Source organism: Cohnella sp. LGH, from assembly GCF_017671885.1.
GTDB lineage: Bacteria > Bacillota > Bacilli > Paenibacillales > Paenibacillaceae > Cohnella > Cohnella phaseoli.
On record NZ_CP072117.1, the window covers coordinates 1557133 to 1614803 of the forward strand.

53 protein-coding genes and 2 pseudogenes (2 of these 55 only partly in view) are annotated in these 57671 nt (G+C 45.7%); 8 read left to right on the forward strand and 47 right to left on the reverse strand.

What is annotated here, in order from left to right:
- Window positions 1–4, reverse strand: partial view of a degradosome RNA helicase CshA gene (locus J4772_RS06165; protein ID WP_116059065.1) — the 5' portion only. The gene continues 1643 nt to the left of window position 1, outside the view; 4 of the gene's 1647 nt are visible here — the first part of the coding sequence; it begins with the start codon at window positions 2–4; its stop codon lies beyond the left edge, outside the window.
- A gap of 205 nt (window positions 5–209) precedes the next feature.
- Here J4772_RS06165 and J4772_RS06170 point away from each other — a divergent pair, with 205 nt between their 5' ends.
- Both J4772_RS06170 and J4772_RS06175 read left to right on the forward strand, forming a co-directional pair.
- Window positions 210–1037: a YitT family protein gene (locus J4772_RS06170; RefSeq protein ID WP_116059066.1), complete on the forward strand. Its 828-nt coding sequence runs from the start codon at window positions 210–212 to the stop codon at window positions 1035–1037.
- 112 nt (window positions 1038–1149) lie between these two features.
- A complete protein-coding gene (locus tag J4772_RS06175; RefSeq protein WP_209074561.1) occupies window positions 1150–2316 on the forward strand; it encodes a putative glycoside hydrolase in 1167 nt (388 codons plus the stop codon).
- 8 nt (window positions 2317–2324) lie between these two features.
- Here J4772_RS06175 and J4772_RS06180 read toward each other — a convergent pair whose 3' ends face one another.
- The 12 genes from J4772_RS06180 to J4772_RS06235 all read right to left on the reverse strand — a co-directional run bounded on the left by J4772_RS06180 (window position 2325) and on the right by J4772_RS06235 (window position 15474).
- The gene (locus J4772_RS06180; RefSeq protein WP_209074562.1) at window positions 2325–3986 is read right to left on the reverse strand and encodes a DUF6138 family protein; all 1662 of its coding nucleotides are present in this window, start codon (window positions 3984–3986) and stop codon (window positions 2325–2327) included.
- Window positions 3987–4236: 250 nt separating this feature from the next.
- Window positions 4237–5196 carry an ABC transporter permease gene (locus tag J4772_RS06185; protein ID WP_209074563.1) on the reverse strand — a complete coding sequence of 320 codons (960 nt, stop codon included), beginning with the start codon at window positions 5194–5196 and terminating at the stop codon, window positions 4237–4239.
- Window positions 5197–6273, reverse strand: a complete 1077-nt coding sequence (locus J4772_RS06190; RefSeq protein ID WP_209074564.1) for an ABC transporter permease — start codon at window positions 6271–6273, stop codon at window positions 5197–5199.
- Window positions 6257–7813, reverse strand: coding sequence for an ABC transporter ATP-binding protein (locus J4772_RS06195; RefSeq protein WP_209074565.1), 1557 nt, complete (start codon window positions 7811–7813; stop codon window positions 6257–6259). The genes J4772_RS06190 and J4772_RS06195 overlap by 17 nt, the downstream gene beginning before the upstream one ends.
- Window positions 7814–7838: 25 nt before the next feature.
- Entirely contained in the window at window positions 7839–8957 is a 1119-nt protein-coding gene (locus tag J4772_RS06200) for a BMP family lipoprotein (RefSeq protein ID WP_209074566.1), read from the reverse strand.
- A gap of 39 nt (window positions 8958–8996) precedes the next feature.
- On the reverse strand, window positions 8997–9818 hold the full coding sequence (locus tag J4772_RS06205) for a purine-nucleoside phosphorylase (protein ID WP_209074567.1): 822 nt from the start codon (window positions 9816–9818) through the stop codon (window positions 8997–8999).
- 57 nt (window positions 9819–9875) lie between these two features.
- Entirely contained in the window at window positions 9876–11186 is a 1311-nt protein-coding gene (locus J4772_RS06210; RefSeq protein ID WP_209074568.1) for a pyrimidine-nucleoside phosphorylase, read from the reverse strand.
- A gap of 17 nt (window positions 11187–11203) precedes the next feature.
- The gene (gene deoC, locus J4772_RS06215) at window positions 11204–11875 is read right to left on the reverse strand and encodes a deoxyribose-phosphate aldolase (protein ID WP_209074569.1); all 672 of its coding nucleotides are present in this window, start codon (window positions 11873–11875) and stop codon (window positions 11204–11206) included.
- Window positions 11876–11886: 11 nt separating this feature from the next.
- Complete coding sequence (locus J4772_RS06220; protein ID WP_209074570.1) at window positions 11887–12834, reverse strand: DNA-binding transcriptional repressor DeoR; 948 nt, start codon at window positions 12832–12834, stop codon at window positions 11887–11889.
- A 194-nt stretch (window positions 12835–13028) separates the two neighbouring features.
- Window positions 13029–13997, reverse strand: a complete 969-nt coding sequence (gene pfkA, locus J4772_RS06225; protein ID WP_209074571.1) for a 6-phosphofructokinase — start codon at window positions 13995–13997, stop codon at window positions 13029–13031.
- Between the two features lie 30 nt (window positions 13998–14027).
- On the reverse strand, window positions 14028–15107 hold the full coding sequence (locus J4772_RS06230; RefSeq protein WP_116059078.1) for a tetraprenyl-beta-curcumene synthase family protein: 1080 nt from the start codon (window positions 15105–15107) through the stop codon (window positions 14028–14030).
- A 22-nt stretch (window positions 15108–15129) separates the two neighbouring features.
- Window positions 15130–15474, reverse strand: coding sequence for a hypothetical protein (locus tag J4772_RS06235; protein ID WP_209076987.1), 345 nt, complete (start codon window positions 15472–15474; stop codon window positions 15130–15132).
- Window positions 15475–15664: 190 nt separating this feature from the next.
- On the opposite strand from J4772_RS06235, the gene J4772_RS06240 reads away from it, so the two are divergent.
- Window positions 15665–16984, forward strand: a complete 1320-nt coding sequence (locus tag J4772_RS06240) for a multi antimicrobial extrusion protein MatE (RefSeq protein WP_209074572.1) — start codon at window positions 15665–15667, stop codon at window positions 16982–16984.
- Window positions 16985–16996: 12 nt separating this feature from the next.
- The gene (locus J4772_RS06245; protein WP_116059081.1) at window positions 16997–18151 is read left to right on the forward strand and encodes an MFS transporter; all 1155 of its coding nucleotides are present in this window, start codon (window positions 16997–16999) and stop codon (window positions 18149–18151) included.
- 71 nt (window positions 18152–18222) lie between these two features.
- On the opposite strand, the gene J4772_RS06250 is transcribed toward J4772_RS06245, so the two are convergent.
- The 5 genes and pseudogenes from J4772_RS06250 to J4772_RS06270 form a co-directional block, all read right to left on the reverse strand.
- Window positions 18223–19521 carry a hemolysin family protein gene (locus tag J4772_RS06250; protein WP_371822826.1) on the reverse strand — a complete coding sequence of 433 codons (1299 nt, stop codon included), beginning with the start codon at window positions 19519–19521 and terminating at the stop codon, window positions 18223–18225.
- Window positions 19522–19855: 334 nt separating this feature from the next.
- Window positions 19856–20830 (reverse strand): annotated as a pseudogene (locus J4772_RS06255) (replication-associated recombination protein A); the annotation flags it as partial.
- 122 nt (window positions 20831–20952) lie between these two features.
- Window positions 20953–22092 (reverse strand): SEC-C domain-containing protein, encoded by a 1140-nt coding sequence (locus J4772_RS06260; protein WP_209076990.1) that lies wholly within the window; start codon window positions 22090–22092, stop codon window positions 20953–20955.
- 114 nt (window positions 22093–22206) lie between these two features.
- Window positions 22207–23661 carry a hypothetical protein gene (locus tag J4772_RS06265; protein WP_209074574.1) on the reverse strand — a complete coding sequence of 485 codons (1455 nt, stop codon included), beginning with the start codon at window positions 23659–23661 and terminating at the stop codon, window positions 22207–22209.
- 274 nt (window positions 23662–23935) lie between these two features.
- The gene (locus J4772_RS06270) at window positions 23936–24277 is read right to left on the reverse strand and encodes an ArsR/SmtB family transcription factor (RefSeq protein WP_247741172.1); all 342 of its coding nucleotides are present in this window, start codon (window positions 24275–24277) and stop codon (window positions 23936–23938) included.
- A 342-nt stretch (window positions 24278–24619) separates the two neighbouring features.
- On the opposite strand from J4772_RS06270, the gene J4772_RS06275 reads away from it, so the two are divergent.
- Together J4772_RS06275 and J4772_RS06280 are read left to right on the forward strand one after the other, a co-directional pair.
- Window positions 24620–24826: a hypothetical protein gene (locus J4772_RS06275; RefSeq protein WP_209074575.1), complete on the forward strand. Its 207-nt coding sequence runs from the start codon at window positions 24620–24622 to the stop codon at window positions 24824–24826.
- A gap of 222 nt (window positions 24827–25048) precedes the next feature.
- On the forward strand, window positions 25049–25591 hold the full coding sequence (locus tag J4772_RS06280) for a hypothetical protein (protein ID WP_209074576.1): 543 nt from the start codon (window positions 25049–25051) through the stop codon (window positions 25589–25591).
- Between the two features lie 62 nt (window positions 25592–25653).
- Here the strand turns inward: J4772_RS06280 and J4772_RS06285 are convergent, their stop codons facing one another.
- From J4772_RS06285 to J4772_RS06355, 15 genes are all read right to left on the reverse strand, one after another.
- Entirely contained in the window at window positions 25654–26598 is a 945-nt protein-coding gene (locus J4772_RS06285) for a hypothetical protein (protein ID WP_247741036.1), read from the reverse strand.
- Window positions 26599–26829: 231 nt separating this feature from the next.
- Window positions 26830–27672 carry a hypothetical protein gene (locus J4772_RS06290; RefSeq protein WP_209074577.1) on the reverse strand — a complete coding sequence of 281 codons (843 nt, stop codon included), beginning with the start codon at window positions 27670–27672 and terminating at the stop codon, window positions 26830–26832.
- Window positions 27673–27732: 60 nt separating this feature from the next.
- Window positions 27733–27897: a hypothetical protein gene (locus J4772_RS06295; RefSeq protein WP_209074578.1), complete on the reverse strand. Its 165-nt coding sequence runs from the start codon at window positions 27895–27897 to the stop codon at window positions 27733–27735.
- A gap of 561 nt (window positions 27898–28458) precedes the next feature.
- Entirely contained in the window at window positions 28459–29019 is a 561-nt protein-coding gene (locus J4772_RS06300; protein ID WP_209074579.1) for a hypothetical protein, read from the reverse strand.
- Window positions 29020–29101: 82 nt separating this feature from the next.
- Window positions 29102–29977, reverse strand: coding sequence for an ATP-binding protein (locus J4772_RS06305; protein ID WP_209074580.1), 876 nt, complete (start codon window positions 29975–29977; stop codon window positions 29102–29104).
- A gap of 30 nt (window positions 29978–30007) precedes the next feature.
- Window positions 30008–31153: a hypothetical protein gene (locus tag J4772_RS06310; RefSeq protein WP_209074581.1), complete on the reverse strand. Its 1146-nt coding sequence runs from the start codon at window positions 31151–31153 to the stop codon at window positions 30008–30010.
- Window positions 31092–32387, reverse strand: coding sequence for a hypothetical protein (locus tag J4772_RS06315; RefSeq protein ID WP_209074582.1), 1296 nt, complete (start codon window positions 32385–32387; stop codon window positions 31092–31094). The genes J4772_RS06310 and J4772_RS06315 overlap by 62 nt, the downstream gene beginning before the upstream one ends.
- A 36-nt stretch (window positions 32388–32423) precedes the next feature.
- Window positions 32424–34355, reverse strand: a complete 1932-nt coding sequence (locus tag J4772_RS06320; RefSeq protein ID WP_209074583.1) for a DUF3732 domain-containing protein — start codon at window positions 34353–34355, stop codon at window positions 32424–32426.
- Window positions 34352–34861, reverse strand: coding sequence for a three component ABC system middle component (locus tag J4772_RS06325; protein WP_209074584.1), 510 nt, complete (start codon window positions 34859–34861; stop codon window positions 34352–34354). Before J4772_RS06325 ends, J4772_RS06320 begins: the two co-directional genes overlap by 4 nt.
- A complete protein-coding gene (locus tag J4772_RS06330) occupies window positions 34843–35985 on the reverse strand; it encodes a hypothetical protein (protein ID WP_209074585.1) in 1143 nt (380 codons plus the stop codon). The genes J4772_RS06325 and J4772_RS06330 overlap by 19 nt, the downstream gene beginning before the upstream one ends.
- Before the next feature lie 120 nt (window positions 35986–36105).
- Complete coding sequence (locus J4772_RS06335; protein ID WP_209074586.1) at window positions 36106–36312, reverse strand: hypothetical protein; 207 nt, start codon at window positions 36310–36312, stop codon at window positions 36106–36108.
- A 130-nt stretch (window positions 36313–36442) separates the two neighbouring features.
- A complete protein-coding gene (locus J4772_RS06340; protein ID WP_209074587.1) occupies window positions 36443–36961 on the reverse strand; it encodes an exodeoxyribonuclease X C-terminal domain-containing protein in 519 nt (172 codons plus the stop codon).
- 5 nt (window positions 36962–36966) lie between these two features.
- Window positions 36967–39381, reverse strand: a complete 2415-nt coding sequence (locus J4772_RS06345) for an ATP-dependent helicase (protein ID WP_209074588.1) — start codon at window positions 39379–39381, stop codon at window positions 36967–36969.
- Window positions 39382–39383: 2 nt separating this feature from the next.
- Window positions 39384–40352 (reverse strand): hypothetical protein, encoded by a 969-nt coding sequence (locus tag J4772_RS06350; RefSeq protein ID WP_209074589.1) that lies wholly within the window; start codon window positions 40350–40352, stop codon window positions 39384–39386.
- An 82-nt stretch (window positions 40353–40434) separates the two neighbouring features.
- Window positions 40435–40656, reverse strand: coding sequence for a helix-turn-helix domain-containing protein (locus J4772_RS06355; protein ID WP_247741037.1), 222 nt, complete (start codon window positions 40654–40656; stop codon window positions 40435–40437).
- 183 nt (window positions 40657–40839) lie between these two features.
- Here J4772_RS06355 and J4772_RS06360 point away from each other — a divergent pair, with 183 nt between their 5' ends.
- Window positions 40840–41160: a helix-turn-helix domain-containing protein gene (locus J4772_RS06360; RefSeq protein ID WP_209074591.1), complete on the forward strand. Its 321-nt coding sequence runs from the start codon at window positions 40840–40842 to the stop codon at window positions 41158–41160.
- Here the strand turns inward: J4772_RS06360 and J4772_RS06365 are convergent.
- The 11 genes and pseudogenes from J4772_RS06365 to J4772_RS06415 all read right to left on the reverse strand — a co-directional run bounded on the left by J4772_RS06365 (window position 41157) and on the right by J4772_RS06415 (window position 52805).
- Window positions 41157–41795 (reverse strand): hypothetical protein, encoded by a 639-nt coding sequence (locus tag J4772_RS06365; protein ID WP_209074592.1) that lies wholly within the window; start codon window positions 41793–41795, stop codon window positions 41157–41159. The genes J4772_RS06360 and J4772_RS06365 overlap by 4 nt on opposite strands.
- A gap of 359 nt (window positions 41796–42154) precedes the next feature.
- A complete protein-coding gene (locus J4772_RS06370; protein ID WP_209074593.1) occupies window positions 42155–42358 on the reverse strand; it encodes a hypothetical protein in 204 nt (67 codons plus the stop codon).
- Between the two features lie 313 nt (window positions 42359–42671).
- Window positions 42672–42983 (reverse strand): ArsR/SmtB family transcription factor, encoded by a 312-nt coding sequence (locus J4772_RS06375; RefSeq protein ID WP_209074594.1) that lies wholly within the window; start codon window positions 42981–42983, stop codon window positions 42672–42674.
- A gap of 85 nt (window positions 42984–43068) precedes the next feature.
- Window positions 43069–44331, reverse strand: a complete 1263-nt coding sequence (locus tag J4772_RS06380) for a replication-associated recombination protein A (protein ID WP_209074595.1) — start codon at window positions 44329–44331, stop codon at window positions 43069–43071.
- Window positions 44332–44429: 98 nt separating this feature from the next.
- Window positions 44430–44915, reverse strand: a complete 486-nt coding sequence (locus tag J4772_RS06385) for a hypothetical protein (RefSeq protein ID WP_209074596.1) — start codon at window positions 44913–44915, stop codon at window positions 44430–44432.
- Entirely contained in the window at window positions 44908–46548 is a 1641-nt protein-coding gene (locus J4772_RS06390; protein ID WP_209074597.1) for a site-specific integrase, read from the reverse strand. Before J4772_RS06390 ends, J4772_RS06385 begins: the two co-directional genes overlap by 8 nt.
- The gene (locus tag J4772_RS06395) at window positions 46517–48733 is read right to left on the reverse strand and encodes a tyrosine-type recombinase/integrase (protein WP_209074598.1); all 2217 of its coding nucleotides are present in this window, start codon (window positions 48731–48733) and stop codon (window positions 46517–46519) included. Before J4772_RS06395 ends, J4772_RS06390 begins: the two co-directional genes overlap by 32 nt.
- Window positions 48721–49878, reverse strand: coding sequence for a tyrosine-type recombinase/integrase (locus J4772_RS06400; RefSeq protein WP_209074599.1), 1158 nt, complete (start codon window positions 49876–49878; stop codon window positions 48721–48723). Before J4772_RS06400 ends, J4772_RS06395 begins: the two co-directional genes overlap by 13 nt.
- Before the next feature lie 676 nt (window positions 49879–50554).
- Window positions 50555–50914 (reverse strand): annotated as a pseudogene (locus J4772_RS06405) (AAA family ATPase); the annotation flags it as partial.
- Window positions 50915–50978: 64 nt separating this feature from the next.
- On the reverse strand, window positions 50979–52046 hold the full coding sequence (locus tag J4772_RS06410; RefSeq protein ID WP_209074600.1) for a CotH kinase family protein: 1068 nt from the start codon (window positions 52044–52046) through the stop codon (window positions 50979–50981).
- A gap of 174 nt (window positions 52047–52220) precedes the next feature.
- Window positions 52221–52805 (reverse strand): hypothetical protein, encoded by a 585-nt coding sequence (locus J4772_RS06415; protein WP_209074601.1) that lies wholly within the window; start codon window positions 52803–52805, stop codon window positions 52221–52223.
- Between the two features lie 253 nt (window positions 52806–53058).
- Between J4772_RS06415 and J4772_RS06420 the strand changes: the two genes are divergently transcribed.
- Window positions 53059–53715 (forward strand): DUF2642 domain-containing protein, encoded by a 657-nt coding sequence (locus tag J4772_RS06420; protein WP_209074602.1) that lies wholly within the window; start codon window positions 53059–53061, stop codon window positions 53713–53715.
- Window positions 53716–53916: 201 nt separating this feature from the next.
- Here J4772_RS06420 and J4772_RS06425 read toward each other — a convergent pair whose 3' ends face one another.
- The 3 genes in view from J4772_RS06425 to hisS are tightly spaced (at most 20 nt apart) and all read right to left on the reverse strand, a layout consistent with a single transcriptional unit that may run on beyond the window.
- Window positions 53917–54681 (reverse strand): tRNA threonylcarbamoyladenosine dehydratase, encoded by a 765-nt coding sequence (locus J4772_RS06425; RefSeq protein WP_209074603.1) that lies wholly within the window; start codon window positions 54679–54681, stop codon window positions 53917–53919.
- A gap of 20 nt (window positions 54682–54701) precedes the next feature.
- A complete protein-coding gene (aspS, locus tag J4772_RS06430; protein WP_209074604.1) occupies window positions 54702–56534 on the reverse strand; it encodes an aspartate--tRNA ligase in 1833 nt (610 codons plus the stop codon).
- Window positions 56535–56551: 17 nt separating this feature from the next.
- Window positions 56552–57671, reverse strand: the 3' portion of a protein-coding gene (hisS, locus tag J4772_RS06435) for a histidine--tRNA ligase (RefSeq protein ID WP_209074605.1). 140 nt of this gene lie beyond the right edge of the window; 1120 of the gene's 1260 nt are visible here — the last part of the coding sequence; its start codon lies off the right edge, out of view; its stop codon occupies window positions 56552–56554.

Below are 57671 nucleotides of genomic sequence, written 5' to 3' on the forward strand. Positions count from 1 at the left end.
TCAAACTTTTTCAATCTCCTTCTGTGTTGGGCCTTCAACTTACGGCTTCCAAAAAAATGATCAGTTCATTATAGCACACCCCTGCTCTTAACTCCAGTCATAGGAAAAGAGTGCCATTATGTTGAATGAGCGCTTTTTCCCAAGGGGAACCTAAGGCCTACGTCACCGCGACCGTTCTCGCGCGCGAGTTGTTAATGAGGAGTGCTTTCATGAGGAGACTTGCCGTAATCGGCCCCGTATTTTTAATGATTCTGAGCGCTGCCATTGTCGGCTTCGGCTTTCAAATGCTGCTTATACCGGAAAAGCTGCTCAGCAGCGGAGTGTCCGGCGTCGCGATGATCGTCGGTTACATGACCGGTTGGAACATCGGCTTGCTGTATTTTGCCCTGAATGTCCCGATTTTGTTCTGGGGCTACCGTGTCCTGGGCAAACGATTCATCGCGCTCAGCATCGTCACTGTTGCCGCCACGTCGTTTTTCCTGCAAATTATTCCCGAAATCAAATTAACGGACGACCGCCTGCTCGCCTCCGTATTCGGCGGCGTACTCGTCGGCTTGGGTACGACAGGAGCTCTTCGGTTCGGAGGCTCCTCCGGAGGGTTCGACATTGTCGCATCCATCATTTCGCGTTACCGCAATCTCCCCGTCGGCCTGCTGATCGTCGCGCTCAATACGATCGTCGTGGCTGCCCTCGGCTTTCTGAAGGACGATTGGAACGCCGCCCTTTATTCTATGCTATCGATCTACTTAACGGGAAAAGTAATTGACGCCGTACATACGCCGCATCACAAGGTGACCGCTTTTATCGTCACCAATCATACGCAAGAGCTCGCCTCCAGACTGCTCCGGATGCCCCGGGGAGTCACGATCATCAGAACGCGAGGCGCGTTCACCAGCGAGGAACGGGATATGCTAATGACGGTCGCAACCCGCTTCGAGTTGGCCGAGCTGCGCAAAATGATCAAGGAGGTCGATGCCAAAGCGTTCGTCAACGTCGTCCAAACGGTCGATGTGATCGGAGATTTCCGCAGAAGGTAACTTCGACCAGCGAAAATTCTGGGTTATTCAGCAAAATACTACAAAATACCTGTGTCTACTCCCCCCTAACTCGTTTATAATCTTGTTACAGAGCTTATGGGGAGAGAATAGTATGAGTATTTTTTTGACGTTTTTCCTGTTGTTGAACAATATGTTCGGAGGCGGAGCTTCGACCGGCCATTCGTCCGCCGGATTGTGGAGTTCGTTAGTGGGCGCCTCGCATCAGCCCGCGACGCCCGGCAGCGAAGAGGGAGAGCCTCCGTCCGGAATAAGCGGCGATCCGCAGCCCAACGCACCGGTCGTTAAGGGCATCTACGTAACGGCTTACAGCGCAGGCGGAGAGAGGATGGCAAGCTTGCTGGATCTGCTCGACCGAACCGAGCTCAATTCCATGGTCATCGACATTAAGGACGATCTCGGCAACATTACCTACAAGACGAGCAATCCGAAGCTGCAGGAGCTGGGCAATCCGCAGCCTTATATCAAGGATGTCGACAAGCTGATGACCACATTGAAGGAGCATGAGATTTATCCGATCGCGCGCGTCGTCGTCTTTAAGGACAGCGTGCTCGCCAAATCGCATCCCGAATATTCCTTCGTTCAGAAGGACGGCTCGATCTGGCAGAACGGCAACAAGGACAAATTCGTCAACCCTTACCGCGAAGAAGTATGGGAGTACAACGTCGAGGTCGCCAAGGAAGCCGCCAAGCTCGGCTTTAAGGAAATCCAGTTCGACTACGTCCGTTTCCCGGAAGGCTTCGAGAAGAGAGCAGACAGCCTGAAGTTCACGAAGAACGAACAAAGCCGAGTGGACATTGTGAGCGGGTTCGTCGAGTACGCCAAGAAGGAGCTGGAGCCGCTAGGCGTGAGAGTATCCGTCGACATCTTCGGCTATGCCGCCTCCGTCCCTGCCGCGGAAGGCATCGGACAGGACTTCGTGAAAATTTCCAGCGGCGTGCACGTCATCAGTCCGATGATCTATCCGAGCCATTACAGCACTGGCTGGTTCAAGCAGAAGGATCCCGACAAAGCGCCATACGAGACGATCAAGGGCGCGATGGACGACACGCACAAGAAGCTGGAGCCGTTAGGCGAGGATAAGCCGATTATCCGGCCGTGGATTCAGGATTTCACCGCCAAATGGCTCGGCAAAGGCCACTACACCCCCTACGGAGCGGCCGAAGTTCAAGCTCAGATCAAAGCGCTCAACGACAGCGGGGTTGAAGAATTCTTGCTCTGGAACGCCGGCAACCGCTACTCCGAAGGCGTTAAATATTAAGCTGCACTCTATTCATTCATCCATAGCAATAAGTGCTCCAGCGCCTCTTTTATTGGCGCTGGTTCTTTTTTAATGCGCTGCTTCAGCTTTTTGGCGCCTCCGAAAATCCGATACAAAACAACTTCGCGCTGATAGTCCTCTATATTTTCCAACTCCCTAATAAGCGCGGACAGTAGGTCCGGCTCGTATAACGCCAGCTCCTTCAGCGGCTTCGCCGATTCGTTGGAGGCGAGCAGAACGGCGACAAGCACGGGCATCAACTCTGGCGATAGGCCATGCGCCTCTATGAGGGCCTCGGCATAATGGTCCTGCACGGACTGATGCTCTGCATCGACAAGCGCCATATAGCTTTCAACGAGCGGAAAATAGTCGGTGCTGTAAAGCCCTAACCCGAACACCGCATAGGTTCCGGGCATAGCCGATTTTTCGCTCGGCTCTACGTCTCCGTACCACGCATATTCCTCCATGGCCGCTTGCGCATACTCCGCGATCAATGAGAACAGGGCGGGATACTCGAAACCATTCGCAAAAAACTGATGCAGCTTTGATTTCGCCAAATTTTTAACGGGCAAAAGATTTTTCGCTTTGCTTTTTAACGTCAGGTGATAGCCCTTTGGAAAGCCCTTTGTCAAAAGGTCGATCAAGTAACTCAGCGCATCGCGGTAAGCCGACTCGCTTTCCTTCACGATGCGAATTTCTATCGTCTGCAAAACATCGTTGGCCGTTCCTTGGAACGCCTCGGTTGTGCGCTTGCTTTCGTAAAGACCGCTCCCTTGGAGCAAATAATCGGCAGCCTTCTGCGAGCCAAGCAGTTTGGCAAGCTCAAGATACTGCCGACGGGTATTCGGTTCCTTTTGCCCTACTTGCAGCGCCGCATAGACAAAGAAATCCAGCTGCTCCCGGGCAGGCGGTCGATGTGCGCTCCCTTCCTTTAGCGCCCATTCCCTTGAGTACTCCCCCGTTTTTTCGAAATGCTGCGTTAAAAAAAGCTCCTCTGCCCAGTTCTTAAGCGCTCTCGTATAATCGTAGATCCACTGGTCATAACGTTTTTTGTTGGCACGATGCTTGTCCAGCAGGCGGCTAATGAGCGGATCGATTTCCTCTTCCGACTGGTTAAAGAAATGGGGATCGATCAAACGCTGGGCAAAGAAAAACTCATCCTTTTCACTTGGACGCATCGGCAGCTCCGCCATCACTTTTTTTTCAATAAATGAGGACAGCTCTTGCTTCGATTGTTCCAGCTTGCGCTCGTTCATCAGCTCCTCTTGATAGTTTATCAGGCCTCCGTCGATCTCGAATTCCATTATCACCTGAAAGTGATAATCAAAAAATCGGGGTCCATACTGCTCGGATTGAAACAGCTGATCCATTCGGATACATAAAGCCGAGAAAAGCTGCTCCACCTGGGCCGCTTCCGTAATTTCCTCTATGTAGGGCCCGGCTTCCGCTTCATAGGAGTCGTCGCTCCAGCTAAACGGCTCATAGATATCGATGTAAAGAGCTTTATGTCGGCTTTTCCCTTTTTTCCACGACACCCTTAAATAATTGAACACCCCTGCCTGCAGACGGCTCCAATCTTTGACGTCGTTTAATCTTTGGCTTTCCAGTTGATAAACCGTATCCAGCTTGCCCCATACGTCCGCGATGAAATGCTCGGCATGCTGCTCCATCGTAGCTCCTCCTTTGAGAAAACCTCCCGCCGAAACTGCCGTTTTAGCGAGAGACCCGTTCCTATATGATTGTTTTTACGACCAATTCTGCTCGATCCTCTCCGTATGTTATGTTACCAGTTTTACACCAGCTCTTTAACGGGAATAGGACTCATTTTGCTTTTTAGGCTTTTCGGCTTATAGGATCATTTTCATATATGCCAAGAGGGCCGCCGTGTCGGCGACCCTCCTGCGTTCTTGATCAATATCGCTATCGCTTGCCCTGATAATACGGTTCGCCCAAGGCTCCGGGAGCTCTCGCGCGCCCTACCGCGCCGACAAGTACCAAAATGGTCAGCACATAGGGCAGCATGTAAATAAACTCCGACGGAATGTGCGAAGTGAAGTCGAACAACTGCAGCACGTTGTTGATCGATTGCGCGAAGCCGAAGAACAACGCCGCCCCCATCGCTCCGAGCGGGTTCCATTTGCCGAAAATAACCGCGGCCAATGCGATGAACCCTTGTCCGGAAATTGTATTGTGCGAGAACGAGCCCGTTGTCGTCATCGCGATCGTAGCTCCGCCAATGCCGGCCAGCACGCCGCTCAACAACACGGCCGTGTACCGCATGCGCAGCACCTTGATCCCGACCGTATCGGCCGCGCTCGGATGCTCGCCGACGGAACGCAGCCGTAGGCCAAACGCCGTTCTGTACAGCATGTAGTATATTGCTCCGACAAGAATTATCGCCAAATACGTCGTCGGATAAGCGTTAAACAAACCGTCTCCGATAATCGGAATATCCGACAGCACCGGAATTTTCACCTTATGAAACACCTCGTTGACGAGCGTGGTTTCTCCGGCTCCTTCGAACAGCAGTTTGACAAGATACAAGGTCGAGCCGCCCGCGATAAAGTTGATGACAATTCCGCTGACGACCTGATCGGCCCTGAACGTAATCGTCGCCACTGCGTGAATGAGGGCGAACAGCACCCCGAAGATCGCACCGGCGATAACGCCGATCCACGGAGACGCACCTCCGTAGCCGGCTTCCTGCGCCTTGTAGGCCGCGACAGCCGCCGCGAACGCTCCAGCGGTCATCAACCCTTCCAGCCCGATGTTCACGACGCCCGAGCGCTCGGAGAGAATACCGCCAAGCGCAGCCAAGATCAACGCGGTCGAGAACACGAAAGCGGTATTCAGCATATGCCCAATCGTTGCCGCATCCATCTAGATCGCCTCCTCTTTGCGTTTCTTCCCGGATATCCGCTTCAGCAGCCAGCGGATAATGCCTGGAGCGGCAACGAAGAAAATGACCGAGCCGATGACGATGCGGATAATTTCCGGGGGTACGTCCGCTCCGAAGCTCATGCCGGCGGCGCCATACGACAGAACTCCGAACAAAATCGCGCCCAGCAATACGCCCAGCGGATTGTTGCCTCCGAGCAAGGCAACGGCGATGCCGTCGAAGCCGTGTCCGGTATGACCTGCGGAGATGACCTGGTTGTGGAATACGCCAAGCACCTGGAACACGCCCGCCAAACCCGCGAGCGCTCCGGAGATGAACATCGCCTTAACGACGCCCTTGTTTACGCTGATGCCCGCATAATTGGCCGCATCGGGATTCGAACCGACCACTCTAAGCTCGAAGCCTTGCTTCGTGCGCCACAGGAAATAATAGAAGAAAATGACGCCGAGCAGCGCAAAAGCCGTTCCCCAATGCATGCGCGCGTCGTCCATAAACCGGGACAGCCAGTCGATCGTCGCGGAAGCCGTATCGTCCACCATATACGATCTGCCCTTGCCCGGTTCGAGCAGGAAACGTCTCACAATATAGTTCGCCAGATGCAGCGCGATCCAGTTCAGCATGATCGTCGTAATGACCTCGTTCACACCTCGAGCCGCTTTCAGATAACCGGCGATCATGCCCCATAGTCCGCCTACCAGCGCGCCGACGATAACGGCCAGCGGCGCATGAAGGTACCAGGGGAGGTGCACGGTGACGCCGATGACGGTCGCGCCGGTCATCCCCATGATGTATTGGCCTTCGGCGCCGATATTGAACAGTCCCGTACGGAAAGCGAACGCGACCGCAAGCCCGGTGAACAGAACCGGGGTAATTGCCGTTAGCGTCTCGCCGAAGTCGTAGCGGTTGCCGAACACCGTCTCCAGCAAGGAGCGGTAAGCAAGAATCGGATCGTAGCCGCCGATCAGCATTATAATCGCTCCGACAAGCAAACCGAGCAAGATGGCGACAAAGGGGACAAGCGCAGAATCTTTCGTAACCACCTTAATCAGCTTGTTCATTGCCCGCCCCCCCTTGCTTCTGCTTGAAATCCGTCATCATCAGGCCGAGCTCCTGATCGTTCGTCTCGGAAGGCTTGACTTCCCCGACGATACGACCCTCGTAAATGACCGCGATACGATCCGATAGCTGCATAATTTCATCCAACTCATACGAGACGAGCAGCACCGCTTTGCCCATATTGCGCTGCTCCACGAGCCGCTTATGGATAAATTCGATAGCGCCTACGTCCAGTCCGCGAGTCGGCTGCGCCGCAATGAGGACCTCGGGATTCTTGTCGACTTCCCTGGCGATGATCGCCTTCTGCTGGTTGCCGCCGGACAATGCGCGCGCATCCGTCATAATAGACGGTGTCCGCACGTCAAAGTCTTTGACCAGACGTTCGGCGTGTTTGCCGATCGCTTCGTAATCGAGGAATCCCCGCTTGTTGAATTGAGGCTGGTAATACGTTTCGAGCACCATGTTGTCCCGGACGGGAAAATCGAGCACGAGCCCGTGTTTATGCCGATCCTCCGGAATCAGGGAAATGCCCGCCTCGGATATGGCCCGAGGCTTCTCGCCGACAACGTCCGCGCCTGCGACCTTGATCGATCCGCTCGAGACTGGACGGAGTCCCGTCAGCGCCTCGATCAGCTCGCTCTGGCCGTTTCCTTCGACTCCCGCGATCCCCAGAATCTCGCCGCGCCTCAGCACGAACGACGTTCCGTTCAGCGCGTTAAGGCCTTGGCGTCCTTTAACGACGAGGTTATCGACTTCCAATATCGGCTCGCCGAGCACGGCAACCTTTTTGTCGAGCTTAAGCGACACTTCCCGACCGACCATTTTCTCGGCCAACTGATTCGGATTAGTGCCTGCAACCGGCAAGCTGTCAATGACTTTGCCTCGACGCACGATCGTCACGCTGTCGGCAATCGCCATAATTTCCTTGAGTTTGTGAGTGATGAGCACGATCGACTTGCCCTGCCCGACAAGATTGCGCATAATGACGAGCAATTCGCCGATCTCCTGCGGCGTCAGCACGGCCGTCGGCTCATCGAAGATAAGAATGTCCGCTCCACGATAAAGCGTCTTCAAAATTTCGACCCGCTGTTGCATCCCAACCGATATTTCATCAATCTTCGCATAAGGATCCACATTTAAACCGTACTGTTTCGATAACTGATTTACTTTCTCGTAGGCCTGTTTCTTGTCTACCGCAAGTCCCATCCACTTCCGGGGCTCGCTTCCGAGAATGATGTTCTCAGTGACGGTAAAAGGGTGCACAAGCTTAAAATGCTGATGCACCATCCCGATGCCCAGTTTAATCGCTTTGTTGGGCCCGTCTATGACGACTTGCTGTCCATTGACGAAGATCTCCCCTTCTTCCGGCTGATACAGCCCGAACAGAACGTTCATAAGCGTCGATTTGCCCGCGCCGTTCTCGCCGAGGAGGGCGTGAATCTCGCCCTTCCTCAGCTTGAAGTTGACGCTGTCATTGGCGACGATGCCGGGGAAACGTTTCGTAATGTTACGCATTTCTACGACTGTTTTCGCCTGTTCCATAGTCGCACCCTTTATCGGTTAATAATTACTGGGCAGTCGGTACCGTAATTTCGCCGCTAACGATTTTTTGCTTATACTCTTCGACCTTGTCCAGTACGTCCTGAGGAACGTTTGTCTTGGAAGTTTCAGGCAGGCCTACCGCATCGTCTTTGAGACCGAGCGTCGTGACTTGACCGGCAGGGAATTTGCCTTCGATCATATCTCTGGACACGCTATATACCGCTTTGTCGACACGCTTCAACATAGATGTCAGCGTAACGTCGTCGCCGAATTCGAGCGATTGGTCCTTGTCTACGCCGATAACCCATACTTTCTTGTCCGCAGCCGCACTCTTGTTGCGTTCCTTCGCTTCGTTGAAGACGCCGTTGCCTGTGCCGCCTGCCGCATGGAAAATGATGTCCGCGCCGGCATTGTAGAGCGAGGCTGCTGCCGCTTTACCCAAGTCCGCTTTGTCGAATGCGCCCGTATAGTTAATCTCCACTTTCGCATCCGGATTAACCGCAGCTACGCCAGCTACGAAGCCGAGCTCGAAGCGTTTGATGACCGGAATGTCGATGCCGCCAACGAAGCCGATCTTATTCGATTTCGTCATCAAGCCCGCAACTACGCCGACCAGGAACGAGCCTTCATTTTCGGCGAATGTAATCGACGCCACGTTAGGAGCTTCGACAACGCTGTCGATGATCGCCAAGTGTGCATCCGGGTTTTTGCTTGCTGCGTCCTTTACCGCATCGCCGAGCAAAAATCCGATTCCCCACGTGAGGTTGTAGTCTTCGCGCACGAACTTGTTCAAATTCGTCAAGTAGTTTGTCGCTTCTTTGCTCTCCTGGTATTTGACCGACGCGCCTGTCTCGGTCTCCAGCGTTTTCAAGCCTTCCCATGCGCTTTGGTTAAACGATTTGTCGTTTACGCCGCCAACGTCGGTAACCATCGCGAACTTAAAGCCTTTGCCGTCTATCGTCTCGCTCGGAGACGCGCTCTCGCTTGCAGTCGGCGACGCGCTGGGAGACGCGCTTGGCGACTCGCTAGGGGAAGCGCTCGGGCTTGCCGCTCCGCCGCCGTTGTTGTTTTTTGCTCCGCATGCCGTCAAGGTCAAGGAAGCGACCAGCATAATTCCGGTCAGAAGCTTAGTCGTTTTGTTCATGTTATTGTTCTCCTTAAAGTAAGATTGTCGGATCCCGTTCTACAGCCGCTGAACAACCGCCTTCACCAGCGAGATAAACCTCGGCTTCGTTCGGTTAGCGACTTCGATCACCTGCTCGTGGCTGAGCGGCTCCAGATGTTCGCCGATTGCCATGTCCGTCACGCAGGAAATTCCGATGACCTTCATCGACATATGGCTGGCGACGATCGCTTCCGGCACGGTGGACATGCCTACCGCGTCTCCGCCCATCAAACGAAGCATCGTCAATTCGGCCGGAGTCATGTAGGACGGACCGGTAATTCCCGCGTATACGCCCTGTTTGACGTTAATTCCTAGCGATTGCGCCGTTTCGCGGACAAGCTCGAGCAAATCTGGTGTATACGCTCGGCTCATGTCCGGGAATCTCGGGCCTAACGTGGATTCATTCTCGCCGATGAGCGGGTTCGCTCCGGTCATGTTAAGATGATCCCGGATCAGCATCAGATCTCCCGGTTCGAATTCCGGGTTCATTCCCCCGCAAGCGTTGGTTACGATGAGATGATCGACTCCGAGCGCCTTCATGACGCGAACCGGAAAGGTTACCTCCTGCATCGTATAGCCTTCGTAATAGTGAAACCGCCCCTGCATAGCAATAACCGTCTGATCATGGAGTCGGCCAATTACGAGCTGCCCCGCATGACCTTCGACCGTCGATACCGGAAAATGGGGAATCGACTCGTAAGGAATCCGGACGGCGTCCTCAATGTCGTCGGCAAGCTCGCCTAATCCGGAACCGAGAATCAGTCCGATGCGCGGCTGGCTAGAGATCAAAGCTTGAATATGCATTGTCGCTTCATTCATTCTTTGCAGCAACTGGCCCATTTTTATTTCACCCCCTTTAATAAAGTATAACCCCTATCGCCAATCGCTTTAACGTCGTTACGCATTCGCGTGCACTTCACCGACGATGAGCGAGGGTGGCCTTACCGCTTCGGGTTGAATTGCGATCGACTCATAGATTCGCGCTATCGCTTCCTCCACGCCGACTTCGTTGGCATGGACGACTGCGAGAGGCTCGCCCGCCTGTACCGCATCCCCGATTTTCTTGCGCAGCACGATGCCGACCGATAGATCGATCGGCGACTCCTTCGTCGCGCGCCCGGCCCCAAGCAGCATTGCCGCCAAGCCCATTTGCTCGGCAGCGATCGAAGCCACGAAGCCGGAATCCTTGGCCGGAACCTCGATCAGACGCTTGGCGGTCGGCAGCCGTTCGGGCTCGTCCACAACCGTGGCATCGCCTCCTTGCGACGCCAGGAACGTTTTGAACTTCTCCAGCGCCTTGCCGCTTTCGATAGCCTGCTCCAATAACGCTCGTGCCTCTTCCTTGCCGGAGGCGGCGCCGGACAGGACCGCCATATGGCTGCCAAGCGTCAGGCACAGCTCCGTGAGATCGCTAGGGCCTTGTCCCCTAAGCGTGTCGATCGCCTCCTTGACTTCCAAGGCGTTGCCGATCGCGTTGCCTAGAGGCTGGCTCATGTCGGACAGCACCGCGACCGTCTTCCTTCCGACGCGGCCGCCGATATCGACCATGCAAGCAGCCAGCTCTTGGGCCTCCGACATTTCCTTCATGAACGCGCCGTCGCCCGTCTTGACGTCGAGTACGATGGCGTCCGCTCCCGAAGCGATTTTCTTGCTCATGATTGAACTGGCAATGAGCGGGATCGAATTCACCGTGCCGGTCACGTCTCTAAGTCCATACAACTTCTTGTCCGCAGGCGTCAAGTTGGCGCTTTGGCCGATAACGGCGACGCCGTTGCGATTAACCAGCTCGATAAACTCGTCGTTGCCGATTTCCACGTGAAAGCCCGGGATCGACTCCAGCTTGTCGATCGTTCCTCCCGTATGGCCGAGTCCCCGTCCCGACATCTTCGCTACAGGAACGCCAATGGAGGCGACAAGCGGCGCCAGCACCAGCGTTGTCGTATCGCCTACGCCTCCTGTGCTGTGCTTGTCCACCTTGACGCCCGAGATAGCCGACAGATCGATTGTCTCTCCCGATTCGACCATTGCCATCGTCAGATTCGCTCTTTCCTCCGGCGTCATGCCGCGAAAGAAAATCGCCATGGCCATCGCCGACATCTGATAATCGGGAATCGAACCGTCCGTATACCCTTGGATCAAGAAGCGAATTTCGGCTTCCGACAGCTCGCCGCCGTCTCTCTTTTTCGTAATTAAATCAACGGTTCTCATAGAGAGCCCCCCTCTCCTCAGTACCCTTCGTTCGTTCCGCCCGTGACGATCGCAATCGAGGAGCTCGCTCCCAGCCTCGTTGCTCCGGCCTCGATCAGTTGGAGTGCCGTCTCGAGATTCCTTACTCCTCCGGAAGCTTTAATTCCGAGCTCCGGTCCTACAACGCTGCGAATAAGCGCAATATCCTCCACGGTCGCACCGCCCGTACCGAAGCCCGTCGACGTCTTGACGAAGTCGGCTCCCGCCTCTTTGCAAAGCAGCGATGCCCTTCTCTTCTCTTCATCGGTCAAATAACAGGTTTCGATGATTACCTTCACGGCCGCTTTGCCTTTGCAAGCCTCTACGACTTGCTCGATGTCGCGCTTAACGGCAGCCTCTTGTCCGGATTTCAACGCTCCGACGTTCAATACCATATCGATCTCGGTCGCTCCGGCCCCGATCGCGTCCGCGGCTTCCGCAGCTTTAATCTCCGTTCGACTGGCGCCAAGAGGAAAACCGATGACCGTCGTCACGCCGACCTTGCTGCCGGCCAGCTCCAGCGCCGCCGCTGGAACCCAATACGGGTTGACGCACACGGTCGCAAATCCGTACCTTTTCGCCTCTGCGCAAATACGGACAATCTCCTCTTCCGTGCTTGTCGCCGACAACAGCGTATGGTCGATTGCAGCTGCAATTTGTTCAGGGGTCATATTCAACTCTCCTATAGGTCTGATTTTTTAAGCAAAGCCTTCGCCGTAATTTGATCCGTCACCAGCGTATTGCCGTATTTTCCGCGCAACGCGCCGTAAATGGCGTTCACCTTGGAGGCCCCTCCGGCCACGAGTATGGCGTGCTCCTTCGTACGAAGATCCGCCAGCTCGATGCCGACCGTCCTCTCGTTCAGACTCGGCAGGCAGATTTCTCCGTCCGCGTCGTAATAGCGCGAGCAAATATCGCCGACCGCCCTTGTCTTAATCGTCTCCAATTCTTCGCTGCGCATGTAGTTTGAATTGATCAGCACCGAATCCGGCGTTGGGGCTCCTGCCGTGAACACGGCGACATTGGCGCTTTGCCCCATGTCCATGACTCTGCGAATATGCCGATCGGTCAGCATCGCCTGCTTAACGAGAATGTGATCGACGATCGCGGGCAAATACATGAAATAAGGAGTAACGTTAAACGCCTTGCCGAACAAATGAACGATCTCCGAAGGCGAGATCAGAATGTCCGCGTCGCTGACGCCTCCGTTTAACTGAACGACAAACGAGTTGTTCAGAGACTTTGTTTTCATATGAAGCGCCACCTGGTACATGGTGGAACCCCAGGACGCCCCGATCGTATCCCCGTCTTTGACAAGTTCCATAATGTAGGCTGCGGCGGCTTGGCCGATATATCGCTTCACGACGCTGTCGTCATAAGTCGGTGTAAAGGCGACGACGACATTTTTGAGCTGAAAGCGTTCTCTCAACATACAACGCAGCACTTCGACATCTTCCGTCGGATCTTTGATCTCGATCGTAACGACGCCTTCCGCCTTCGCCTGCTGAAGAAGCCGCGACACGGTCGGGCGGGATACCCCTAGAGCGTCGGCGATTTGATTTTGGCTGTAATCCAGCTGATAGTATAGTTTAGCGGCTTCCACGACTTTCCTGATCTTGTCGTTATCCAACGCAATTCACACCATTCGCAGAGCTGATTTTGAAATTTTGTTCATTTCACCTGAAATTATGTTCTCTCATTCGATATTATAATGGATATAAGCATTCCGCGCTAGGTCAAAATACATACTAAAAAAAGCCGCTGCCCCCGTCGGCGGAGGAGCGGCTTACACCGTCTTGTCGTATTCTTTTATGAAGTCGCGCCTTATTGCGCCAGACGCAATGCCAAATTGTACAAATCCAGATTAAACGTCTTCTTCGTAGAGACGACTTTGTCGATATCCGTCGCCACGAATTCGCCCTTGATGATGCCGATCCCTTTGGCGGAATCCCCTTCGATCAGGCGCTGCACGGCATAATCGGCCAGTCGGCTCGCCAAAATGCGGTCGTTGTGCGTTGGCGTACCGCCACGCTGAATATGTCCAAGCACGGTTACGCGAGGCTCGATGCCGCTGTATTCGATAATGTTCTTGGCGACCTCTTCGCCGGTGCCGGCGCCCTCTGCGACAACAACGATGCCGTGACGCTTGCCCTTCTGGAAGTTGTCCTTCATGCGAAGCGAAATTTCCTTGAGATCGAACGGAACCTCGGGAACGAGTATCGCTTCCGCGCCGCTGGCAAGGCCGGCATACAGAGCGATGTCGCCGCAGTGGCGTCCCATTACCTCGACGACGGACGATCTCTCGTGCGAGGTCATCGTGTCGCGCAGCTTGTTGATCGCTTCCACGACGATGCTGACCGCCGTATCGAAGCCGATCGTGAAATCGGTGAACGCAATGTCGTTGTCGATCGTGCCCGGCAATCCCATCGTCTTAATGCCCAGCCTGCTCAGCTTGTTCGCTCCGTGATACGAGCCGTCGCCGCCGATGACGATCAAGCCGTCGATGCCCTGCTCGCGCAGCACTTCCGCTCCGCGCTGCTGACCCTCCGCCGTCATGAACTCCTTACAGCGAGCCGTCTGAAGAATGGTGCCGCCGCGCTGAATAATGTCGCCCACGCTGCGCAGATCCATCGGTCTCAAATCTTGATTAAGCAGCCCCTGGTAGCCGCGCTGGATGCCGTAAACTTCAATGCCGCGGTACAATGCGCTTCTCACGACAGCTCTAACCGCCGCGTTCATCCCTTGCGAATCTCCGCCGCTCGTCAATACCGCGATCTTCTTAACTGCACTCATCTGTCAAATTCCTCCTCGTCATTCTTAACCTTACATCGCCTTTCTTATCCAATGGCTGTTCAGCCAGAAAAACACCCTCGTCCATGGGCTGCCCTTCATGAGCAGTCTGGCGGTCTTCCGAACATCCTGCTGATCCCGCACTTTAGGATCGGACAAATACAGCGCGACAAGCCCTTCTACGATCATCCGGTGAAAATGCCCGAAAGGCAGCCCTTCGGCGGCCGATCTTGCGGCTTTAACCATACGCTCCATCCGTCCGTTAAGCATTGACTGGTCGGCATAATAGCTGCAGAAGTTCAAATCTCCGCCTTCCCTGTCCTCCGCCTGATCGATCAAATAATCGAGCAAAATGTGCAGACCGCAGATGGACGGGAAATACCGGATACGGATTTCCTTCGCCTGACGCTCTTCCAGCTGTGGATCGCTGGCTGCAAGAAACAGCATAAACATGCCAAGCGTCGACCCCGTCGCTGCCGCAAACTCATTCCACTGCAGCTCGGGATAGAGCGCCGCGTGCTTGTCCCACCAAGCGAGCAATTGACCCTCGCGCTTGGCCGGATCAATATGCTTGTATACTTGAAGATCTCCGTACAGCTGCACCAGCTCGGCCACGAACGGTTGTACCTTAGCGTAGGCGGGTAATTGCGCAGTCCGGCGCTGACATTCCTCAACGAGCGCCGCCAAGTATCCCCCGTCGTCCTGCTCGTCTCGCAAAGCGTAATAGTTGCGCAGGGCAGCTCCCGGGGTGACCGCGTCAAGCATGCTCTGGTGCAGCAGGCGAAAATCGTTCGGATCAAGCGAAGTGCTGCGGTCGCACAGATTGTCCAAATAGTCGCTGATTGTCTGAAGAGCGACGATCAGCGGTATGAGCACATGGCGACTTTCTAAATTGGCAGCGGCGTATACGCCCCCGCCCTCGCAGTGGAACTGCTTGCCGGCTATGCTGTCCAGAGCCTGCTTGCGCAGCTCCGGGTCGGGAATGCCGCCGGCCCTGTCTCGCCAGCGCCCGAGCTCGGCTCTGACCTCCGGCAAAATATACTTGTACACTCTTTTCATTAGAGAAAACGGTCCGCGAGGTGAACGGCCCGCCAGCAACGCTTCTTTGGTCATTTCGTAGGTCCTCCGCAACGCTTTAACCGATATGCTGCTTCGTATGCGGCTCCAGATCTTGCCGGGTGCGGAACCAGATGTTCAGGTCGTTAATCCTGCTCGCCAGATCGGCGATATCCCCGTTGATCAGGCAGGACTCGGCGAAATCGTCTTCCTCGAACAACAGCTGCTGCTTCACTCGAATGACATCCTCCAAGCTTTTGATCCGGTCGGGAATCGTCCCCCGAATCATCTCCCACTTGGACAAAATCGCGACTCGGCATGCCAACGGCAGTTCGTCCCAGTCGGTCTCCAGAGACGGAAGCGCAATGTCGTGCCGCTCGCTGTAAACAAACTGGCGTTCGAGCCAGCGCTCGTCTATCCGCATCTTAATCACCCGGTCTCCGTCTGACAAAGCCTCAAAATTTGCTTTATTCTTTAATTTATCATTTTGCAGAGTTGAAATCCAGCCTAATTCTTCGAAAATGATCCCCGAATGTTCCTCTCAATCTGCTATAATACTACCTATCTCGACAAACACACGACAAATGAAAGCGAGCTTCGCGAAGGAGCCCCCTATGCCGCCAAGTAACGAGCCCGTCTCGATGAGACGGCTTTTGCTGTTTTTTATCCCGATGGGAATTTCCGCTCTGTTGATCAACCTGTCTCACGTCATTATCAATGGAACGCTGGCCAGATCGGACAACCCCGAGATGGTGCTGGCCGGATATGCGCTGGCGATGAGTCTGCTCATTGTTACGGAGAAGCCGGCCGTGCTGTTCCGTCAGACTTGCTCGGCGCTCGTACGCGACCGCACCTCTTTCCGCGCCGTCCGACGCGTCAGCTTCTATGTGTTCGGAGCATCGCTTGCGTTCGGCGCGCTTATCGCTTATACGCCTGTCGGCCATTGGGTATTCGGGGGCGCCTTCGGGGCGCCTCCGATCGTAGAAGAAGGAGCGATCCACGCTTATTACGCCCTGATGTTCCTATCGGTATTTTCGGGTATCCGCTGCCTCTATCAAGGGGTTATCATCTATAAAATGAGAACGAGATGGCTGACGATCGCGATGGTATTCCGGCTCGGCGGCATGTTCCTGCTGTCCCAATACTTCCTGCGGGTCGGCGTCGACAGCGCGCTGCAAGGAACGATCATCTTCGTATTCGGCATGATGATCGAAGCCGGCGTCAGTTGGTGGGAAGCGAACAGGCTCGTTAAGCAGCTGCCGGAAAAAGACGAGGAATGCGAGATTACGGAACCGAAGCAGGTGGCCAAGTTTTACAACCCGCTTCTCTATTCTTCTTTTATCGTCGTTTGGGTGCTGCCGATCTTGAACGCCCTGCTCGGCACGACCGATCGCGGCACGCTCGCAGTCGCATCGTTTGCCGTAGCCGGCAGTCTGATGAATCTGATGCTCGGCTTTTTTACTTATTTTCACCAAATCGCCCTGTTGTTCGTCAAGACCAACCCGGACATTGTGCGGAAGTTCACGCTGATGCTCGGTTTTATCCCGTTCGTATTGCTGTCGATCATGGCGTTTACGCCGGTCGGCGAGTGGATGTTCTCGCATGCGCTCGGAGTAAAGGACGAATTGCTGACGGCTTGTATTCACGCCCTGCGCGGCTTCCTGCCGTTCGTGCTCGTCTTCCCTTGGCTGGACACGCTAAACGGTGTGGTCATGGCCCACGGAGAGACGAAGCTGATGTTCGGCTCGCAAACCGCGAACGCGGCGTTAACCTTGCTGACGATTGTACTGCTCGCGCTGCTGCTGCCTGCTTGGAGCGGCGTGCTGGGCTCCATGGCGCAATCCGCCGGAGTCTTCGCGGAGGTGCTGTTCCTGGCGTGGCTTTTTCGCCGCAGCCGTCGCAGCGTCAGGCTGACCGCCGAACATCAAGGATAGGAGATTTCAACCATGAACAACAGCTCAGCCATGCGCGGGCAGCTCTTCGTGCTGCGCGCTCTCCAATTCGCCAACTATGCCGGAATGGTGCTTCTGATCACCTACTTCCCGCTATATTTCGAAAGCCTGGGCTTCTCCAAGCTGCAGATCGGAGCGATCTACTCGGTCGGACCGTTCCTGTCCATCGTGTCCAATCTCGTCGTCGGCATTATCAGCGACCGCACGAAAAACCTGCCCCGCATCTTAAACGTTCTGTATCTCGTGCAAATTCTGGCGCTCGCGCTGCTGCTGCCGCAGAAGGAATTCGGCATGATGGCCGGCATTATGGCGCTGTTCTACTTGTTTCAGACGCCGAACAACTCGATGCTGGACAGCGTCTCCCTGCTCGCCGCCGAACGGATGAAGATCAGCTTTCCTTCGATCCGAATGTTCGGCTCGCTCGGCTACGCCGTCTGCGCCGTCCTATTCGGGTATGTGCTGAAGACGTTCGGTTCGGACTTGACGATAGGGCTGATTCTCGGCGTTGTCCTTGTCTCACTTGTCTTCTCCTTCTTCGTCGGAGACTACCAGGCTACGCTGCGCAAATTCGAGTTCAGCGGGCTATGGGAGCTTCTTCGGCGCAAAGAGACGCTCGTGTTCTTCGGATTGATTATGGTCATTTCGGTAGCCCATCGCACAAACGAGGGCTTCCTGTCCGTAGCGATGCGAGAGATCGGGGCCGACGACTCCGTCATCGGGTACGCCTCGCTTGCCTCGGCGGTCAGCGAAATTCCGATGTTTTTCCTGCTCGCCAAGTTCGGTCACCGGTTCCGCGAATATCCGCTGCTCGCGATCGCCAGCGCGTTCTACGTCATTCGTCTGTCTTTGCTCAGCCTGGCCGACCAGCCCTGGATGATGGTCGCCCTGCAGATGATGCACGCCATTACCTTCGCGATCTTCTACATTACCGCGCTGCGCGGTTTGCAGTCGCTTATTCCCGACGAATACCGCTCGTCAGGCCAGGCGGTATTCGCCGTCGTCTGGTCGGGTTTGGCCGGCGTCATCGCCGGAACGCTCGGGGGCTGGCTGTACGATTCGTTCGGCCTGTCGCGCGTCTTTCAGACCGGCGCCGTCTTTGCCCTGATCGGTACGATCGGCTTCCTTGTCGCTCATGTTCGCCGGCGATAACCTTCTTGCAAATCAAAGAGGCTGTCCTCAAGCAACTCTGCTTGGGGGACAGCCTCTTTCCATCGTTTATATCAGCCCGTCTCGGCTTGAGTCGCCCACTCGGTATCCGTCTCCTTGCGCACAAGAATTCGGGATATCCGCAGATGGTCGGTCTCTTCTATCGTAAACCGGAATCCTTCCTCGGCGACGACAAATTGGTTTTTCTTCGGCGGGTTCTCGATCTGAGAATAAATCCAGCCTCCGATCGTGTCGTAATCGTCGGTGGGCAGATCAAGCCCGAAGAAGCTGTTCACCTCTTCGATAAGCATCATGCCATTGATGGAGTACGTATTATCTTCACGCGGCTCCACGTCGGGGCGCTCCTCGTCGAATTCGTCCTGAATTTCGCCGACAATCTCTTCCATAATGTCTTCCAATGTAACCAGTCCCGAAGTTCCGCCGTACTCGTCGATCAGAATCGCAATCTGCGTCTTCTTCTTCTGCATCAGCTTCAGCAGCGCGCTGATCGGCATACTCTCGGGCACAGTCGTCATCGGCCGCAACAGATCGCGAATGTCCAGGATGGCGTTATCCGGCACCTTCAGCAAATCTTTAATATGCACAAAGCCGATAATGTTGTCTTTGTCTCTCTCGCACACGGGGTATCTCGTATGCATCTCGCGCAGTGCGATCGCTCGGTTCTCTTGAAAGCTCAAATTGCCGTAAAGGCAGCTCATCTCGGTTCGCGGAATCATAATCTCCCGAGCGTTCGTCTCCGAGAAATCGAAAATATTATCCATTAGCGTAAGTTCGGTATTGTCGATTAATCCGCTCTTATGGCTTTCCTGCACTAGAATCCGGATTTCTTCCTCCGTATGCGCGGTGGAAGTATCCTCCTTGACATCGATGCCGAACGGCTTCAGCAGCATGCCTGCGGTACCGTTAAGCAGCCAGATGAACGGGCTCATCACTTTGCGGAAAAAAATCATCGGACCGGCCGTCAGCAACGTAATCGTCTCTGCTTTGCGAATTGCGACCGATTTCGGCATCAATTCCCCAAGCACGATATGAAGCACCGTGATAAACGAAAAACCGATGATAAAAGACAGCGGATGAACCAGATTCTCGTTAAGATGTACGGCTTGGAACATAGGCTCAAGCATGCGGGCGATTGCGGGTTCGCCGATCCAGCCCAATCCGAGCGACGTCAGCGTAATGCCGAGCTGGCAGGCTGACAAATAAGCGTCCAGATGACCGATCAGATGAGAAGCCGCAGTTGCTCTCTTATGCCCCTCCTGCACCAACGTATCGATCTTCGAGCCGCGCGCTTTCACCATGGCGAACTCGGCAGCTACGAAGAAGCCGTTCAGAAAAACCAACACGAAGATCAAAAGCAAATTCACGCCTAACGGAAAGGGGTCAGGGTCCAAATGTTTCCTATCCTCGCCTGAAGCGGAGAGGACAGGTACACCTCCTTATCGAATAAAAAGTATAAAAGCTGAAAACTCTATTCCTTAAGCTTAGACGGTTTCTCGCCCTCCGTCAAACGACGATAGACCTCGTAAACCGCCGTAGTACCCATCTGTATTCGTCGCAGCCTGCCACCTATGCCGATTTTTCGGGCGTAAAGGCCGGATATCCCCGATTCCAACGAAAAAAGCTTGTTGCTTCAGGCAAAATCCACTTTTTCCTGAAAATCTCCAATTTGTACGCGTATCGCTCCGTCTATCCCCGTCTTCCTCTGCGCTTTAACTGATTTTGCCGGATTTTATCTTCCATCCCCTGCTCGGTCGCCTCGTAAAAAACGCTGGAAGACAGCTTGTCCGGCAAATAACTCTGTTCGACGTAGTGGCCGGGATAATCGTGCGGGTACTTGTAGCCGTCGTGGCCGAGCTTCTTGGCCCCGCTGTAGTGCGCATCCCGCAAGTGCAGCGGAACCTCCGCCGACCTGATCGTATCGAAGGCCGTCATCATCTTCCCGATCGTCACGGCGATCGCGTTCGATTTCGGACTCTCCACGGCGAACAGAATCGCCTGAGCCACAATATATTTGGACTCCGGCCAGCCGATGCGGTGATAAGCTTCCATGGCGCTGACCGCCTGTACCATCGCCTGCGGGTTGGCCAATCCGATGTCTTCGCTGCAGGCGACCGTCAGTCGCCGCAGGAACACCATCGGGTCCATGCCCAGCTTCTCCACCGCGTATAGAAACCAGAACAAGGCCGCATCGCTCGAGCCCCGCACGCTCTTGTGGAACGCGGACAGCACATCGTACTGCGTCGATTCGTCGGCTTGTACCGACGGTTGGCGAATCGATTCCACCGCGATATCCAGCGTTACGCGGACGGTTCCGTCCAGCTCCGAGGGCGTCGTCACCGCGGCCAATTCCAGGGCAGTCAGCGCTCGGCGTATGTCGCCGTTAGCCATCGATGCGATATGCTCCAGCGCCTCTTCATCCGCCTGCAGCTTCATAAAGCCAAGTCCTTTGGCCGAATCGGCCAAAGCCCTGCGCATTGCCGCAAGCGAATGCTCCTTCGTGAGCGGCTCCAGCCGGAACAGCGTCGAGCGGGAGAGCAGGGCTCCGTTCACGGAGTGGAACGGATTTTCCGTAGTGGCCCCGATGAAAACGATAATGCCCCGCTCTACGGCCGGAAGCAGCGCATCCTGCCTGGCGCTGTTGAATCTATGCACCTCGTCAATTTTTTTACGTGGCAACTGTCTACATAATTGTCTACGCTATCCTTATGTCCTTATTCAAAAAATCACCTAAAACTAACCAATGCATAAATATTCAATGCATATAATCAGCCACTTTTAACACTTTAACGACTTGAGATTGCATTAATAATCTTTGACCTAGTTTCCTTTGAACAAATGGAATCCCCAAACTTGATACCGTCATCAATTACAGCTGGGCTAATAAATCTCCCCAACGCTAATAGTTCATCGTTAACCTCCTGATTATTGTACAACAATTTCAGAAATCTGTTTAATGCACTAATGAGTACATCGGCTGACTGAATCCATGGACTATCTTGCGAATTGTGAAATTGGATTTGTTTTAAATGATTGAATCCCATCAATATATTGGTTCCATCCGTAAGCCGATATTGGAAGTCAGTAGCCTCCGAATAAAGCCTGTAAACTTCTTTGTAACCCTCTTCATAAGCCCTTGTCTTATCATGAACGATTGTCAGACGATATTTATTGAGTCTCGCGTACCCTTCAAGGTGATTTACGAATGCAATAAATGCAGGAACATTTAAACTGGCAGCTGCCTGATTCGGCAGGAAATCAACTCTTGTCCCTCGTTCTAAAGAACAAATTTCTTCGATTGCATTCGTAGCCCCTAACAATTTATTTGCTAAATCGTGTTCATGATTGGCTTTGAGTTCTTCGCACAATCCGAATAAACTTTGTTCCAACAACTCTACCTCTAATAATCGGTAAGCATGCGCGAATTGTTTAAGCGTATCAAATGACAATTTATATACTTTTTCGGCAAGTTCCTTCTTCATTATGTTGTCATATGTATAGCGATTCGTCACTTTATTGTTATATGCAGGGTCAAGAAAAGTCTCAATAACTTTAGCAGCTATGCAGTATTTCTTCTCCGCAAGAACCATCGTTGGTTTGCATCCCATTGCTACCATCGTATCAAACATTTCATTAAACTTTGTTTGATTCCGTCTGTTTCCAGTCAAATTCGTTCCCTTAAGTTCCCCGTCAACGCGCAGGTCAGTAGCAACTTCCCTAACCAAAGAAGAATCGGCTATTTTGGAATTTGGTATTATCCAGCCTCCCACTATGTAGAATGGTTGGTCTAAGTCCAGATAATTTGCCCCGCTATTCCCTGCTTCGTCCACAAATACGGTAAACTGTCCCTCATGAGCAAGGCAACACTTCTTATATTTTAGTCCGCTATTACATGGACATGGTTCATTACGACTTATTACTGTCATACATGACTCCCTTTCGCGCTACAACTACAGAAGGAGAATATTCCCCTCGTTATTTTATTATCTTAGCCAATGAAAACTAGGCTGAATTCCTTTCGGAATCCAACCTTAAACTATCTATTTGAATCGTGGAATTAAACTAATCAAGTCAGAAAACTCTTTTGTATTATGAGCTTTCTCTAGTTTCAAAGCAGGGAAGTCCTTAATTAATGTCAGGATTTTTTGAATGTGAACATTAGTTGGTTTTCCTAAAAAATGTTTGGCTAATGTTCGTATACGAGCGTCAGGTTTTGTTCTATCTAAGTCAAAGGTAAACTCAGAGTCAGCCATTAGATGAATAAACTCAATGATTTCTGCTTCACCAAAAGCCATAATATATTTCTTATAATAAGGCAACGCGCCTTCATCCACACCTTCTCGATAACCAAGTCCGTTACCAATGAAACATTTGCAAATAACTTTGACCCAGAGGGTTCTAGCCGCTCTCGGAACAGCACCCGAAGGTGGAAGAGATTCACCAAGCATCATTGCATGGGGATGCTCATTATAAAAGTTATTCATGCCACCATGCGCACTTTTTAGCATTTCAAGTTTTTCAATAAGCTCACCAGCCAAGCTGTCTTCATCTTTAAATGATACACCCTGGACAATGACTAGAAATTCATCGGTTGCATCTTTCTTTGGCACATCACCATTTTTACGGTATACGCCGAATCTCGAACCGACATCATACTTCCGATTGTCTGAACTTGCATCCCATACATGTTTTGCAAGCTTTCGAATATTATCTTTTGGAATAGCCGTTACCTTTGGGTCAGTGAACATTCCAAAAATACTCCAAAGAAAATCATCAATCCGCTCCTGGGGCAACTTAGCTACTTCCTCGCCAATATAAACAAAATCATCATCGGGAATATTAACCGTTCTAATGTTGTCAAGGAGTCGCTTAATTGTAACCGCAGATACGTCTGGAGTTGCTGTAATGGCATATCTAATTGCATTTTCAAGCCATCCCAACATCTCATATCCATTAATGTCATTGTCATTTGGATGAGCAGCACTAGCATGGTTTCGCATGTAGTTAATGAATTCAAGCTTTTTGTATACAAAATCAGTTATGATGCCGATACGCCGACACGTTTCCAATGTGTCGTGTTCACTAACTTGCTCTAAATCCTCGGGTTCAGATAAGCCTTTATATCGTGGATTAACCTTCTCCGCAACGGAATAGTAGTAAGCTAAGTCAAAATCAGTTACCAATTTCCGTAATGCATTTACTGTCTCGTTCCAAAGGTAGTTTAATGCGCTATCAAAAAGACCAATAGTAATAGCGACAGCGAATTTGGTTAGATAGGAAGCTCGCTCACGCTCTGACATTGGCAAATGGGATAATGCATTGCCTAGTGAATCTATAACTTTCCTTCGCTCCTCAATTGGATATAAGATATTATCCGTTGGTAAGCCTAAATTTTGAAGGTATCCAGAGAGTGGTGCGTTAAAACTGGAAATTGATTGTTGCAATTGTGTTGTTGTATCCTCAACAACGATGCTTTTTTCTTCTTCTGGTTGCATAAAAAACTCCTTTTGAAAGTAATCATTTCGACAAGGTCGATAAGTCAAAAGACCCAAAAGAACAGCGTCTTTAATTGTATTCTCCTTAAAGTCTTCATTTCCTTCCACACTAACAAAGTTCATATACATGTTTAATGTGTACTAGAAAACACCCCTCCCACATGGGAAGGGCTGCTGATGTAATCAGCTTTCGCTGATATAAAAAAAGCACATGGGAAACTCAATCAGCTATTCGTTTGTGATAAATGTTGCCAATTTAATAAATTCTTCGAATTTAATAAGATGCTACTTCGATTAACTTGCGAATATCCTTATCCACTAATGAGTAGAAAACCAACTTTCCTTCTTTTCGATGCTTTGCAATACCAAGCATCTTTAAACTTCTTAAATGATGTGATGTTGTCGCCATAGTAGAGCAAATAATATTAGCCACATCACATACACATAATTCATCCTCTTGGCATAATGCGTAAACAACCTTCAGTCTCGTTTCGTCACACAGAATTTTAAACATTTTGACCATATTTGATATTTCATCTTCCTGAATGGATTGCTTTACACGTCTGACCTTATGCTCATCAAAGCATGAGACATTACATATGTCATTTGATTTAATACTCACTTTATGTAACCTCGCTTTATAATATAATCAAACATTCATTTGATTATATCCTAAACCATTACAAATCATTTTGAAATATGAAATACACTAATAAGCTGCAACACATTCAACTCCAGTATCCAATAGATGAGAAACAGACATTTCACAACCCTAACGTATAAGAGCCAACCCCTGATGTTCAGTTCAATCATACTCATATCAGTACCTTACCCTTACCTTCAATAGGTGTAATACTCATTTCATGTTTCCACTTGCTACCTCATTAAAATCCAGCTACAATTAATTTAGCACTCAAACACCTTGATTGCTAACAATGAAGCAAAGGGGAATGATTAAATGTTTAAGTTCAACCTTGACTGGGAAACAAGCGAACGTGCAGGTGCTGGAGGTATGTTTCAGGTTATCTCTATTAAAGATGATGACGATAATGATGTAACTGACCAATATAATATTGACGCTGGAATGCATTATTCGTCTTTAAGAGAAGTTATTATTGAAATGGGTCTTGACCCTGATAAGGTAGACTACGAGGAAGAAGAATAGTCTTTTGGGGGTGGCGGCTGACTGTCACCCCAGTTTATATTCATTTTCTTCAGTTCATACAATGCATCTTTAATGATTCTTATTTAACATCAAGGCATGTTCATCATTTATTAATACTGTTCATTAATACAAATAAATCCCGCCTTTATGGACATTGAATCCATAGAGGCTTATATTTTAAATCTAAATCTATCCACCATCATAATTAGGGAGCCTTATAAAATGGATAAATCTCAAAGTGCAAAAGCTGGTCATTATGAAATCATTGGTGAGACTTATGCAAAAGTGGAGTTTTTCGAGCAAGGATGGAATCCTTACAGCAGATTCTTAGATATTGACAAAGTAGATTTGATTTTACGTAAACGAATAGAAAACAAAACAGTATTTAAAGAAATTCAAGTTAAATTCGGAAAATTACATATTGCAGCAACTGAATTTGAACAGAAGTTTTTTGATTTTACATCGTGGAAAATCACAAATCCAAATGAGTTCGATAACTATATTGACAACGACAACTTATTTATCGTTTATGTTTTATCAAAGCCAAACCAATACGAAGGAGATATTTTCATATTTCCTGTTAAAGAATTCTCAATTCTTTTAAAACAAGCTATACCCAGTAAGGAGAAGGTCAAGTTATATATATCCCATTCCATTAATGAAGATAAGTGGTATATTCGTAAGCTATCTAAATTCAAAGCATTGGATGATACATCAGTGGTAGATGTGACTCAATACAGGAGGAACTTCAATATTTTGACCTAGATACATTAGAATTTGATTCTATAAAAACAGACACCACTTTGAATTGTGGTATCTGCTTCTTCTTAAATCATAGATTCTGCCCCAAAAAATGGTTCAGACTCTAGATTTAACTTAGAAAGCTTCTTATGAAGCATCTTTATCAAATCCACTTGCCTAGTTAAAGCAATTCTTAAATCATACCCACTCATCAATAGGATAGACTTATCTGGGTTCTGTTTAATTAAGTCCACAACATGAGATGACCAACCGTTAACAGAAAGGAATACTCCCATCGTCTGCTTGCCTGAACGTAAGACTTTCCCGGATAACGAGTCCAAATCTCTTATGCCTGAAACTTGAGTCGTCCATTTCATCTCCACAATATAATGCCATCCATCAAGTTTAAAGGCTCCATCAATTTGTTCACCACTATCATTACGTCTAAAAGCCTGTACAACTGTAAGCTGTTCAGTTAAATCATACGTATTAAACAATCTGTTAACGATATCTTCAAGCATGACCCCTCTTAATTGCGGATTCGCACTTTTTCCTGAAATACTATCAAAGGCAAGAAGTAGCAATGGCAATTGCTTGGCTAGTTCTTGTTCTTTTTGCGAAGCTCTTTCTAACTCAGTTTTCTCCTTAGCCTGTTCCCTTTTCCTAGTTTCCTCTTTCTCCAAAATTTCTAGGACTCCAAGTACCTCTCTTGCCTTTTGAACAGTGGCACGGGCTTCATATTCATCTTTTGCTATATGGAATTGATTGAACTCAGATGCTGTCTTAATGATTGAATGCATGATTTTCTCATAGCTTGGATGAGTTTCAATTTCAGAAATAATTTTCGAAGCAATCTCTCTCTTGGTCAACCATTTTCCTGCATCATTTTTCTGTTTGGTTAGCGATTGAAAGTAGTTTTTGTTAATTCCCGCTGGTTTTAGAATCAGTTCATACATCGTGCCTTTTATATTTACAAGTGTTGCAATGATTTCAATAACCAATTTCTTTGTATCGGCTGACTGATACATCATTATCCAATCACTTCCTACAAGTATAATCAAGAATGAAATTCTATAATTATGACACAACATTAATTGTCTACTATTTCCAATAGCACGTCAACTCTAATTCCCTTATAAAGACCTTTTGTAAATATCTTTAATGAATCCCAAACACATATTGCATACATACAAATCAACTAAACCAATGATAAAATTTTTTCTTGATATAGAAAAAACGACTCCATCGAGTCGTTTTTATGCCTACTTTACTTTTAAGGTTTGTTCAAGATGATTCATTGCATTTTCCTGCTGACCTTGAATGAGGTCATACACATAACCTGTTGAGTAGAATAATGAGAAGCCACACAACAACACCAATGCCACCAACACATGATATGGTTTCGTTGTAATTTTTACGGTGTGGCGTATGAAAAATGCTGTCACTCTGTCATTGTACGCACGATTCAAGTTAACAGATAGCATGTGTATTAATAACACGAAAAGAAGGACATTGGGCAGTAGGCTTAAAATATAACCCATTCCAACAATACCAAACCTAGCTACTCCTTCAATACCCGCTGTACTGAAAAATTCAGATAAGCTAAGTGTAGATATTAACGAGGTATCCTGTTTAGACATGACAACCAGTTGAATACAGTCGAACGCCAAAATGCCAATCAGTTGCAATGTCCATAAGCGATTTAAGTTATCATAACTGTTGTTTCTATACAATTTAACAGCAACGGTCAAAGTGCCTACAACGCCAATGATAATTAAACTCGTCATAAAGCTCATCAGTTCTGAATGATACTTAACGTATAAATAGGATAATACGATTGTAACAACAGCCATAACACCAATAATAGAGTTATCATCTTCTTTTGATTTACGGCTATTATCTGGTCTTCTTCTAGTTCTCTCTGGATAATTAACAACAACTGTTTGGGTTATGTATTGCACACTTTCTCGGACAGTCGTTTGATTGTTAATTCCATCGTTCCTACTTTTTTGAGCCAAAATCAAACCAGCGATTAAACCAATCAGAATGTCCTTCACCATGTCTATCCAGTTATGTTCTAGATAGTTTACTAACCAAGCAACCATGAAACCTCTCCTAATGTTCGAATGAAGAGTGGGCTATGATTAACCCACTCTTGTTTTAATCTAGCTCTCCTTACGAATGCCTTTAAATGCGCCACCAGATGTTTTTTGGTCCATAAAGCGTCCAGTAGAAGCGTCACGTTTAACGAAATTCCCATTAGGTGCTTGGAACTGAGTACGATTTGTTACTGCACCTTTACGAAAACCACTGCCTGTATTTTTAGCCATGTTTTTTCACCTGCCTTGTATATTGGGATTATAGGGAAAAGACTCCCCTGCCACGGAGTCAAACTTTTTTTCTAACCTCTATTTATCTGTCGACTTATCTTTTTTCTTTTTATCAAGATAAGCTTGATGCTTTTCATCCGAAACCTCGAAACAAATCGCTTCTAGCCCTAATTGGCTTGCATAGACACGTGTACCGTCTTTTCGAGTAATAAACTTACGGCATATCATCATATTTATCATTCCTTTCATAACGTGATGGATTGTCGAGACTTGTCCACCGTGGTATTATGAAATCACCTCTAATTCCATAGGCAGGCACGATGGATTCGTTGCTGTCAAATCGTGGGTTCTCGACAGAACCTACGATTTTTTATTTTGTTCATCATCTCACCTCCTCCTCGATTTCAATTCCGTTTTTGAAGTCCGATTTAATTTTAACTCTCTTTCTTTCGCAGAGAGTTCAATTCTGAATTTGAAGTCTGATTTGATTATAACTCTCTTTTCGGGAGAGTTCAATAGTAAAATTGAAATCCATTTTTTGAAAATGGAGGTCTCCCTCCATTAATAAAATAAACTACGATATATGTACTGCCTACCGCCTTCTTCGAGCTGTACTTCATATCGTTTCAATAAGCGCATTTCATTCAATTTATTTAATTGAGTGCTAGTTAAATTAAGCTTTTTGTCCAATCTATCCGCAATATCACGTGCAGTTACTTCTCTAAGCTCATGAGCTATGACCAGAATTTCTCTTAACGAATCACCAATATTCCCGATGATTTCAATGTTATCGTTCTGCTTGCCAACTACTGTCACATTCTCTTCTTTAAGCGTTAGATTGATGTTATAGATGTGGTCATGTTCTTTGTTTAAGTTCATCAGTACCAAATACTTATCATCTGTTTTGTAATGCTTAATAAATTCCTGTATTGGCTTGGCAATAATCTCATCGATTCCAGAGCCATTTATTCCTTCAACTTGACTCATATCGTAATAAAAAGTAGTGCCTACTGGTGCGTGACCCATCTGTTCCATTAATCTTTCTCTAAGTGGGATTAACTTGGGTCTAAAAAGTAAATTAACTGTCTCCTGCCCTTCACTCAATAAGTTTAAATGCATCATAAATTATCCACCATTCCATTTGACTTCAAAACAAGAATTGAAATCCACTCATTGATACTATATCAGTTGTATCAATTTAAAGTCAAGGGTTTACCACGATATAGTAGTAAGTACCATAAAAATACTTTCCCTTATGTAAGGCTTCTACTTTATCACTAAAAACTTGATAAGCCTTCCTATGCGTTCTTACATAGAACTTTGCATTATCAAGCATTAAAGCGACATTCCTTACATCTGGCAACCCTTTCCCTCTTTCTTTGCCACGTGAAGATGCAGTTGTAAAAATGGCTTGCCTTACGACATCATCATCGTCAAATGAATCTATATAAGGCTCCAAACTCTCCACAATCCCCATGCCACTGTCACAGATAGCAATCCCTAGCTTATTTTTGTTATATGATTGTACGCAATAATAACAGGAGACCTCACCATCATGTTTACCATGCTCAATCGAGTTCAAACCTAGCTCTGTCACAATCCGACTGATACGTGAAACTTGATTCTGCGTGATTCCTTTATGTTTTAATATCCGTTTTAATGAACTATCAAACTCCTCAACATCAGTATCGGAACTACATAACGTGATTTCGTTCAATGAATCTTTCTTGTTATTGCGCTTTCTGTTATACAGAAACTCCATATCCATCTCATCCTCAAATGCTGAACGCACATCATCTGGACAATATTTAAAAAAGTTCATTCGTTCCATGTAGCCAACAACGTTCGTTTCTTCAATTCTAGGAACATGAGGAACGATTGTATCCAAATAGAAATATCTATCCAGGAAACGAAGGGTTGTTAGCAATGCGGTGCATCCAAGTGGTGATACGTAATTAAGGCGAGACAAATCAACAGTAATTCTATCTCTGACATCCGACTGATTGTAACTGATAGCACACATGTCTAACCATTTATGAATTTGTTCAATATCTAATAGCGTCTCAGATACTTGTAGCAATTTATCATTCCTCGCATTAATAATATATTCTTAGGCTTGAATACTTAACAATCTATTCACTAATACTTCTTTAAATTCTGGAGAAATCTTTGTAGCTTTACAAACGTACTCTGTGATTAGAAGAGCAAACTTGGCTGCTTGCATGTTATTCTTTGCAAGCTGTTTTGAATACGTCCATTCCTGTCCATTATTTGAGTTAATCAGCTCAAAAGCAATTTCTCTCATAATTATTGGAACGTGACTTACTGAAAATGGCTGTTCTAAACATTGTCTAGTTAATTGGACAAAAGCATCCCACTCTGGCAGCCTTAAATCAGAGTCGTTAGAAGTTTTCACATAGGTATACAAACTGTTGTAGTAGTTATAATTTTCAATGCCTCCCCAGATGACTATCTTCAAATCATCAGATAGTTTTTCCTTCGAATCAGGAAGCAAATATTGATTAAATATCTCCGCAACCGTATGACTTAAAGCAACACTAAATAATGCTATTAAATCAGCGAATAAAGCTATATGGAGCTTATGTTCTGGATTTAATTCTGGTTTAGCTTCTCTTATTTTCAATAATGTATGGCGCAATTGCACTCTATAATCGGGAATGTTCCAAAAGCCATTTTTAACAAAATCGACAAATGGCTTTAAATGTACAAAACGTTTGGGTATGGCTAGATACTCATCCCATGCCTCCAATGATAGAATTGCGCTTTTCACAATTTTATAATTTGGATTCGTTGAGTTGGCATATACTTCGAAGTCTTTTTCAGATAGCAAACTAACATTAATCCTAGCGGAAGCTAATTTATGGTCATCCTGCTTTATGTCCTTGTTCAGTAATATAAAGCCCTTTTCAGCATCAAGCCAATTCATAAGTCCATTCAACCAAAATGCTCTTGAAATAGGAGATTGGCTTTTCAGAGTCTTACAATCCCCTAAAACAAGTTTCATTTTCCCATAATTACTTGGCATTAATGCTAGTACATCAATATCAGTAATCGGTGCGTTTGAACCAGACAAGCCATCTGTACAATAAATTTCTGCTTCCATATGAGGAAACCAATTATTTGCTACAAAGTATTTTAACAACATCAGCTTTTGGTGACGGTCTTTAATAATATTAAGCACCTCCCAAAAATAAATTATCCATTTGCTCTTGATGTTCCTCAGAAAGTGGTACATATTCTTGTTCTCTTAATTGCCTAGAACCAATCAACGATTCCACATAAGTTTGGTCCTGTCCCAAAGCTATACGTGCTTCATCATCAATTTCCAATCCCTTTGTTCCACCTGTATCAACCAAGTCTATTGCAATATTCAAAGCAGCTAGATTTTCTTCCGTCTTATTGATTTTAAATACATGCCAATTGCTTGAACCTGTGGATTCAAGCCTTCCCACTCTCATAACGGTTAATTTTTTGTACTGTTCGTATGCCTCTGTATTGGCTCTAAGTCCCTCATCACTATTCTTCAATTTATTCAAAATTGCGTAAGGGCTTCGTATAGCATATGCTTTTGGAAGGAATTGACCTTGCCGAACAGCCGAGACTAACGCCATAGCACGTTCATATATATCCCTCTTTGTAGGATTTAATCGTGCATCACCTGGTTTTGGTGTAAACATAAAATGATTTACCCCAGCATGGCTTGTAGAGATTGAAGGTGGCTTAACAGCACCATCAGATGCAAGTCTTTTCAATAATAATATCTCATCATCCGTTAGTTTTGTACCGTTGATTTCTTTACGGGTTTCAATAATATTCAAAGGTACTCCTTGAAATCCTTCAATCAATTTAAGCAATCTTTGGATACTTGTTGCGCCAGACTTTGCAACTAAATCAGCATAAATATCAGCATTCTCAGAGAAAAAGACAGGACTCAGTACAACATCTTTTCCTCTAACACGTTTTGTAATTAAATAGTTTCCTTGATTACCAATATTCAGGCTTCTTTCAAGCAGCTTCGAGTCAGCCCCCAGTTGGGTCAGTGATTGTTTTGCAACAGGTGACTTTGTAAGCTTGTCCAAGATAGTAATAGCCAATTGTTCTGCTTCGTTTAAATTCTTTTCGCTTGTTGCGAACTCACCTATTTTTGTATACATTTCATCGTAATATGGAACTGTTGGAAGAATTGCTTTATAAGTATCACCTTCTGAAAAGATTCTTATAAATTCTGCCTCTGCCAAATCTTTTACGATGTTTCTTAAATCATTAGGGGCAATTTGCAAGTAATGATACGCTACTAACCGCAATATATCGTACTCAATCCTGGCTAATCCTCTAATATGAAGGGCTAGTCTGACCATCTGCCCTAACTGTGGAAGTGCCTCGAAATCAGGCACAACCTTATTTCCTAAACCTACCGAAATGTCATGGCTCCTTAACGCTAGGTCCTGAACAGGCAATACGATACTCATCTATACTTCCTCCATTTTCATTCTATGTAGTAATATTTATATAAACTTATTATTTTGTCCTCTCCAATTTTTGCGGAGATAATCTTCAAAATTGTATCCTTCAATATCCAACTCACCAACATGGTCAGTAACTATGACCTGTGGTTTGAACTGTGTCGTTTCCGCAATTAATTCGATTTCTTCCAAGATTGTTTTATATATCTGCTCAACCTTTTGGAAATCATTAGATTTTTCCTTTGTATTCACAAAAATCTTCTCAGGGAAATAAACCTGACTAGGTTGGTCTAAAAACAGTATAGGTGGCAAGGCTGACTTGTCCTGAATCGCAAAAAAGTGTAATAGTGCGAGAAACAAGCTTACGTGACAAGCAAGCCAATTTGCTCCACTTCCCATCTCACTCAGGTACACTCTTGACTTACTTTCTTTATCGTAATGAAATAAATCGAATGTACTCAAAATAAAATTCATATCCGCTGGTCTAAACTCATCTTCAAAGTCCAGCTTTTCAATGACTCTGCTAATATTCGTTTTGAAAAAAGTTTCTGCTTGCGAATTATATGAATGGAGGTTATACCCATCAATGAGCTTGTTAAGTTCATTGATTCTTATCTCGTCAGCATTATCATTTTTTCGTAGATTAGAAACTTGTTCTTCGATTCGCTTACATTCAATTTCAATTTCTGCTCTTGCAAATATCACTTCTTCATCCAACTTCTTATTCTTCTTCCATCGTTCGGTTATCTCTTCAATTTTACTAATTTCATTACTAATCTTTCTTATTTCATTGTTTAATTTTTCTTTTTCTTTTGTTAATTTATGAATTTGTAAATGAAATTCATTTCCTTGACCTCTAACGCTGGTTAGCTCTTCTTTTAACCATTTCTTAGAATCTTTCAAAGTAATGATTTTCTCAGTAAGAATTTCAACGCCCTGTCCACAAACGGGACAATCATAGCTTTCATTATGATTTGTGGAATGGTTTAATACTGCTTGCAAAGACTTCAAGTTAGACGAGTAATTTTGTCCATGACCATGACTAAGCTCTAAATTACCAATACTCAACTCAATGTCATATCTGCTTTGTTTTAGTTCTTCACGCTGTTTTTTCAATTGCTCATATCTACGTTCCATCTCTTCTGATAAATAACTTTCCCTTGTGAAATCAGGAAGGTTGTTTCTTAAACTGAGCAATTTATTAAGTGTTAAGTTATCATCAAGCGTCTTGCCAACCAGCATATAATACCTTTTGTAAGTATCCATCAAATCTCTTTTGATTTTATCTGTTGACTTGCTATATGATTGATGTAACTTTTCATTTCGCTTCTGTTGTTTTAGTAGTTCATCTAGCTCTAATCTATAATTATAATATTTTTGGTCTACCCATCCAGCAAAGACTGGAAATTGCTTAATCGTCTGCTCACGTTTCTGAGAGTCTTCAAACCGATAGAATAAAGCGAATTTACTTGCAACTAAATTCTGATGTTGAAACATATAAGAAGTCATGTTTCTTACAGAAGGTCTTGGGTCACTCTTAAAATTATCTATGTTCTCAGTTGGATTTGTAACCGCAATACCAAATTCTTTCCCCAATTCAATTTTCGCTTGGTCTAGACTCATCATATTTTCTTCTGTAAATATTTCTATTGATAATTTTTTAGGTATGACTTCCGTGGATGTACGATATAGGTACATTTGTTTTCTGCCCTCATCATCAAACCTTTTTCGTCCTACGATTAAATGATAAGTCGGAAATTTAAGAATAAGTGCGAATAAATCACCAAACTTTGTGACTTCACCTTTTGGAATCGTTGATTTCGAGCTGCCAAGACAATAATCAATAATTTCAAGCAATGCACTTTTTCCACTTTTTGATTCACCAGTGATTACATTTAATCCATCAGTCAAATCAACATGTCGCTTCTCACCTTCTTGATTGAAAGCCAGAATTGATTTTATATATACGTTCATCGAAGCGTTACCCCCAGAAGTCGATATACATTCGAAACTTCCATTCTAGAGCATATCAATCCCAAATATTGCGCCGCTCTAATAAAGTCTCTCATGTTTCTATTTAAAATTTCTTTATAATCGATGTTATATAATAACTGAATCCCATTAGAACGTAATGCAATTCTTCCCTCGTTCGCTGCGATAATAAAAGATTGATTTGTCAAATCCTGAAAATAGAGCAATCTATCTTGAAGACCACCTAATGCAGTTGCCCTATCCACATCATCGACAAACAAGCTTCTCAGAGAACTTCTACTCTGTGCCTTTATTAATAAATTTCGAGAAGGACGATAGTATATTAATGGCAAGACGATGTATATAAGGTTCAATGGAACCGCTGATTTTTCGTACCCTGCAATAAAAGCATGAATGATTCTACTCATGTAGAATGGATTTAATGAAATGTTTTGAATATGGTCGATATATTCATATTCCTCATCTGTTTTTACTTGGTAACGTTCCATGAAAAGCCCCTTTCCTCAACCACTTTATGAATAATGCCTCTTTGAAAGTAAGATTGATTTGGTTTAACTGAATGATAATCTGTTACAGGCATCTCCATAGCTTTATCATATAACCTTTTTGATTTGTAGATTATATCGTCTATATCCGTTTCATCACATTCATCCATAAAAGATGATTTGAACTCCATTAATGAATCTTTAATATCCCTCTGAAATTCGCCTAAGTCTATATTGAATGTCGGATTATTAAAACATGAATGAAATATCGCCTCTTGGGTTCTCCAATAATTAGCAATAGCTTTTGGTATCTTTACATTGTATTTAATATCTTTAATTTCCTTTACAAATCTTCTATCGTTATACGGTTCCGTATCTGCTGGTCCATCAGGTGTATTAGGTGGCAGTTGTAGCCCACCTGATGTTTTGGTATATCTATCTCTCATCTCACACGCAAGCGATTCAAAATCTTCGCAAGTAATCTCCCATTTATGTGGCTTACCGACTGGAAGGGTTAATATATACCCCATTAGATTACTAATAAATTGTATTCTATCACTTCGCTTGATGCTCTTAAAAAAACTGCTCCTCATGATTTTCTTTTCGATATCAGCAACATTTGACTGATTAGTATAAAGCTCCATTTTTTCTAAGATACAAAGGATTTCCTCAACGTCCTGATTGAATATTTTGTTGAATATTGGACGGAACCCTTTTTCTGCTATCTTTTTGTTCAGACCAATATCCACTAGGATACCTAGCCTTTCATGAGCCTTGATTGAATTCCATGTATGTAACTTGTTTTGTTCATCAACAGTTGAAGTAGTGTATAGAATAAGTTGCTTGAAGTTTTTCATATTATGGTGATATGTCACCCAGTTCTGCAATGTCTTCCAAAAATCAATGTTTCGGTCGTTTAATGAATGTACTCCGTCATGATGTTTGACCTCAATGTTCTTGGAATTGTTGTCAGAGACAATAGAGATATCTCCAAATTTCTCAACAAAAATAGTTTCATTCTCTTCTAGTTCAAGACAATGAAAAAGCACAACATAGTAATGATATATATCGCCTAATTTAGTTTTTGTGTCATCATTTTTTTGCTTTACCATTTTAGTAGCCGCCAATAAAGTCCACTTCCTTTGTACTAGAAGTTATAGTCCAATAGTTCGACATAGAACATCAAATTTCCTGCTTTTCCCTACACTACCTTCTTTTCGTTACGAATCCCATAAGTCAAACCGAAATTAATTTTCAAATGTGTAAAAGCGACAAGTCTCCCTAATGTAGTAAGATTCATTTACTGCTTTAATGATTTCATCATCAAACCTTACAATTACTGACTCATCAGTGTCATCACAATCATCTCCGTAACAGAAAAGCACTTTTTCTTTTGAAGATACACAATTGAGTAGCTGTTCATCAGTTACGATTTCGACCATTTTCTTTTTCATATGAAATCCTCCCAAAAGACAAAAAAGCACCCTCCATATCGCAATAGCGATTGGACGGTGCTTCCGTCTTTAATAGTATTTGATTAATGAGAGTATAACATCCTCATTTACTATTTTACAAGTTCATATTTCAAACTTCGTGCCAGCAATTCTTTGATTTATCATAACTAATTGTTAGCGTTTGTCGCACATCAGTAATTTGGTGATTATCTTCAACAACATGATAATCACCTTGATGCATGTTGCAATGTGGGCAAATATGCATTACACATTTGCCCCCAATCGTCTTACTAAATCGGTTTTGAAGCTTAATTCCGTACTGCTGAACAAAAGGTATTAGTGAAGTGGGTTTAAAGTGTGATAAAGCACTTATAATGGGATATCCTTCTCTAAATGCGTTTTCAAGTTCTGGATTAAACATTAAAAAAATATCCATCTCACGTTTGCAAGACCAACACCTATATCCCGAATGAATATCAATATCCCAAGCAAATGACTCTGGGAATTGTTCAGGAACGACTTCAATAAAATACTGATAGTCTTCCTTTCGACTTAGCCCATTTTCTTTCATCCAATTAAAATAGCCAGGATTCATGCGAAAAACCTCTTCAACCTCTTTGCCTTTGTATTTACCAAAGGTCATCTCCATTCATATCACCCATTTCTAAGCGGAAGGCTCAGTTCTTTTATAAATATGGACCGCTTGCTTGGTTTATCTTGAATTGTTTTAGGAAATGTCACATATAAATTGTGTTTCGCCCTAGTTGCTGCCACGTACATTAATCTGCGTTCTTCTTCGACAGTTGTTGGAGGCTCAGCCTTTTCTCTGCATTCCGTCAGGTTAATCTTGCTCAATGGCACCGCGCGATTTGACGGTAATCCTCCATCATTAACAGCAATTACAAATACATTATTAAAAGCAAGCCCCTTGCTCTTATGAATGGTCAAAAAGTATAAGGCATTGTATTCGCCTTTGTGATATAACACTAAATGCTTCTTCATGTTGCTTCGTCTTTCTTTTAAACGTTCATGATACGCAATTAAATCAACCCATGTTTTATAATGCTGACATTCTTTGTTTATCCAGTCCACTTCCTCTTTTGACATGTTATTTTTATTCTTTGGAAATTGAAGAAGTGGTTCAATGAACTCCAAGACCTCAACATTGCTGTTCTTTATTAATTTGAATATCCCATTTAAATATTTTTCAATTAATGTGGTGTCACTCTTCCCTTTTTCACGTTTAACAAAAGCAACAAATTCTTGTAGTAATGACTGAACTGATGAAAAATGGCTCTGCTCCATAAATTGGTTAAAATCTTGGTTCTTAATGAAATAAGCGTTAGCAACATTCAATAAAAATGGTCTCCAAGCACTTATTTGTATAAGTGGTTCTGACTCTAATAAGTCCAACCAATTTCGAATTGCAATCTTAAACTCAAAAATATTAAAAATCCCCATTACATCCTCATTGTTCTCAATGACAAAAGGAACTCCTCGATTATCTAAAGCTTGATATACACTTTGTAACTGTCCAACAGAGCGATATAGGATAGTTGATTGCGTATAGTTTATTGGCTCAACTCTATCCTTAACTGAGAAAGGCTCAATCTTACCAATTTCTTGGGCTTTTGTAATAATCCAATTTGCCTCTTCACTTTGGTCAGTCGCTGCCCAAACATATGCCTCTCCATTAACCTTGTGAAAAGGCTCCATTGCTTTTTCTATCCTATCATGCGCATTTGCTTTAATAACACGATTGCCAGCCTGAACGATATTCTGTTTAGAACGATAATTTGTCATGAGTTCCAATGTATATGTATCGTAAACCTCATGAAATTGTTTAATAAAACTTGGATTTGAGCCTCGAAATGCATAAATACTCTGGTCATCATCACCAACGATGATTAACTTTGCTCCACTTCCATCTGTAGGTGCAATTAGCTTCAAAATATCCATTTGTAATGGATTAATATCTTGAAATTCATCTACAAATATATAGTCGAATTTCCCTTGAATGAACCCACGTGCAGACTCATATTGTTGCAATGCTCGATACAGATTTAGCAAGAAATCATCGAACAGAACAATTTTCTCTTCTGTCCGGATCCGGACAAATTCTATATACATGTCATAGAACCGTTGATTAATTGGATAATCAGATAAAGGTTCAAGACTATCGTAATGCTTGGCTACAAACCCTTTCATTTCTTCGGCGCTATGCCCCAAGTTAGTCCAATATTCAATTCGTTCCTTTATTGTTTTATCCCCTTCTTTATCAAACTGAAAGAGGTTGTATTTTTTTATGAGCTGCCTAAACAAGCGGTTAGCTTTTTCATCACTATCATCTTGCTTATTTCCAACAACTCCAACAGAAGCACAAGCTGGCACTTGTTTTAGAAGTTGTTCAAACAACGATTTAAATATGCTATGGAACGTGCCAATAGCTACACGTGAATTATCTGTCACAAGGAACTTATTAACGCGCTCCTTCATTTCATCAGCTGCTTTACGTGTAAAAGTAACCATGCAAATACTTGAAGCCTCAACGCTTTCCATCGTCATTAAATATGCGGTTTTGGCACATATAGTTTCCGTCTTTCCACTTCCAGCCCCAGCAATAATGCGCAGGTTTTTATCCATCGTATATCTTATAGCCTCAACCTGGTCTTTATTGAACGGATTCCCTTTTATTTTTTCCATGTGGTCAAAGAAGTCTTTGTCCACATCCCAGTCTCCAACTAAATTTTCTGATGGTTCTGAAATATGAATATTCCCATATTGCTTTCTATAATTTCGCTCAGATTCACTGAGTGTTTGGTTTTTAATTATTAGTTCTTTGGCTTGCTCTTTAAGTTGTTGAATCACTTCGCTATTCAATTTGGTTAATTCTTGTAGTTCATTATTTACTGAATGAAGTTTAGATAAATCCTCATTTCTTAATGTTAGTTCCTTTATTAGGACATACTTCTCATGTTCTAACTGACTAACTCGACTTTTTAATACATCAATTTCGTTAATAAGCTTATCTCTGTCAGTTAGCTTATTTATTAGCTTTTGAAATGCCATGTTCAATATTCCTTTGCCCTTTTACTTTCAAGCAATCGATAAATATGTGAGAACCTTCTATTTAAATAAAAACACGTCAATAGAATTACTGTTATAAACAACGAACTAATCAGAGTAGTGAATATTCCCCCTATAAGGACGGATATAATTGCGATTAGCACACTCAGTGGTATTCCAATAAGGAAATACCCTCCAGAAGTTAAAAATGAGAATAGTTTCGAGGTAGAAATATTTTCTTCAATTAACTGCTGTATTCTTAAAGGAACTTCTTGCTCAATGATAAAGTTACAGGACTTAAAGCGTCTGTTTTTTAAACGACTATTAATCGTTACATTAACAATTATCTCATTAGAGGGGATTAGATATTTACTTTTCACTTCACCAAAATGAATATTATAGATAGCCTCTCCATTTGGTTTCAAGACTAATGCATTGTCATCAACGTTAAGAAGTTTTGTATTCTCAATCTCTCTATTATTCATTCTTAGAGAGCATTCCATTTTTTTTATTATGAATTCTGATTCTTCGCTGTTATGAATCTTTAAAGTCATATTTGATATTTTATCTGTTTCAACTAGAACTTCACTCAAAGTAAATGTTAAATTTTTATCTCTTCCTTCGAAAGCAATCTCTTTATAGATGACTTTATGAAACCATTTCTCTATATCCTTTGGAGAAAAGAGCAAGTAAAAACCAATTTGCAAAAGATAATATCTCCAACTAATTGCTACTATCTCTTCATCAAACTCATTACTCAGTCTTAAGTCTCTACGCATGTCTTCTTTCATCTTTCCAGTTTTACGATACCTACCTTCAAAAAGATTATAGTAGATGGCGTTTATTATAACGCCAGCAAATGCTAATGCTATAACAAATGGTAGTTTTATCAAATTCCATAAGGGCATATTCAACATAAAAACTCCTTCAAAAATCTTATTATTCCATTCAGCAATTTCGACATTTCCCAACATTCTCCTGCTTTATTCAAACAAAAAAAGACTCTACCGCTAGGAAGAGTCTTTTTCTGAATCATTGAAGTATGAATATTTACTTTCAAACTGTTTTAGCAATTGGTATGGTCTCTATATTCAATGCTTTTGCAAGCATCAATATTATCGTTAGGCTAGGATTTTTTACTCCTGTTTCAATTTCAGATATGTAACTGCGGTCAATCCTCGTATAGAGACTTAACTGGTCTTGTGTAATCCCCAATTCCTTTCGAGCTTGCTTAATCACCGCTCCAAAGTTAATCAGGTCAGGATTCCTTTCTTCCACACAACACCTGTCCTCTCCCATTTAATACTTCCAATGATAGAGAGAACAAAAACAGTAACAACCCCAAGTTGTCGATGTTTGTCGATGAAACATTTTGTCCAGAGAGCTTATGATTATACCTTTTTTCCATTCATTTTTGGTAGAATGAAAACATACAAAATCATATGAAAAGGGACAGGATATATGAGCCGAATTCTACATATCACAAGCCAGCGTGTTAGAGAGATACGTGAACTAAAAGGACTATCCCATGAGCAATTAGCTTCATCTGCAGGTTTATCCAGACAGTTCATTAAAAAGTTTGAGGATGAACAAAATAACATTAGCTTAAAAAAGCTAGATGATATTGCAACTGCTTTGAATATTGAAACTTCTGACTTATTACAAAAAAACAACCCTTCCACCAAGGAAGAGCTGCTTATTGAGCAAATCGTTATGCTTTGTAAAAGTAAATCAGAGCGTGATTTGAAAGTAGTCATTGCGCTTCTCAACGCCCTAGATTAAGAGTAATAATCTCCATGACCACCAATGATTGAACCTAATCTAAGCATAAGTTTACGCCTAATAAAGCTTAATTCAGGCAGCGCAAAATAACGTTCAGAACATGTTAAAAAGAAATATTCAAACACGTTGTTTGCCTGAATTTCTTTACCGAATATATCTAAGCAAATCTTCATTGTTCGTTCGGCTACTTTAATGAAGTCCTGTGGAGATAAATTTCGAGTATCCACTTCAATTTCATGAGCTAAATCTAATATAGCTCTCGACTCCATTAAAAATAATGATGCGAATCGATAATCTGCATCATGCTTGTTCTCAGAATAGAAGAAATTGCATTCCGTTATTCTTTTTTTTATTTCAGTGTAGGTCCTGATATTGATTAATACAAAATGGCTACTTCCATTATTTAATACAACTCTTGGATTAGATGTGAGTTGAAAAGCCGCTGGTAACAATTCAATGTGGCTATCTTGAACAAGGCTCACCAGCTTACGTATATCTTCCACTAAATATTTTGAACCTTGTTCCTTCGGATAGAATATGACCATTTGATTATCCCATTTTTGTTGTTTGATAAAATGATTGACCAGTTCAAGGTCATCCAAGTATGGGTCATTATTTTTTCTAGTTGAATTCATGCTTCGCGCCTCCTTGAAAATATACATTCATTTAACGAATATATATTTACTATAACAATTTTGTTTGGAAATGCGCACAATTCTCCTAATTTATTTTACTAGTCCAATATGAATAGTCCCTCAAAGCTTCTAACATATTCTAAACTCCCAGAATGCTCATAGAACGCCACTCTCTCATCCTCCTACAAGAGGTCAACTGAGGGAAAACGGTGTATTACAATGCCATACAAGGCGGTACATCTTCCTTGTCGAATGGAATATTTCAAAAATAAATCTAACATCAACATATCCGTTTCATTATAGCTTCTAATCTTCTGATTAAGATAAGCACAAATTGGCGTGTCCTCCCTATATGACAATTACGGATTCATCTTTCCAAAAAACGAACAACATTCACGCACATAATACTCGTTTCCAATTACAACTACTGTATCATCAAATTGTTGAATAAAACCAACCTTATCAAATGAATCAAATACCCAAGCCTCCACACTAACACCCAGCTGCATAAATCTTTCCAACTGCTCATTTGTCATCAATTGTACAACCTCATTATTCATCATCTTCATTCTCCTTTTTAACAAACAAAAAGCACCATTAAATAAGCTAGTGACCCAGCTCATTCAACGGTGCTTCCGTTTGTCATTCATATTTGATTACACTAAATTTACTACCAAAATGTAACAAACGTCAAGAATAAAATCGAATCTACAAATCCATCAATAATACGCATAATGTATTTTGTTCAGTTTTGTTTTCATTTGAATGGAGATTTTATCGTGACTCATAGCTATTATAGGTTCCAGTTGTCCAGGTTGTATCGTCATCGTATCCCTCCTACGGTGATTCGAAAATAACCATCGTCATCCTTTTATCTCATGTTTTATTTGACTTAATCATCGATATAGCTTCTTGCATAAGTCTCATTACGTGTTCATTGCTTAAGTAATAGATTCGATTCTGCCCTTCTTTTCTGGAGAAAACCAGATTTGAATAACGAAGTTTTCTCAAAAGAGCCGACACGCCTTGTTGTGACATAGGTAACCGTTCTGTAATTTGATTGACCGAACAGTGTCGGTTAAAGAGCAAATACATGACTTTTAAACGATTTGAATCAGCCAACGCTTTAAACATATCCGCGGCGGCTTCAATATCTTCTACATGTATATCCAGAAAGCCTTCACCCAATCATCTCACCCCAATGTTAGTTTCACAGGAATCTAGCATTTCCAATTGAGTAGAAAGCATACATATGAAGTTGTTCGTATTTGCTCTAATCCCTTTCACTTCTTTGTTGGTGTTTAACATAAATTTTTGATTCAGTTCCGCTGTTCTGTGGCTTGTAAAACTGATGATTTCGCAGTTCTGGCGGCAATAACGGCTGGCGTTTATCAGGAAAGTCGACTGGGTTTATATACGTCTTCGTGCCATCCTTCAGATGGTCAGGCACATCGAATGGTCTGGTATTCTTAACGGTCTCCAGCGCGGCGTTAATAGCTTTATACACCGAGTTAGACTTAGGACTCTCACAGATAAATATAGCCGCTTGTGCAAGCGCCATACGGCATTCTGGCATACCTACAAATTCGGCGGCTTGTTTGGCTGCCAACGCCATCTGTAAAGCCGTAGGATTCGCCATACCCACGTCTTCAGTCGCATGCACGACCATTCTACGTGCGATATAAATGGGGTCTACGCCGCTGTATAAGAGTCGAGCCATCCAATATACCGCCGCGTCAGAATCGCTGCCCCTAAGCGATTTACAGAAGGCAGACACGATATCATAAAAATCCGTTTGATTCATGCCGTTGATTCGTTGTTCTACGGCTTCTTGAATTTGTTGTAATTCAATGACGTTATCGCCATGTAGTGAGTAAGCGGCGTTCTCCAAAGCAATTAGAGAATTGCGTACATCTCCATTCGTTATATCAACCAAATAGCTCAAAGCATCTTCTGTAATTTCAAACTTATTTGCAAGCCCACGTTCTTGATTTTGCAGAGCAAGTCGAATGATTTGTTTATGGTCATCATGCTCAAGAGGTTTGAAATTATATATCTTACATCTAGATACAAGCGGTGGTATAATGTCGTGCATGACGCTCTCGGTCGTTGCGCCAATTAGCGTGAATGTTCCATCTTCACTTGGAGGAAGTAACGCCTCTTGCACGTTGCTTTTCATGGCATGAATCTCATCGATAAACAATACGGTTCGTTGGTTGTACAATTTTAAATTATCTTTAGCATTCTTGATGGCTTCTCGAATATCAGCAATGCCGAGATTGACCCCATTTAACCGAATGAAGTGGGCATTCGTCATTTTGCTTATAATCGTAGCAAGACTTGTCTTTCCAGACGATGGAGGACCCTGCAATATCATGTTGGTCAAATGGTCATTTTCAATTAACCTTCGCAGAACCTTACCTGGAGCAAGCAAATGTTCTTGCCCAAAAAATTCATTCAGACTTTGAGGTCGCATTTTTTCAGCAAGCGGTTTGAAGTTGTTATTTTGTTCAAGTGTATAATCAAATAAGTCCATGACGTTATCTCCTAATTCTATAAGACTTGTACATTTATTATAGTCCATTTCGGTGATAACGAAAAACACCCCTTCCTTGAACAAGAAGGGGTGTACGCTTAGAATTGGATACCACGTGAATGCATCATCGTTTGATATTGTGAAAGCTTCCCTAACAAAACACTATTCTCCTCATCCAATTCTTTGTTACGAGCCAAATAACCTTGACTAATCTGTTTCTGCTTTTGCAATTGCTCCGTAAGTTGCTGATTCCGACCTTCGCTTACTTTAAACTTCTGATATATCTGTTCTTTTTCAGCTTGAAGTTTTTTGAGTTCTTTATCGTAGTAGGGATCCACTCCCCCTTGCTTACGTCCGTATCGGTGATACCAAAGTCTAGGATTCCATAACTCTAAGATGTGCCGCTTATAAAGTACAGCCCTGGAGACATCACAATTTTTCAATATTTTATTTGCTGTCAATCTGGCGTTTTCCCCTTCAAAATCACGAATATACTGAATGGCTTCTTTGACTTTACTTACAGTATCTTCCCTTTGTGAAAACTGCAAATTCTTAATAGCCTCGTTTACATCCATATTACGCATGCACCTCTCCGATAAGTTTTCCGCTCTTTATCTTTTCAACGATTTGTTTTTTATGTTTTTCTATCCCGTTTTCACATATTTCAATAACATGTTGAATTAAAGATAAATTTCGCAGTGCGTTTTCAAAGGTAGCTGCTCGGCTAGGATTAGATTCTGTTTCTCTTGCCACACCTTCCCAATACTCCTCTTCTTTTCTGTATGAGTCTATATAGTCCGCAATGGGTACGAACCAATCACAAGCGTAACATTCAAACTTAACAGGCAATGCCTTCTCTGCACCACTCTTGGGGCTGCATCCCTGAATATAACTGCACATGCCAACGCCCTTATCACCGCCAGCTTCCCAAGTGAGGTACATTTGCCGATTCTTTTTCAATCGTTCAATCGTTGCTTCATTCAAATTCATAATCGTGCCTTTAAACTCAACACCTGCTTCATTAGGGGCAATTCGATTTTTAGTGAGTACATCCTTATAAATATCCTTTAAAGGATTTACATATCGACTTAACATCTTTTTGTTTTTATGGGCAGTTTGTGCCATAACTTGTTCTTCCGTATAACTGCCCCTATATCGCCTATCTGTAACCGCATTATGACGAAATCGATGGGACGTAATTTGTGCAATTTCATTGTTTGGAACCGTAATATTTAACAGCTTGCAGATTTCCTGCAAATCATGATTCACTTTTGCTAATTTTAGCACTCTTGATTTTCTATAATTTCGTCTACGATATCGTATCACCCCCTGCTCAACGTGAAGGGAATATGGAAGATAGGCGAATAAATAATTAATATCTATATTACGAGACAACTCCTTTGTCTCCATTAAGTGCTTATATTGAGTTTGCATCTCTTTGATAAGATTGATAAGGTATTCGCCATGACCATTGTAGATAATCGGCAGCGCTTTTAGTTCTGGTCTGATATTGCCACTTTGCTTTGTTGATGGAATAGATAAAACATAATAGCTATAAAGTGTTTTCAAGCAATTGTGCCGAATGCTAAGAACTTCGTTCATACGATTCGGGAAGGAACGAATCAGCCAATACGCCGTTCGGAGTTCAACTGGTATATCATGCTTTTGACTTTTCATCACCATGTCGAGCTTACTAACAACACTTGAAGGAATATAGCGATTGGGAACTGTCGCTGCTTGAGTGGTAAACGGGTTTTTAATCTTAAACTTCACAATTGGGAATCCATCCAATTCTTCTAGTGTATAAAAAATATCCTTCAAATCGGTATATTTATCTGTGGCATATCTAGGATTTTCATTCAAGCGCAAGTAACTCTCATAGCTGTCAATAATAAATTCATCTACTTCAGCCAAGCTGCGTTTGGGTTGAAGTTGGTTCAAGTACGCAATAAAGTAGTTAAAGCTATATATTTTTGCTTGCAAGGTACTAACACTATCCTCTTTGAGTAACACAAAGTATTTAATTAACTCTTTATATGCTTCATCGACCTTCGAAAAGTAAATATTAAATGTAGAGTTCGATGCTGAACTATTATGCTTCTTTGAACAATACCAAGCATCAGCATCAAAGGATATATTATCGCCATACTGACTTATCTTTTTCCGAAGCTCTCGTAGATATTTATCATTCGATTGCTGGTCTTTTACTTTTATCATAGGAGACCCCCGCTTTCTCTGCGACCTTTTCCGTTTTTAGAATCGAGTCACGATAAACTTTTAACAAATTCAATTGACGCTGGAACTCAACAAAGTTTTCATAATTTTCAATCTTTTTATCTTGGTAATGTTCAATGAGTTCACTTACATGCTGTTCTTGCTCTAAATAACTATCATAGAGTCGCGGAAGATATTGTGGTCCTGTAATCAGAAATTTACACCCCGTACAACTATTCTTCGCACAAGGACCAAAAGCAACATGCTTAACGCAATAACCATTCCTTTCAGGGGTATGTCTTGCGCCTAATTTGATTTCTTCCAGAAGTGCGTTCTTTTCTTCCTCATTAAAGTCTTGTAACACCTCTGGCTCTACAATCTCATTAAACATGATGGCAAAGAAATCTGCATCCAACTCGGCAAGCTTTTCAAGTTTTATGTCATGATAATGTCTCTCTGTTGTACGGGTGGATAAATGACCAATATAGTTAGCAACATCTTCAAGTGTTGCTCCATTGGATAACAGCTCTACTGTTAAAGTCTTTCTACACTGGTGATTGTGATAATGATAAATCTCTCCCCATTCATCTTTGATTTGATGTTTCTGTATTAATTTATTTAATGCCATCGCGAGTCCCCAAATCGATGTCAAGGCGATGCTCTTATTCCTGCCGCGATTACTAATGAATAAGTAATTCAGCCCAGAGGATTCTCGCAGTTCTTTGGTTATCCCCAATTGCTTGTTCACACACTCAACGATAGCTGACTTTGCAGGTATGACTTGAAATTTATTTAACCCTTTGGCAAGCCTCTTTTCGAGATTTTTGGTTGGAATATACCGAATCATTTGCTTTGTTCCCGTCTCATCCATAACGAGACAGTCGCTTTGTAAGTTTCTGACTTCTTTAGAGCGCATACCCGTATTCATCATGATGACCCACATATGAAGAAGAGGTTCGGGTAGTTCATGTACAACCTTTTCAATTTGCTCAATCACGAACTCAGGAATATAAGTTGTTTTATTCGTATATGTTTCAGTATTACGGAACTTAATCTTCTCAAATGGGTTGGGGGCTTTGCTCATTTTAAGCAAATGATTCAAGAATAACTTCATCTCCGTAAAGGTTCCCCGAATCGTACTCATACCCCATCTATCTTCATTACATTCTGCCTTCTCGGTCTGCATATGGCTCTTGACATGTTGTAGATGAAAATGCCTTAATTCCGTAAACGAATGAACAGAATAAGATAACGACTTTAAGCAGAGATAAAATCTTCGGATATCCGAAACACGACTCTGCGGTTTCTTATCTCCGTTACCCAACAAATGCTGAACATATCGTTTGACTTCAATACGAAATTGTTTTTCAAAAGCAGTAAAATCAATTCGTGTTTCGGTAACACTTTCAAGTAAATGGGTGTAAATCGTCCAAACATCATCATCAAAATTATGATTCCATTGCTTAATTTGTTCGGTTTGCCGTTCATTTAAAGCATAGATTTTTTGTGAAACGGGATGATTGATATAGAGCTTTTCCAGATAATACGTCTTCATTGTCTCATCACCGTAAAATGCGTAATTTAACATTCCACGATATGAGACAAGAACCCGTCTATCATTAAAGTGTCCAGCACAATAAGTCAAGTAGTGTTCAATTGACGAATGATTCAATAAGTCATCCAGTTCGGAGGTCATAAATGTCGTATGATGAAACAAATGCCAAACCCGTTCTTTATTACATGCTCCAAAAGCTTTTAACATTTCTTGCTTAATGTACGACTTAAATTTATCGTGAACTTGTTGAATACCAAGTTTGCTCTTAATGCCGCGCACAAAATAATCTACCCCTGTAGCGTAAATCGTCAACGCTTTTATTGAACAGCTTATTTGATTCGCCAACATTTCTAAACAGCATGCATAAAGGTATTCATTCCATTCTTTCGGATAAACTTGATACAGAACAAGCATTAAACTGACTCTTTTTAATTGCAACTGGCTTTGCATGAGTTCTACAAATAGAGACGATTTGTTTCTTACTATCAGCTCATAAGCTTGGCTAATGATATCTTCCAAAGTTTGTACATCTTTCTTATCCTTCGACCAGTACAAGCTCACTTCTGTTCCATCCACATCAAAAACATTGGATGAGGCATCAGAGGATACTTTGACTAATGTTACTTTTGCCATTCTGTCGGTCCTTTCTCTCTTAATTTGTCTGCGGTTCTAATAAGCTCTTTGGAGTTGGACTTGTCTCGATAAGGTGTAAGACTCGCAGAGGAAGACCAACCCATAACATCTAAAATCGCCTGCTCTGTGATAAGACCTTCTTTCGCATCGTTGAGTAATTGTTGTGTCCTGGTGCTTCTTCCGCTATGCGTGCGAATTTTAGACGAATCCATGCCCATTCTTCCAGCGGTTCGTTTTAACACTCGGAGAAACTGGTACGGTTTATAAGCTCTCCCCTTATGCTTTCCGAACAGGTTGATAAACAAGTAGTCAGAATAGTAAATATCAGCTTCTTCACGTTCGGAACGAAGATAATCTTCAATAATAGCAATAACCTCTTCAGGAACAGGAATTTCACGTTCTGTTGTCTTTGCACGTGCATCGTTCTCAGTGTTATTCCTTTTTCTAACTTGAAGTTCGTTTACAAAACGGTCAACATGCTCTAAACGCAAACCTAATATTTCACCAATTCTCATTCCAGTTGCTACACTTATCCAAAATACGGCTACATCTCTAAGGGTAGGCAACTGTTTTATAAACTGTTGAATCTGATTCTGCGAATACCATTTCACATAATCTCTTGATTCCTTTGTATAGATTGCTGATGCGTAAATGCTTTTCTCTGCTTGAAAGTCCCATACTTGACCATATAAGAACTTGTTGCGCATTCGGGTGTTATTTCGTTTTTGTGTCTTGACTCCAGAGGTCAAAGGGTTAATCTGCACACTACGTTCATCTTCCAAAAAAACGTAGAAGTTCTTTATCACACTTAGATGAAACAGAATCGTATCTCTACTTCTATCAGACTTAATGTTAATGACCGCAGCTTCGCCACTGTAACCCAATAACGTTTTAATATAGTGGTCAATGACTGTTGAATTTGTAACGTTCTTATAATGAATCCCAACATGTTTTAAAAATTTTAGGTAAGTTGCTAATACAAACGAATATTGCTTTCCTGTAAGGTAGCTATTCGAGCTTACCCTATCCAAATAGCGGTTCACTTCAAACATCGGTTCATTATCCTCCAAAATAAGGTAACGAACGTTATATTCACCGTCACCATTCAACTTTGGTACTTTACTTCTTCGAACTCTTATGCTCATACCATCACTCCTTAATCTTTGTTGTGCATTTTATAACATTCAAATGTGCGTTTGATTGTTTGTTTATATTATAACAATCCTCCTTCGATATCCGCAGAGAAAATGAGATATTTTGTATTTGATGTTACTTGACGCTTCATTCCTCAAATGGACTGTCGTTCTTCATTTGGAACACATCGCTATTATTTCACCACCCCTGAAATAGCGCAATCCCCCCTCTTGCTAAACAATTATTTTTATTCTCCTGATTAAAATCATCAGAAAACAGATATTGGTTTCTTTATAATATTAAAAGAAACTCTCAACACCTTGACTGCCAATCTTTCTAGGTGCCTCCTTCAATTATCGATATGTAAAACTCCTTACAGTTCCCACCAATTCACTCAACATTAATTTGGATATATTGCCCATTTGGTTCCAGAAATTATGATACAAATGGCACCATGAAATTATTTCCATAATAAAAAACACTCCGTCAGAGAACGGAGTGTATATTCATGCATAACGCTGTATTGTATTATTACTCCTTGATGCGAGGGCTAATCCCACCGCCATATCTACTTCCATAATCCCCCTAATTTCAAGCGTATACAGCATCTTTTGATTGTTTACGCTCTATAAAGGTTGATAAATAAACGCTATCAATCATCTCATGTATATCCATCATCTATGCAATATTAAGTCTGAAAACGTCGAGGAAGAGAATCGTTTTGCGTCCGTACATATTTTTATTTCTCTCCGCCTGGTCGATCACCTCGCGTACGTCCTTGACGGACGCATCGACGGCGTTCAGCCGCACGAAGTCGCCCTGCGTCTGCCGCGAAATAATGTGCGCCAGCGTCGTCTTGCCGCATCCCGGAGGGCCGAACAGCAAAATGGACGATACGACGTCTCCTTCAATCGCCCTCCGAAGCAGCTTCCCCGGTCCGACCACATGCTCCTGCCCGATATATTCGTCAAGCGTCTCCGGGCGCATCCGGTCGGCCAGCAGCCGTCCGCGCGACTCCGCTTCCGCTTGATAGCTGAACAAATCCATTCGTATTCCCGCCTTTCTCCTCTCTATCATAGCAGAAACTCGCGTTTCCAGAAAGAGAAAGCGATCATACGTTCCCTAATACCCCGTATATCTCCTCCTTCACAATCTCTCTTCTCTCGCGGATGTATTTGCGAATAACGTTCGGCTCTCCGATAAAATCCCGATACAGCCATTTGCGGCTGCCGTCGTCCTTCATGTACGGCGCGATCTTCCCCATCATCCTCTCGGCGACCGGCAGCAGCCGCTTTTCCGTGAACGGCCCGTTCAGAGCATATTCCAAAATGGACCGGTACTGTCTGCGAACAGACGGGAATTTCATCAGCTTGCTCGTCAAAGCATTGTAACCCTCTACGTTCACCAGATCGCTCTCCACGATGCGCCCGTAGCAATTTCGCCCCCACGTGCCCTCGTAATCCCAAGGAATCATTCTTAGCTTGCCTGTTTTTCCGCTGCGGTAGATCGCATAGTTTTGCTCAAAGCCGTCATAATTGCCGGTCAGCACCGCCCCGGCCAGCCATCTCAGGTAGTTGTCCACATCCAGACGGGAACGGATAAAAGCCTCGGTTCTCGCGCCGCGGAGCGTGTTCACCCCTCTGATGAACGAGCTCAGCTTCGCTTTTTCCCCGTTCGAGCCAAAGCGGTGTTCATACCCGGCGAGCAGCGATCTTTTCGGACGGTCCGATTCCGATGAGATCAGCCCGAAATCGGCCCGATTGTTGATTGCGTAAAATAACGACAAAGCCCCTATTTTCCTGTTGGTAAAAAACCGTCTTCCCACGCCTTCGATTTCCAGATACACGCCTTTTGGCTCGTCGTTAACCATAAGCATCACATGCTTGGTGCGAGGGGCCGGCACGCCGAGCATCGGGAAGAAGGCAAAGGAAAGCGCATTGCGAATCATCGAAGGATCGTCGTATTCGGCATTATAATGAAAAGCTTGATTGGCTCGGACGACTTCGTAAGACTTTTTCGAATAGCTTCGGGTATGTCCTCCCCGGTATCGAACCGACACCGAGGTTGTTGCGCCGTTGGTGCTCATTTTGCCGGGAACGTACCGATCGTTCCATAAATTTTTTTCAAGCTCGCGGCTCGCTTCGTTGCCCAGCCTTATCGATCTGACCGGTAGAGGCATGCATTCTCCGCCCTCTCTTGATGCGTCGTCTCCATCAGCGTATGTCGCCCCGGCATTGGCGGAAACGGCATCCGTCTAATTCGCCGGACGGCAAGAAGCCCTTTCGGCCGCGCAAGCGAAAGGGCTTCGTTACGAAGGGCGCGCATGCGCTACAATTACGCAGCTCCGGCGGCGTCAGCCGCGTTTAGTGCAAGGGCGTTTGCGGCCTTTGCCGCGCTTGTGGCATTGACAGCGATGTCCGGTCCGACCGCGGGTTGGGGGGCAACCGCAGCGCTTTTTCTTAGGACCCGCGGAGTGCCCGCCGGTATGTCCGCCAGTGTGTCCCACAGTGCGCCCGATCGTATGGCCGGGGTGCCCGCCCGTGTGGCCTGGATGACCGCCCGTTTGGCCCGGATGACCGCCAGTGTTGCCTGGATGACCGCCCGTGTGACCGGGATGACCGCCGGTGTTGCCGCCCATATAACCGGGATACCCGCCGGTATGGCCCGGATGGCCGCCTGTATGACCGGTGCCTCCAGTGCGGTTATGGCCGCCGTTATAGCCTCCGGTCCGTCCTGTGCCTGTTCCCCATTGTCCCCACGACTGGTGCCCGTGGTCCGGTCCCGTATCGATCGGCTCGCCCCCCGAATGATGCTCTTTCGGAGCACACTTAGTCGGAGGCTTCCGTCTCTTCCTTTTTCCTCCGCCCGTCCACCAGCACTTGCATTTGCGGACGCGCTTCGGGCAGCGTTTCTTGGCCCCATGCAGCAGCATGCTCAATGAAACTGCACCTCCTGTGTAAGATCATACAGTTTATGAGCTATGGCCGATCTTCGATAGAGACAGGCGCAGAATTGGAATGAAAAGAGGCTGATCGCCCTCGGATAAATGCGGATTTTGACGGGTGTTCGGACAACCAACCGTATCCTCCCGGCTTGACGTCACATAAATGTAGAGTACAACCTGTTTTGTTTCGGACACAGAGCGATAGCCAAACGACCCATCCCGACTCGCAAGGAGGTGAGCCCGAATCGTGATCGATTACGCCAATGAATTCGTCGCCTTGACGGTTGCAGACTTGCGACAGGTCGTTCACGGCCAGCTCGTCGACCAAAGCGCAGAGCTTATCGTGCTGTACGACGGAATCCGCTTCATGTATGTGCCGCTCGTCCATATCGAGCAGTTAACGCGGTATCCGTCTCCCTCCGGCATGCCGGGGAAAATCCCCGAGTCTCCGCTCGGTCCTGCCGAACACTTATCCCATCGCAAGGTGCTGCTGAACGCCAAAGGCGTATTCGCGGAGCTGTATGTCGCGGGAAACCGAACGATTCACGGCTACGTCACCAGCGTCATGACCGACTTCTTCGTCTTCCATTCGCCGTTGCACCGCTCGCTCTGCGTCTCGATGCGGCATCTGAAAATTTTTGCCCCTTACGACGACGGGCAGCTTCCGTATGCGCTCGGGCCGAATCGTTTTCCCGTCTACCCTCCGACAGCCCCGCTTGCCCGCACATTCGACCGACAGCTTCAAAAATGCGAAAACGAATTCGTTATTTTGGATTTGGGAGAGCAGCCGCGAAAAAGCGGACTGCTGAAATCCGTCGCCAACAATCTGGTCGAGCTCGCAGCCGCGGACGGAACGAGCACCTATATTCATCTGGATCACGTCCGAACGATTCATCTTCCTTAAGGGGCTGTCCCGAAAGCCGACTGGCTTGCGATGAAAGATAGACAAAGAAGGGGTATGTACTCCCGCTGACGCCTCATACGCTCCTGAAATCGCCTTGCCACGGGTTTCCCCGTTCGGATTTCAGTAGCGTATAGCATCGGAAGGAGGTACATACCCCTCTTACCTTTATCTTCGGTGATCTTTCATAGCGACTTGGTCTGCTTAGTTATCGGAAGAACGCTTAGCCCCGGCTTCCACCAGCTCGCGGAACACGACGCTGACCATGATCAGCCCCGCGACTGGAGGCACGAACGCGTTGCTCGCGGGCGGCTGCTGCGCTTTGCGAATTTCCGGCGCAGTGTCCGGAACGATCCGCTGTGTCACGTCTTCCCGCGGCTTAACCGGCTCCTCCGTCGAGAACACGACTTTGACGCCTTTCTTGATCCCGGCTTCGCGCAGTTTTCTGCGAACGACGCGGGCGATCGGGTCTACCGTCGTCTTCGAAATGTCGGCGACCTGAAACCGGCTGGGGTCCATCTTGTTCGCCGCACCCATGCTGGAGATGACCGGAATGCCGCGCTCAAGGCACTGCTTGATCAGATGGACCTTGTAGACGATCGTATCCGACGCGTCGACCACATAGTCCAGCGAATACTTGAACAGCTCCTCGTAGGTCTCTTCCGTATAGAACATCCTCAGCGCGATCGCGTCGCATTCGGGATTGATCAGCTTGATCCGTTCCTTCATCAGCTCCGCCTTTGGCTGGCCGACGGTAGTCGTCAACGCGTGAACCTGACGATTGACATTCGTAATATCGACGACGTCTTTATCGATCAGAATAATGCGGCCGATGCCCGAACGGGCCAGCGCCTCGGCGGCAATGCCGCCGACTCCGCCGATGCCGAGCACGGCCACCGTGCTCCCCTTCAGTGTCTCGAGCCCTTCGGGTCCGATCGCCAGCTCTGTTCTGGAAAATTGGTGCAGCATCGCAGGCTCGCTCCTTTGAATTAACCTTGACTTTCCGTTTCGTCGGAAGCTTGGGCCTCCGGAGCGGCGTTCTTCGCTTGCGCCGCAACCGCCTTAGCCGACAGCCTGATATGCAGGTCCTCCAGTTGGCGCTCCGCGACCGGCGACGGAGCGTCGCACAGCAAATCGGTAGCGCTGGCCGTCTTCGGAAACGCGATCGTCTCGCGCAGGTTCGTGCGTCCCGTCAGCAGCATGACCAAGCGATCCAGACCGAAGGCAATGCCGCCGTGCGGAGGCGTGCCGTATTCGAAAGCGTCGAGGAAGAAGCCGAACTTCTCCTTCGCCTCCTCCAGAGAGAAGCCGAGCGCCTTGAACATTTGCTCTTGCACGTCGCGGCGATAAATCCGCATCGAGCCGCCTCCGACTTCGTAACCGTTCAGCACGATGTCGTAGGCTTGTGCGCGGATCGCGCCCGGATCGCTGTCGAACAGCGCCAGATCTTCGTCGTTCGGACGCGTGAACGGATGGTGTTCCGCGACGAAACGCTTCGCTTCGTCGTCCCAGCCAAGCAGCGGGAAGTCGACGACCCACAGGAATTTGTACGCGTTGTTGTCGATCAGACCCAGCTCGCGGCCGACCTTGAGACGCAGATTGCCCATGACGTCCGCGGCGGTCTTCAGCTTATCGGCGGAGAACGTCAGCAAGTCGCCTTCCTCGACGTTCAGGCGCTCGGTCAGCGCGGCAATTTCCTCCGGCTTAAAGAACTTCACGATCGGTCCGTTCCACTTGCCTTCCTTCACCGTAATCCAGGCGATGCCCTTGCCGCCGTAACGCGCCGCGAACGGCTGCAGATCGTCGAGCTCCTTGCGGCTCCAGCTGGCGCAGCCTTTGGCGTTAAGCGCCTTGACGACGCCTCCCGCAGCGGCTACGGACGCGAACACCTTGACGTCGCTGCCTTTGACGATGTCCGTAACGTCCTCGATCTCAAGGCCGAAGCGCAGGTCCGGCTTGTCGGAGCCGTACTTGTGGATGGCGTCGTGATACGTCAGGCGCTGGAACGGAGTCGGAATGTCGACGCCGATCGTCTCGCGGAACAGGCGCGCCATTAATTGTTCCATCATGCCGAGAAGCTGCTCCTGGGACAGGAACGACGTCTCGATATCGACTTGCGTAAACTCCGGCTGGCGATCTGCGCGGAGGTCTTCGTCGCGGAAGCAGCGCGCCACTTGATAGTAGCGCTCCAGGCCGCCGATCATGAGCAGCTGCTTAAACAGCTGCGGCGACTGCGGCAGCGCGAAAAACTCGCCCGGGTGAACGCGGCTCGGCACCAGATAGTCGCGCGCGCCTTCCGGCGTGCTGAGCGTCAAGATCGGCGTTTCTACATCGATAAAGCCGTTCTCGTCGAGGAAATCGCGGAACACCTTTGTCGCCTTCGAGCGGAGTCGCAGCGTCTTCTGCATCTCCGGACGACGAAGGTCGAGGTAACGATACTTCAAGCGCAGCGACTCGTCCACCTCCACGCCGTCTTCGATCGGGAACGGAGGCGTCTTGGCGGCATTGATTACTTCTACCTCGGTTACTTGAACTTCAATTTCGCCGGTCGCCAGGTTCGCGTTGTACGTCTCCGGGTCGCGCTCGACGATTTTGCCCGTTACGGCCAATACGTATTCGTTACGCGCACGGCTGCCGAGCTCAAGCGCTTCCTTGGAAATTTCCGGGTTAAACACGATTTGCACGATTCCCGTGCGATCGCGCAGGTCGATGAAGAGCAGCCCGCCGAAATCGCGCCAGCCCTGCACCCATCCGTTCAGCACGACAGTCTGCCCGACATGCTCCTTCGTTAAAATTCCGCAGTCGTTCGTTTTAAGCATCATCTGTAATCTTCCCCTTTTTAGGTTGTCATCCATTTCTTAATCGTATCTGCCAGTTCACTCAGCTTCACAACCGTTTGCTCGCCGCCGTTCATCGGACGGAGAGAAATTTCTCCCCGATCCAGCTCATCGTCGCCCAGCACAGCCGCATAGCGGGCTCCGCTGCGCTCAGCCGCCTTAAATTGCGCCTTCGTCTTGCGTCCGAGATAATCTCGCTCGGCGGCAATTCCCGCGTCGCGCAGCCGCTGCGCCAATCCGGGAGCCGCTTGCTCCGCCCTCTCGCCCAGCGCGACGATGTAGACATCCGCCCCGCTGCCCAGATCGGGCTTAATGCCTTGACTCTCCAGCAGCAGCAGCGTCCGCTCCAGTCCGAGTCCCAAACCTACGCCCGGCTTATCGTCTCCGCCAACCTCGGCCACGAGCCCATTATACCGGCCGCCGCCGCCGATCGTGTCGATCGCGCCGATGCCCTGAGCCTTGTACTCGAACGCGGTATGCGTGTAATAATCCAATCCTCTGACCAGCTTCGGGTTCAGTCGGTAAGGAATGCTCATTTCGTCCAGACATTCGCGCACGCGCGCAAAGTGTTTCTCGCACTCCTCGTCCAGACTGTCCAGAATCGACGGAGCGTCCGCGAACTTATCCTGGTCGACTTTGCAGTCGAGCACCCGGAGCGGATTGCGGTCGATTCTTGCTTGGCAGTCCTTGCACAAGCTTTCTCGCATCGGCTGCAAGAACGCAAGCAGCTTTTCCCGGAAGGCCGCCCGAACCGCCGGCGTGCCGACGGAATTCAAATCGACCGATACGCCTGTCAGCCCCAGCTCCCGATAGAAGTGATACCCCAAGGCGATCACTTCCGCGTCGAGCGCCGGATCGTCGGAGCCGATCGCCTCTACGCCGAACTGATGGAACTGGCGGTATCTGCCGGCTTGCGCGCGCTCGTATCGGAACATCGGCCCGATATAGTACAGCTTCGCGATGTCGGGATCGCCATACAGCTTATTCTCCACATAAGAACGGACGACGCCGGCCGTCCCTTCCGGACGAAGCGTCATGCTGCGCTCGCCGCGATCCTCGAACGTGTACATCTCTTTCTCGACGATGTCCGTCGTCTCGCCGACGCCGCGCTTGAACAGCTCG

Coding starts and splice junctions, on each gene's coding strand:
- J4772_RS06170 (WP_116059066.1), top strand. CDS start 210: ATGAGGAGACTTGCCGTAATCGGCCCCGTATTTTTAATGATTCTGAGC.
- J4772_RS06175 (WP_209074561.1), top strand. CDS start 1,150: ATGAGTATTTTTTTGACGTTTTTCCTGTTGTTGAACAATATGTTCGGA.
- J4772_RS06180 (WP_209074562.1), bottom strand. CDS start 3,986: ATGGAGCAGCATGCCGAGCATTTCATCGCGGACGTATGGGGCAAGCTG.
- J4772_RS06185 (WP_209074563.1), bottom strand. CDS start 5,196: ATGGATGCGGCAACGATTGGGCATATGCTGAATACCGCTTTCGTGTTC.
- J4772_RS06190 (WP_209074564.1), bottom strand. CDS start 6,273: ATGAACAAGCTGATTAAGGTGGTTACGAAAGATTCTGCGCTTGTCCCC.
- J4772_RS06195 (WP_209074565.1), bottom strand. CDS start 7,813: ATGGAACAGGCGAAAACAGTCGTAGAAATGCGTAACATTACGAAACGT.
- J4772_RS06200 (WP_209074566.1), bottom strand. CDS start 8,957: ATGAACAAAACGACTAAGCTTCTGACCGGAATTATGCTGGTCGCTTCC.
- J4772_RS06205 (WP_209074567.1), bottom strand. CDS start 9,818: ATGGGCCAGTTGCTGCAAAGAATGAATGAAGCGACAATGCATATTCAA.
- J4772_RS06210 (WP_209074568.1), bottom strand. CDS start 11,186: ATGAGAACCGTTGATTTAATTACGAAAAAGAGAGACGGCGGCGAGCTG.
- deoC (WP_209074569.1), bottom strand. CDS start 11,875: ATGACCCCTGAACAAATTGCAGCTGCAATCGACCATACGCTGTTGTCG.
- pfkA (WP_209074571.1), bottom strand. CDS start 13,997: ATGAGTGCAGTTAAGAAGATCGCGGTATTGACGAGCGGCGGAGATTCG.
- J4772_RS06230 (WP_116059078.1), bottom strand. CDS start 15,107: ATGACCAAAGAAGCGTTGCTGGCGGGCCGTTCACCTCGCGGACCGTTT.
- J4772_RS06235 (WP_209076987.1), bottom strand. CDS start 15,474: ATGCGGATAGACGAGCGCTGGCTCGAACGCCAGTTTGTTTACAGCGAG.
- J4772_RS06240 (WP_209074572.1), top strand. CDS start 15,665: ATGCCGCCAAGTAACGAGCCCGTCTCGATGAGACGGCTTTTGCTGTTT.
- J4772_RS06245 (WP_116059081.1), top strand. CDS start 16,997: ATGAACAACAGCTCAGCCATGCGCGGGCAGCTCTTCGTGCTGCGCGCT.
- J4772_RS06260 (WP_209076990.1), bottom strand. CDS start 22,092: ATGACAGTAATAAGTCGTAATGAACCATGTCCATGTAATAGCGGACTA.
- J4772_RS06265 (WP_209074574.1), bottom strand. CDS start 23,661: ATGCAACCAGAAGAAGAAAAAAGCATCGTTGTTGAGGATACAACAACA.
- J4772_RS06275 (WP_209074575.1), top strand. CDS start 24,620: ATGTTTAAGTTCAACCTTGACTGGGAAACAAGCGAACGTGCAGGTGCT.
- J4772_RS06280 (WP_209074576.1), top strand. CDS start 25,049: ATGGATAAATCTCAAAGTGCAAAAGCTGGTCATTATGAAATCATTGGT.
- J4772_RS06285 (WP_247741036.1), bottom strand. CDS start 26,598: ATGATGTATCAGTCAGCCGATACAAAGAAATTGGTTATTGAAATCATT.
- J4772_RS06290 (WP_209074577.1), bottom strand. CDS start 27,672: ATGGTTGCTTGGTTAGTAAACTATCTAGAACATAACTGGATAGACATG.
- J4772_RS06295 (WP_209074578.1), bottom strand. CDS start 27,897: ATGGCTAAAAATACAGGCAGTGGTTTTCGTAAAGGTGCAGTAACAAAT.
- J4772_RS06300 (WP_209074579.1), bottom strand. CDS start 29,019: ATGATGCATTTAAACTTATTGAGTGAAGGGCAGGAGACAGTTAATTTA.
- J4772_RS06310 (WP_209074581.1), bottom strand. CDS start 31,153: ATGTACCACTTTCTGAGGAACATCAAGAGCAAATGGATAATTTATTTT.
- J4772_RS06315 (WP_209074582.1), bottom strand. CDS start 32,387: ATGAGTATCGTATTGCCTGTTCAGGACCTAGCGTTAAGGAGCCATGAC.
- J4772_RS06320 (WP_209074583.1), bottom strand. CDS start 34,355: ATGAACGTATATATAAAATCAATTCTGGCTTTCAATCAAGAAGGTGAG.
- J4772_RS06325 (WP_209074584.1), bottom strand. CDS start 34,861: ATGGAACGTTACCAAGTAAAAACAGATGAGGAATATGAATATATCGAC.
- J4772_RS06335 (WP_209074586.1), bottom strand. CDS start 36,312: ATGAAAAAGAAAATGGTCGAAATCGTAACTGATGAACAGCTACTCAAT.
- J4772_RS06340 (WP_209074587.1), bottom strand. CDS start 36,961: ATGGAGATGACCTTTGGTAAATACAAAGGCAAAGAGGTTGAAGAGGTT.
- J4772_RS06345 (WP_209074588.1), bottom strand. CDS start 39,381: ATGGCATTTCAAAAGCTAATAAATAAGCTAACTGACAGAGATAAGCTT.
- J4772_RS06350 (WP_209074589.1), bottom strand. CDS start 40,352: ATGTTGGGAAATGTCGAAATTGCTGAATGGAATAATAAGATTTTTGAA.
- J4772_RS06360 (WP_209074591.1), top strand. CDS start 40,840: ATGAGCCGAATTCTACATATCACAAGCCAGCGTGTTAGAGAGATACGT.
- J4772_RS06365 (WP_209074592.1), bottom strand. CDS start 41,795: ATGAATTCAACTAGAAAAAATAATGACCCATACTTGGATGACCTTGAA.
- J4772_RS06370 (WP_209074593.1), bottom strand. CDS start 42,358: ATGATGAATAATGAGGTTGTACAATTGATGACAAATGAGCAGTTGGAA.
- J4772_RS06380 (WP_209074595.1), bottom strand. CDS start 44,331: ATGGACTTATTTGATTATACACTTGAACAAAATAACAACTTCAAACCG.
- J4772_RS06385 (WP_209074596.1), bottom strand. CDS start 44,915: ATGCGTAATATGGATGTAAACGAGGCTATTAAGAATTTGCAGTTTTCA.
- J4772_RS06390 (WP_209074597.1), bottom strand. CDS start 46,548: ATGATAAAAGTAAAAGACCAGCAATCGAATGATAAATATCTACGAGAG.
- J4772_RS06395 (WP_209074598.1), bottom strand. CDS start 48,733: ATGGCAAAAGTAACATTAGTCAAAGTATCCTCTGATGCCTCATCCAAT.
- J4772_RS06400 (WP_209074599.1), bottom strand. CDS start 49,878: ATGAGCATAAGAGTTCGAAGAAGTAAAGTACCAAAGTTGAATGGTGAC.
- J4772_RS06410 (WP_209074600.1), bottom strand. CDS start 52,046: ATGCCTCTACCGGTCAGATCGATAAGGCTGGGCAACGAAGCGAGCCGC.
- J4772_RS06425 (WP_209074603.1), bottom strand. CDS start 54,681: ATGCTGCACCAATTTTCCAGAACAGAGCTGGCGATCGGACCCGAAGGG.
- aspS (WP_209074604.1), bottom strand. CDS start 56,534: ATGATGCTTAAAACGAACGACTGCGGAATTTTAACGAAGGAGCATGTC.